Source organism: Pseudomonas putida NBRC 14164 (genome assembly GCF_000412675.1).
GTDB classification, from domain to species: Bacteria; Pseudomonadota; Gammaproteobacteria; order Pseudomonadales; family Pseudomonadaceae; genus Aquipseudomonas; species Aquipseudomonas putida.
The window spans coordinates 4,504,282-4,561,952 of record NC_021505.1 but is presented as its reverse complement, the minus strand read 5'-3'; the positions used below and the strand labels follow the sequence as shown (position 1 = coordinate 4,561,952).

Below are 57,671 nucleotides of genomic sequence, written 5' to 3'. Positions count from 1 at the left end.
TGGAGCAGTTCTCGCTGTACATGGCACACAACCTGACCAAGACCCGCTATGGCCGCCATCAGGGCGAAGACATGGCGCGGCGCTGGCTGATGCGCAATATCCGGGTTGAGCTCAACCATGCCGACTACTGGGTGAACTGGTGCCAGGCCCATGGTGTGCACCTGCATGAGCTGCAGGCCCAGGAAGTGCCCCCCGAGCTGAACGGCCTGAACGACTGGTGCTGGCGCGTGTGTGCCACCGAGAACCTGGCCATTTCCATGGCGGCGACCAACTACGCCATCGAAGGTGCGACCGGGGAATGGTCGGCGGTGGTGTGCTCGACCGATACCTACGCCCAGGGCTTCCCGGAGGACCAGCGCAAGCGGGCGATGAAATGGCTGAAGATGCATGCCCAGTATGACGATGCGCACCCGTGGGAGGCGCTGGAAATCATCTGTACCCTGGCCGGCGAGAACCCGACCCTGGGGCTGCGTACCGAGTTGCGCAGGGCGATTTGCAAGAGTTATGACTGCATGTACCTGTTCCTGGAGCGGTGCATGCAGCTGGAAGGGCGCCAGCAAGGCCGTTTGCGCCCGGCGTTGGCGGCGGGCTGATCATCCGCCTGTACCGGCCCTATCGCCGGCAAGCCAGCTCCCACAGGATCACCAAAGGCCAGGGCAATGTGCAATCCCTGTGGGAGCTGGCTTGCCGGCGATAGGGCCAGTACAGGCAAAAGGCTTACTGGGCGTTGAGCGCCTGCCCGTTCACTGCCTTGCTGTCGGGCCCCATCAGGTACAGGTACACCGGCATGATCTCTTCAGGCAGCGGGTTGTTCTGCGGGTTTTCGCTGGGGTAGGCCTGGGCCCGCATCGCCGTGCGCGTGGCGCCCGGGTTGATGCTGTTGGAGCGCACGGGTGCCACGCCTTCCAGTTCGTCGGCCAGGGTCTGCATCAGGCCCTCGGTGGCGAACTTCGACACGCCATAAGCGCCCCAGTAGGCCCGGCCCTTGCGCCCGACGCTGCTGCTGGTGAACACCACCGAGGCGTCTTCCGACAGTTTCAGCAGTGGCAGCAAGGTGCTGGTGAGCATGAAGGTGGCATCGACGTTGATGTGCATCACGCGCATGAAGTTGTCGCCCGACAACTGCTCCAGCGGCGTGCGCGGGCCAATGATCGAGGCGTTGTTCAGCAGGCCGTCCAGGCGGCCGAACTGGTCTTCGATCATCACTGCCAGCTCGTCGTACTGGTGGGGCAGGGCGGTTTCCAGGTTGAACGGGATGACCACCGGTTGGGGGTGCCCGGCGGCTTCGATCTCGTCGTAGACCTCGTTCAGGTTGGCTTCGGTCTTGCCCAGCAGTAGCACGGTGGCGCCCACTGCCGCGTAAGCCTTGGCGGCCGCAGCACCGATGCCGCGGCCTGCGCCGGTAACCAGGATGACCCGGCCTTGCAGCAGGTCGTGACGGGCGGTGTAGTCGAACATCAGCATTTTCCCTTGTTCATTGGGGTGGCGCCGAGCCCTGTGGGAGCGGGCGTGCCCGCTCCCACAGGGTCAGTCGTCAGCCATTGCAACTCAACAGCCGCACAGCGCGCTGTCGATCACTTTGCGCAGTTCCAGCGGGTGGTCCACCACCACGTCGGCACCCCAGTTGTTGGGGTTGTCCTCTGGATGAATATAGCCGTAGCGCACAGCTGCCGTGCGGGTGCCGGCGTCGCGGCCAGACTCGATGTCGCGCAGATCGTCGCCGACGAACAGCACAGTGGCAGGGTCCAGGCCCAGCGTCGTGCAGGCCAGGGTCAGTGGCTCGGGGTCAGGCTTGCTGTTTTTCACGTGGTCCGGGCAGATCAGCAGTGCCGAGCGCTCGGCCAGGCCCAGCCGCTGCATGATCGGCTCGGCGAAGCGCACCGGCTTGTTGGTGACCACGCCCCACAGCAGGTTGCCTTTCTCGATGTCGGCCAGCAGCTCGGCCATTCCGTCGAACAGCTTGCTGTGTACCGCGCAGTCGCGCTGGTAGCGCTCCAGAAACTCCAGGCGCAGGGCCTCGAAGCCTTCGGCTTCCGGGTCCATGGCAAACGTGGTGGCAACCATGGCGCGGGCGCCGCCAGAGATCACGCCACGGATCAGGTTGTCGTCAATGGCCGGCAGCCCGCGCTCGGCGAGCATGGCCTGGCAGATGGCGATAAAGTCCGGCGCCGTGTCGAGCAAGGTGCCGTCCATGTCGAAGAGTACTGCTCGCAAACGCATGCTCATTCCTCGCGCAGGGTCTGGATCATGTAGTTGACGTCGACGTCGCTGTTGAGCTTGTAGTGCTTGGTCAGCGGGTTGTAGGTGAGGCCGATGATGTCCTTCACCTGCAGGCCGGCATCGCGGCTCCAGGCGCCCAGTTCGGACGGGCGGATGAACTTCTTGAAGTCATGGGTGCCGCGCGGCAGCATCTTCAGGATGTACTCGGCGCCGACGATGGCCAGCAGGTAGGCCTTGGGGTTGCGGTTGATGGTGGAGAAGAACACCTGGCCGCCAGGCTTGACCATGCGGTAGCAGGCGCGAATCACCGAGGATGGGTCGGGCACGTGCTCGAGCATTTCCAAGCAGGTGACCACGTCGAACTGTTCAGGCATTTCCTCGGCCAGGGCTTCGGCGGTAATCTGCCGGTATTCCACCTGTACGCCCGACTCCAGCTGGTGCAGCTGGGCCACGGCCAGGGGGGCCTCGCCCATGTCGATACCGGTGACCGTGGCGCCGCGCAGGGCCATGGCTTCGCTGAGGATGCCGCCGCCGCAGCCTACGTCCAGCACTTTCTTGCCGGCCAGGTTGGCCCGCTCGTCGATCCAGTTGACGCGCAGCGGGTTGATTTCGTGCAGCGGCTTGAACTCGCTTTCGCGGTCCCACCAGCGGTGGGCCAGCGCTTCGAACTTGGCGATTTCGGCGCGGTCGACGTTGCTCATTGAACAGTCCTCTGAAACTTCGCAAAATTGCGCCGGAGTATACCCGAGCGCTCGGCCCCCAGGCTCGCTATAATCGCCGGCTTTTGACATGCGAACCACGGGGAGAGGCGATGCGCGAGCGACTTTTGGCGGCTGAGAAGGTGACCGGGATCCGCTGGCAGGGCGGCATCTTGCACCTGCTCGACCAGCGCCTGCTGCCGTCGGAAGAACGCTGGCTGGCCTGCGACAATGTCGCGCAGGTGGCGGCGGCAATCCGCGACATGGCAGTGCGCGGCGCCTCGGCCATCGGCATTGCTGCCGCCTACGGCCTGGTACTGGCCCTGGAAGAGCGGCTGGCAGAGGGTGGCGACTGGGAAATGGACCTTGAAGAGGACTTTCTCACCCTTGCCGAAGCACGCCCCACGGCGGCCAACCTGTTCTGGGCGCTGAACCGCATGCGTGAGCGCCTGCTGCGTCTGCGCCCGGATGAAGACGTGCTGGCAGCGCTGGAGGCAGAAGCAGTGGCCGTCCACGAAAGCGACCGTGAAGCCAACCTGACCATGGCCCAGCAAGGCATCGAGCTGATCCGCCGTCATCAGGGCAATGCCCAGACGCTGCTTACCTACGGCAATGCCGGTGCCCTGGCCAGTGGCGGTTTCGGCACTGCGCTGGGGGTTATCCGCGCCGGCTACCTGGAGGGCATGGTGGAGCGGGTGTATGCCGGCGAAACTCGCCCTTGGCTGCAAGGCTCGCGCCTGACGGCCTGGGAGCTGGCCAACGAGGGAATTCCGGTGACCCTGTGCGCCGATTCGGCGCTGGCGCATCTGATGAAGACCAAGGGCATCACCTGGGTGGTGGTGGGCGCGGACTGCATCGCTGCCAATGGCGACGTGGCCAGCAAGATCGGCACCTACCAGTTGGCGGTAAGCGCCATGCACCATGGTGTGCGCTTCATGGTGGTGGCGCCGAGTACCAGCATCGACCTGAACCTGGCCACCGGCGAGGATATTCCCCTGGAAGAGCGTGACGCCGACGAGTGGCTGGACTTTGGCGGTGCCCCGGCGGTACGGGATGTGCAGGTATTCAACCCGGTGTTCGACGTGACCCCGGCCGACCTGATTGACGTTATCGTGACCGAGCGGGGTGTTGTCGAGCGCCCGGATACCGCCAAACTGGCCCAGTTGATTTGCCGCAAGCGTCTGCACTGATTTTGCGCTGCCTGCACCGGCCTCTTCGCGGGCTTGCCCGCTCCCACAGGGAGATCGCATGGCCTTAGGGCGGTGGTGAATCTGTGGGAGCGGGCGAGCCCGCGAAGAGGCCGGTGCAGGCAATAAAAAAACCAGGAGTCAAACCCGGCTCAGACCAGCTGCCACCTCTCCCCACCGCCCCCGCCTTTGTGATAACATCCGGCAGTTTCCAAGACCGCCCATCACGGCGGCCTTCATTGCGCAGATCCATGGCACAACTCATTGATTTGTCGTAAGTCGTCGCACGCTTGTACGCTGCGGCGGCGAGCTTCGTTCGGCCCTTGATGGAGCTGCGAAGTTTCACCAGAAAAAGGAATCAGGCTTCTCATGGGCGAACTGGCCAAAGAAATCCTCCCGGTCAATATCGAAGACGAACTGAGACAGTCTTACCTCGACTACGCGATGAGCGTGATTGTCGGGCGAGCGCTGCCCGATGCGCGTGACGGCTTGAAGCCCGTGCATCGTCGCGTTCTCTATGCGATGAGCGAACTGGGCAACGACTGGAACAAGCCGTACAAGAAATCCGCCCGTGTGGTCGGTGACGTGATCGGTAAGTACCACCCGCACGGCGACACTGCGGTCTACGACACCATCGTGCGTATGGCCCAGCCGTTCTCGCTGCGCTACCTGCTGGTCGACGGCCAGGGCAACTTCGGTTCGGTGGACGGCGACAACGCCGCAGCCATGCGATACACCGAAGTGCGCATGACCAAGCTGGCGCACGAGCTGCTGGCCGACCTGCACAAGGAAACCGTCGACTGGGTGCCCAACTACGACGGCACCGAGCAGATCCCGGCAGTCATGCCGACCCGTATTCCCAACCTGCTGGTCAACGGTTCCAGCGGTATCGCCGTGGGCATGGCGACCAACATTCCGCCACACAACCTCGGTGAAGTCATCGACGGCTGCCTGGCGCTGATCGACAATCCGGAAGTCACCATCGATGAACTGATGCAGTTCATCCCTGGGCCAGACTTCCCGACTGCCGGCATCATCAACGGTCGCCAAGGCATCATCGAGGCCTATCGTACCGGTCGTGGCCGCATCTACATGCGCGCCCGCTCCGAAATCGAAGACATCGACAAGGTGGGCGGCCGTCAGCAGATCGTCGTCACCGAGCTGCCGTACCAGCTGAACAAAGCGCGCCTGATCGAAAAGATCGCCGAGCTGGTCAAAGAGAAGAAGATCGAAGGCATCACCGAGCTGCGCGACGAGTCCGACAAGGACGGCATGCGCATCGTCATCGAGCTGCGTCGCGGCGAGGTGCCGGAGGTGGTGCTCAACAACCTCTACCAGCAAACCCAGCTGCAGAGCGTGTTTGGCATCAACGTGGTCGCCCTGATCGACGGTCGTCCGCGCCTGCTCAACCTCAAGGACCTGCTCGAAGCGTTCGTCCGTCACCGCCGTGAAGTGGTGACCCGCCGCACCGTATTCGAGTTGCGCAAGGCCCGTGAGCGTGGCCACATCCTTGAAGGCCAGGCGGTTGCGCTGTCCAACATCGACCCGGTCATCGCCCTGATCAAGGCTTCGCCGACCCCGTCCGAGGCCAAGGAAGCCCTGGTTTCCACGCCGTGGGAATCCAGTGCCGTGCAGGTCATGGTCGAGCGCGCCGGCGCCGATTCCTGCCGCCCTGAAGACCTGCCTGAGCAGTACGGCCTGCATGAGGGCAAGTACTTCCTGTCGCCGGAGCAGGCCCAGGCCATTCTCGACCTGCGCCTGCACCGCCTGACCGGCCTGGAGCACGAGAAGCTGCTGGCCGAGTACCAGGAAATCCTCGAGCAGATCGGCGAGCTGATCCGCATCCTCAGCAGCGCCGAGCGCCTGATGGAAGTGATCCGCGAAGAGCTGGAAGCCATCCGTGCCGAGTACGGCGATGTGCGCCGCACCGAAATCCTCAATGCCAGCCACGACCTCAACTACGGCGACATGATCCCGGAAGAAGAGCGCGTGGTTACCATCTCCCACGGTGGTTATGCCAAGACCCAGCCATTGTCCGCTTACCAGGCCCAGCGCCGTGGCGGCAAAGGGAAGTCGGCAACCGGCGTGAAGGACGAGGACTACATCGAGCACCTGTTGGTTGCCAACAGCCATGCCACCCTGTTGCTGTTCTCCAGCAAAGGCAAGGTGTACTGGAAGAAGACCTACGAAATCCCCGAAGCGTCCCGCGCTGCCCGTGGTCGCCCGCTGGTCAACCTGCTGCCGCTGGAGGAGGGTGAGCGCATCACCGCCATGCTGCAGATCGACCTCGAAGCGCTGCAGCAGAACGCCGACCTCGACGAAGAACTGGAAGACGCTGATGACACCGTGCTCGAGGGTGAGCTGGTAGAGGCCGAGGAAGTCGACGAAGAAGACGGCGACACCGCAGAATGGGTGGCAGAGCCGACTGGCGCTTACATCTTCATGGCCACCGCCTCCGGTACCGTCAAGAAGACCCCGCTGGTGCAGTTTGCCCGTCCGCGCTCCAACGGCCTGATCGCCTTGAAGCTGAAAGAAGGCGACACCCTGATTGCGGCGGCCATCACCGACGGCGCCAAAGAAGTCATGATGTTCTCCGACGCCGGCAAGGTCATCCGCTTCGCCGAAAGCGTCGTGCGTGAAATGGGCCGTACGGCCCGCGGTGTGCGCGGCATGAAACTGGGCAAAGGCCATCAGATCATTTCGATGCTGATCCCGGAGTCCGGCGCGCAGATCCTCACTGCCTCCGAGCGTGGCTTCGGCAAGCGCACCCCGCTGTCCAAGTTCCCGCGTCGCGGCCGTGGTGGCCAGGGCGTGATCGCCATGGGGACCAAGGGGCGCAACGGTCTGCTGGTCGGTGCTATCCAGGTGCAGGAAGGCGAGGAGATCATGCTGATTTCCGACCAGGGCACGCTGGTGCGTACCCGGGTTGGCGAAGTGTCCAGCCTGAGCCGTAACACCCAGGGTGTTACGCTGATCAAGCTGGCGGCTGACGAGACCCTGGTGGGCCTGGAGCGTATCCAGGAGCCGTCCGAGGACGAACTCGATGATGTGATCGAGACGGACGAGGAGGGCGTCGAGGCTGAAGCGCCGGACAATGAAGACGCTGCGGGTGCCGAAGAGGCCCCGCAGGAGTAAGCAAGCGTAAACCCGAACGGGGCGACCAAGGTCGCCCCGTTTGACTGATTACAGCAGGCAACACCTGGCCCTGTAGGAGCAGCCTTGTGCTGCGAATGGGGCGCGAAGCCGCCCCTGGGTTTCAGTGATAGCACATGAATAGCTGGGGCCGCTTTGCGGCCCATTCGCAGCACAAGGCTGCTCATACAAAGAGCAGCGAGCAGCATGTAATAACGAATTTGTTCTATTTGGCAGAGCGAGAGTGGATGTGAGCAAACGAGCCTTTAACTTCTGCGCAGGCCCTGCCGCGCTTCCTGATGCTGTCTTGCAGCGCGCCCAGGCAGAGATGCTGGACTGGCGCGGCAAGGGCTTGTCGGTGATGGAAATGAGCCATCGCAGCGATGACTACGTGGCCATCGCCGAAAAGGCCGAGCAGGACCTGCGTGACCTGCTGTCCGTCCCCTCCAACTACAAGGTGCTGTTCCTGCAGGGCGGCGCCAGCCAGCAGTTCGCCGAGATTCCGCTGAACCTGCTGCCGGAAAGCGGCACTGCCGACTACATCGAAACCGGTATCTGGTCGAAAAAGGCCATCGAGGAAGCGCGCCGCTTCGGCAACATCAACGTCGCCGCCAGTGCCAAGCCCTACGACTACCTGAATATCCCGGGCCAGAACGACTGGAACCTGACCAAGAACGCTGCCTACGTGCACTATGCGTCCAACGAGACCATCGGTGGCCTGCAGTTTGACTGGGTGCCGCAGACTGGCGATGTGCCGCTGGTGGTCGACATGTCCTCCGACATTCTCTCGCGCCCCATCGACGTGTCGCAGTTCGGCCTGATCTACGCCGGCGCGCAGAAAAACATCGGCCCAAGCGGCCTGGTGGTGGTCATCGTGCGCGAAGACCTGCTGGGCCATGCCCGCAGCAGCTGCCCGACCATGCTCGACTACAAGGTTTCGGCTGACAACGGCTCGATGTACAACACCCCGGCCACTTACTCCTGGTACCTGTCGGGCCTGGTCTTCGAGTGGCTGAAAGAGCAGGGTGGCGTCGACGCCATGGAGCAGCGCAACCGCGCCAAGAAAGAGCGCCTGTACGGCTTCATCGACAAGAGCGATTTCTACACCAACCCGATCAGCGTCAACGCCCGTTCGTGGATGAACGTGCCGTTCCGCCTGGCTGACGAGCGCCTGGACAAGGCCTTCCTCGCCGGCGCCGATGCCCGCGGCCTGCTCAACCTCAAGGGCCACCGTTCGGTGGGCGGCATGCGCGCTTCCATCTACAACGCCCTGGGCCTTGAGGCTGTAGAAGCCTTGGTGGGCTACATGGCCGAATTCGAGAAGGAGCACGGCTGATGTCCGAACAGGAACTCAAGGCGCTGCGTGTACGCATCGACAGCCTCGACGAGAAGATTCTCGAGCTGATCAGCGACCGTGCCCGTTGCGCTGAAGAAGTCGCCCGGGTCAAGACCGCCTCGCTGAAAGAAGGCGAGAAGCCGGTGTTCTACCGCCCTGAGCGCGAAGCTGCTGTGCTCAAGCGCGTCATGGAACGCAACAAGGGCCCGCTGGGCAACGAAGAAATGGCGCGGTTGTTCCGCGAAATCATGTCGTCGTGCCTGGCCCTTGAAGAGCCGCTGAAAATCGCCTACCTCGGCCCTGAGGGTACCTTCACCCAGGCTGCGGCCATGAAGCACTTCGGCCACGCGGTGATCAGCCGGCCGATGGCGGCAATCGATGAAGTGTTCCGCGAAGTGGCGGCCGGTGCCGTCAACTTTGGCGTGGTGCCGGTGGAAAACTCCACCGAAGGCGCTGTCAGTCACACCCTGGACAGCTTCCTTGAGCACGACATGGTCATTTGCGGCGAAGTCGAGCTGCGAATCCACCATCACCTGCTGGTAGGTGAGAGCACCAAGACCGACAGCATCACGCGCATCTACTCCCACGCCCAGTCGCTGGCCCAGTGCCGCAAGTGGCTGGACGCGCACTACCCGAACGTGGAGCGCGTGGCGGTTTCGAGCAATGCCGAGGCGGCCAAGCGAGTCAAGGGCGAGTGGAACTCGGCGGCGATTGCCGGCGACATGGCGGCCAACCTGTATGGTTTGACCCGCCTGGCGGAAAAGATCGAAGACCGCCCGGACAACTCCACGCGCTTCCTGATGATCGGCAGCCAGGAAGTGCCGCCGACCGGCGACGACAAGACCTCGATCATTGTCTCGATGAGCAACAAGCCAGGTGCCTTGCACGAGTTGCTGGTGCCGTTCCACCAGAACGGCATCGACCTGACCCGCATCGAGACCCGCCCGTCGCGCAGTGGCAAGTGGACCTACGTGTTCTTCATCGACTTCGTTGGCCACCACCGCGACCCGTTGATCAAGGCGGTGCTCGAGCAGATCAGCCAGGAGGCTGTGGCGCTGAAGGTGCTGGGCTCTTATCCGAAGGCGGTGCTTTGATCGAAGATTGCCGGGGCCGCTGCGCGGCCCATCGCCGGCAAGCCAGCTCCCACAGGTACAGCGCCAGTCTCCAGATTTGCGCGGTCCCTGTAGGAGCTGGCTTGCCGGCGATGGGCTGCAAGGCAGCCCCTTCAGTCTCACAGGCTGTCCCGATTTCAGAACAGGGTTCGCACCAGTGGTAAAAGCAGCAAAAACCAAACCTGAGCCGATCATCAACCGCCTGGTCGTGGTCGGTCTCGGCCTGATCGGTGGCTCGTTCGCCAAGGGCCTGCGTGAAAGCGGCCTGTGCCGCGAAGTGGTCGGTGTCGACCTGGACGCCCCTTCGCGCAAGCAGGCCGTGGCCCTGGGCGTGGTCGACCGCTGCGAAGAAGACCTTGCCGCAGCCTGTGTCGGTGCCGATGTCATCCAGTTGGCTGTGCCGATCCTGGCCATGGAAAAAGTCCTGGCCCTGCTGGCCCGGCTCGATCTGGGCGATGCGATCATTACCGATGTCGGCAGTGCCAAGGGCAACGTCGTCCGTGAGGCGCGCTCTGTTTTTGTCAACGAGAGCGGTCAGCGCCTGCCGCGCTTCGTCCCCGGCCACCCGATCGCGGGTTCCGAGCAGAGCGGGGTAGAGGCCTCCAACGCCACCCTGTTCCGTCGGCACAAGGTGATCCTCACGCCGCTGGCCGAAACCGACCCGGCCGCGCTGGCCCTGGTCGACCGCCTGTGGCGTGCGCTGGGTGCCGATGTGGAGCACATGTCGGTCGAGCGTCATGACGAGGTGCTCGCAGCCACCAGCCACTTGCCGCACCTGCTGGCCTTTGGCTTGGTCGATTCGCTGGCCAAGCGCAATGAAAACCTCGAGATCTTCCGGTACGCTGCGGGAGGCTTCCGCGATTTCACAAGAATCGCCGGCAGCGACCCGACCATGTGGCACGACATCTTCCTCGCCAACCGCGACGCTGTCCTGCGCACACTCGATACATATCGCAGCGATCTCGACGCCTTGCGCGACGCGATCGCAGAAGGGGACGGGCACCAGTTGCTGGGTGTATTCACCCGTGCGCGTGTTGCCCGCGAGCATTTCAGTAAAATCCTGGCCCGCCGGGCCTATGTGGACGCTATGAACGCCAACGATCTGATTTTCCTGGCCCAACCGGGTGGCCGCCTGAACGGGCGGATCCGCGTACCGGGCGACAAGTCGATTTCCCACCGCTCGATCATGCTCGGCTCGCTGGCCGAAGGCACCACCGAAGTCGAAGGCTTCCTCGAAGGTGAGGACGCACTGGCGACCCTGCAGGCATTCCGCGACATGGGTGTGGTCATCGAAGGCCCCAACCACGGGCGCGTGACCATTCATGGTGTTGGCCTGCACGGCCTTAAGCCGCCGCCCGGGCCGCTGTACGTGGGCAACTCGGGTACCTCGATGCGACTGCTGTCGGGCCTGCTGGCCGGTCAGTCGTTCGACGTGACCATGACCGGCGACGCTTCGCTGTCCAAGCGCCCGATGAACCGTGTGGCCAACCCGCTGCGTGAAATGGGTGCCGTAGTCGAAACCGGCCCGGAAGGCCGTCCGCCGCTGACCATTCGCGGTGGCCACAAGCTCAAAGGGCTGACCTACACGCTGCCGATGGCCAGCGCCCAGGTCAAGTCCTGCCTGCTGCTGGCTGGCCTGTACGCTGAAGGCAAGACCACCGTTACCGAGCCTGCGCCTACCCGTGACCACACCGAACGCATGCTGCGCGGCTTTGGCTATGCGGTCGAGTCGAACGGCCCGGTGGCCTCGCTGCAGTCCGGCGGCAAGTTGACCGCTACCCGCATTGAAGTGCCGGCCGACATTTCCTCGGCAGCCTTCTTCCTGGTGGCGGCCTCCATTGCCGAAGGTTCCGAGCTGGTGCTGGAACACGTTGGCATCAACCCGACCCGCACCGGTGTAATCGACATCCTGCGCTTGATGGGTGGCGACATCACCCTGGAAAACCAGCGTGAAGTTGGCGGCGAGCCAGTGGCCGACCTGCGCGTGCGCGGTGCCAGGCTGAAAGGTATCGACATCCCTGAAGAGCTCGTGCCGCTGGCCATCGACGAATTCCCGGTACTGTTCGTGGCTGCCGCCTGCGCCGAAGGGCGTACCGTGCTGCGTGGCGCCGAAGAGCTGCGGGTGAAGGAATCCGACCGTATCCAGGTGATGGCCGATGGCCTGATCACCCTGGGCATCAAGTGCGAACCAACCCCGGACGGCATCATCATCGACGGCGGCCAGTTGGGCGGCGGCGAAGTGCATGGCCACGGTGACCACCGTATTGCCATGGCCTTCAGCGTCGCCTCGCTGCGCGCCAGCGCGCCAATTCGCATCCACGACTGTGCCAACGTCGCCACCTCGTTCCCCAACTTCCTGGCGCTGTGCGCCGAAGTGGGTATCCGCGTGGCGGAAGAGGGCAAGTCGTGAATTCGCTGGCACCGGTCATCACCATCGACGGGCCGAGCGGCTCGGGCAAGGGCACGGTCGCCGGCCTGCTGGCCCGCGAGCTGGGCTGGAAGCTGCTGGACTCCGGCGCGCTGTACCGCTTGCTGGCGTTCAACGCCAGCAATCATGGCGTCGACCTCACCAACGAAGAGCTGCTGACCCGGCTTGCCGCCCATCTGGATGTGCAGTTCATCGCTGCCCAGCCCGGTAAGCTGCAACAGATCATCCTTGAGGGTGAGGATGTCAGCAATGTCATCCGCACCGAAACCGTCGGCGCCGGCGCGTCGATGGTGGCCTCGTTGCCGGCAGTGCGTGATGCCCTGCTGGTGCGTCAGCGCGAATTTCGCGATGTGCCGGGGTTGATCGCCGACGGCCGCGACATGGGTACCGTGGTATTCCCTGACGCGCCGTTGAAGGTGTTTCTGACCGCCAGCGCAGAAGAGCGCGCACGTCGCCGTTACCTGCAGTTGAAGGGCAAGGGTGAAGATGTTAGTCTGTCGAGTCTGCTGGATGAGATTCGTGCGCGTGATGAGCGCGACACCCAACGTGCAGTGGCCCCGCTGAAGCCAGCGGCCGATGCCATTCAGTTGGACTCTACCGAGTTGTCCATTGAGCAGGTGTTGCAACGTATCAGAAGCGAGATCGCCCTGCGCGACCTCGCCTGATCGCCAGGAAAGCAGGCAGGGGCACCAGTCAACGTCCTGCCGGCTTTCCTTTACTTAAAACGAACCCACATTGTCTGGAATGTGGTTATGGGCGTTTGTTTCGCCCGAATCTACAGGAATTAAAATGAGCGAAAGCTTTGCAGAACTCTTTGAAGAAAGCCTGAAAACCCTCAATCTTCAGCCGGGTGCCATCATCACCGGTATCGTTGTCGACATCGACGGCGACTGGGTTACCGTACACGCTGGCCTGAAGTCCGAGGGCGTCATCCCGCTCGAGCAGTTCTACAACGAAGCTGGCGAGCTGACCATCAAGGTCGGTGACGAAGTTCACGTTGCGCTGGACGCGGTCGAAGACGGCTTTGGCGAAACCAAACTGTCCCGTGAAAAAGCCAAGCGCGCCGAGTGCTGGATTGTTCTGGAAGCAGCTTTCGCCGCCGAAGAAGTGGTCAAGGGCGTTATCAACGGTAAGGTTAAAGGCGGCTTCACTGTCGACGTTAACGGCATCCGTGCGTTCCTGCCGGGCTCCCTGGTTGATGTCCGCCCTGTGCGCGACACCACCCACCTCGAAGGCAAAGAGCTGGAATTCAAGGTCATCAAGCTGGACCAGAAGCGCAACAACGTTGTTGTTTCGCGTCGCAGCGTGCTGGAAGCCGAGAACAGCGCCGAGCGCGAAGCCCTGCTGGAAACCCTGCAGGAAGGCCAGCAAGTCAAAGGTATCGTCAAGAACCTCACCGACTACGGCGCATTCGTGGACCTGGGCGGTATCGACGGCCTGCTGCACATCACCGACATGGCCTGGAAGCGCATCAAGCATCCTTCGGAAATCGTTAACGTTGGCGACGAAGTCGACGTACGCGTTCTGAAGTTCGACCGCGAGCGCAACCGCGTTTCGCTGGGTCTGAAGCAGATGGGCGAAGATCCGTGGGTAGCTATCACTGCCCGTTACCCAGAAGGTACTCGCGTACAAGCTCGCGTTACCAACCTGACCGACTACGGCTGCTTCGCTGAGCTGGAAGAAGGCGTTGAAGGTCTGGTACACGTTTCCGAAATGGACTGGACCAACAAGAACATCCACCCGTCGAAAGTCGTTCAGGTTGGCGACGAAGTGGAAGTCATGGTTCTGGACATCGACGAAGAGCGTCGTCGTATCTCCCTGGGCATCAAGCAGTGCAAGTCCAACCCATGGGAAGACTTCTCCGGCCAGTTCAACAAGGGTGACAAGATCACCGGTACCATCAAGTCGATCACCGACTTCGGTATCTTCATCGGTCTGGACGGCGGCATCGACGGCCTGGTTCACCTGTCCGACATCTCCTGGAACGAAACCGGCGAAGAAGCCGTACGTCGTTTCAAGAAGGGCGACGAGCTGGAAACCGTCATCCTGTCGGTCGACCCAGAGCGCGAGCGCATCTCCTTGGGCATCAAGCAGCTGGAAGACGATCCGTTCTCCAACTTCGTTGCTGTCAATGACAAGGGCGCTATCGTCAAGGGCATCGTGAAAGAAGTTGACGCCAAAGGCGCCATCGTCACCCTGGCCGACGACATCGAAGCCACTCTGAAAGCTTCCGAAATCAGCCGTGACCGCGTTGAAGACGCGCGTAACGTTCTGAAGGAAGGCGAAGAGATCGAAGCCAAGATCATCAGCGTTGACCGCAAGTCCCGCGTTATCAGCCTGTCGATCAAATCGAAAGACGACGCTGAAGAGCGTGAAGCCATCCAGAGCCTGAAAAACGCTCCGGAAGCGGCTGCCGACACCACCATGGCTGCGCTGCTGCGCGAAGCAATGGCCAAGCAGAACTGAGTTCTGTTTGATCGGTAAAAAAGGGCGACCCTCGGGTCGCCCTTTTTTTGTGTCTGAAATACGTCAGCCGTGGGGGTGTTCATGTTGATGTTTGGCGACGTTATGAAAGGTCGCGGGCGCGATAATAATTTTTTGATCATCCGGTTGCTGGCGGCGACCGCTGTGGTGATTGGGCATTCTTTTGCACTTTCCTATCTGGAATGCCTGAGTTGCGCGGACCCGGCGATGCAGCTGGGCATGCCGGTGCCCGTCCACAGCCTTGGGGTGGAAGTGTTCTTCGTGGTCAGTGGGTTCTTGATCGCTGCCAGCGGTGAGCGCAATAGCGCCAAGGATTTCTACCTGGCACGCGCGCTCAGAATCCTGCCTGGTCTGGTGATGTGTCTGTTGCTCATGGCCTTTGTACTAGGGCCTGCCGTTACCTCGCTGCCACTTGCCGAGTATTTTTCGCAAGCCCAGGTATACAAATACTTCTACAGCCCGTTGCTGATTTTCAAAGATGCCCAATTCGTACTGCCTGGGGTGACCTTTACCCCGCGTTTCCAAGGGGTTTCGGTCAATGGCAGTTTGTGGACCATTCCGCTGGAAATGCGCATGTACCTGGTGCTGGGGTTGGTGGTGCTTGTAGCCAGGCTTTTCCGGTGGCCAATGTCGGGGCTGACGCTTGCGGCACTCTTGGTTGCGTTGGGGTTGCATGCCTGGCATCCGGCATTTGCAGCGTACCCATTCAAGCTGGTGGTGTGTTTCCTGGCGGGGTCGGCATTCTATTCATGCCGAGCGGTGATACCGCACACCGGGTGGGTGTTGGTTGGCTGCGTCGCGTTGTTCTTGCTGAGCAAGGGAGGGCGTTTTGAGGTGTTCGCGTTCGCCATCCTGACGATTTACGCCACGCTTTATTTTGCGTATTGCCCGCAGTTGAAGCTGCCTTCGGTGGTGCAGGACTACTCCTACGGTATCTACCTGTATGCGTTTCCTATTCAGCAGATTTTGGCGGGGGCGATGCCGTGGGCCGGGCCATATTGGCTAATGCTGGTTGCAGTGCCGGCCTCGTGGGTGGCGGGGTATGCGTCGTGGCAGCTGGTGGAGAAGCCTGCGCTGGCGATACGAAAGCGCTTTTCGCAGGAAAGTCCTCGGCAGCAATTGGCGTGAGAGAGGGGGCCGGGAGCCGGCATGCTGGCGACGGGGCAGTTCCTGGTAACCCCTTCGGCTAGACCATTCTTGTAAAACTTCAATCTTGAATTTTTTTATTAAGTCAAGAACCGCCCTGTTCAAATGCCTCCCGGCGTGCTACAAACTGGTTAAGCAATGATCTAGCTGCTTGATAACGAAGGGAAAAATATGACGAAGTCGGAGCTGATCGAACGTATTGTCACCCATCAGGGGCTGCTCTCGTCCAAGGATGTGGAGCTGGCCATCAAGACCATGCTTGAGCAGATGTCACAATGCCTTGCCACTGGCGATCGCATCGAGATCCGCGGTTTTGGCAGCTTCTCGCTGCATTATCGCGCCCCGCGCGTGGGCCGTAACCCGAAGACCGGCCAATCGGTCAGCCTCGAGGGCAAGTTTGTGCCGCACTTCAAACCCGGCAAAGAGCTGCGTGACCGGGTCAACGAAGAAGACGAGGCTGAAGCCTGAGCAATCAAGGAGCATTCTGATGCGTAACTTCAAGCGCGCCCTGGCGGCGGTGTTCGTGCTGCTGTTGGCGGCTGTGGTGCTTTTCTTCGTGCTGGAGAACCAGCAAGCCGTGTCGCTGGTCCTGTTCGGTTGGGCTGCACCGGAAATGCCGGTGGCCGTGCTGGTGTTGGCCGCCCTCGTCATTGGCTTGGCAGTAGGGCCGTTGCTGGGGGCCTACGGCGTGCAGCGCAGCAAGCGCAAGATCAGGGAGTCTGCCCGTCAGGCGGCACTGAGCAGCAACTAAGGAAGTTTCCTACACCTACTTAGGAAAGTCTCACCTATGCATGCACCGGCCGTCATGGAGTAATGACCCACTTCATTTTCGGCCCCGGCGAGTGTGCGCAGCATGGAATACCCCAGCCTTTCCCATCACGGTGGTACCCGTGGCGTCACCGGGTCTTGCCACCAACTGCACCTTGGTCCAGCCACCAGTCTGCTGATCGACTGCGGGCTCGAGCAGGGGAACGAGGCTGCACCGGGTGCCGAAAGCGCGGCACTCGGCTTCGACATACAGGGCATCCAGGCCCTGGTTGTTACCCATGTTCATCTCGACCACGTTGGCCGCATTCCTGCGCTGCTGGCCGCCGGCTATCGCGGCCCTATCCTGTGCAGCGAGCCATCCGCCCGGCTGCTGCCGCTGGTACTGGAAGATGCCTATAAGCTGAGCATCAGCAGCGAGCCTGCGCAGGTGGCGCGGTACATCGATTTCATCCGTGAGCTTATCGTGCCGCTGCCTTTTGAGCGGTGGCACGCGGTGGTCGAGTGCCCTGGCCTGGTTTGCCGTATTCGCCTGCAGCGCGCCGGGCATCTGCTGGGTTCGGCGTATGTCGAGTGCGACATGCAGCATGAGCTAGCCAATACCCGCTATGTGTTTTCGGGCGACCTGGGTGCCTGTGGCAACCCGTTGCTGCGCCCGGTCCAGCCCCCGGAGCGTGCCGACGTACTGGTGCTGGAAAGCACCTATGGCGACCGCCTGCATGCGCGGGCCGGCGACCGCAGGCAGCGGCTGAAAGCCGCCATCGATCGCGCCTTGGGCGACAAAGGTACCATCCTCATCCCGGCTTTTAGCCTGGGGCGCACCCAGGAGCTGTTATACGAGCTCGAAGACATCCTTCATCGCAAGGCTTTGTTGGGCGGCGCTGGTCCCCGGCCTGATGGCGACCCGCTCGACTGGTCGCAGTTGCCCATCATCCTCGACTCACCCCTGGCTCAACGCATCACCAGCGTGTACCGGGAGCTGCACGACTACTGGAATGTCGAGGCCAGGACGCGCCTTGCAGAAGGGCGCGACCCCCTGGGGTTCAGCCAACTGATCAGCGTGGACTCCCATGCCCGACACCAGCAGGTGGTCAACTACCTCAAGAGCACCGGCCGGCCTGCGATCGTGATTGCCGGCAATGGCATGTGCTCGGGTGGGCGTATTGTCAATTACCTCAAGGCCATGCTGGGGGGTGCGCGGCATGAGGTGATGTTTGTGGGGTATCAGGCCAAGGGCACGCCAGGGGCGATGATACAGGCCGGCGAAGGCGCAGATGGGGTTGTGCAGATCGATCTGGATGGCCAGATGTATGAGGTGCGGGCGAAGGTCATGACGCTGTCAGGGTACTCGGCGCACGCTGATCAGGCAGGCTTGCTGCAGTTCGCGCTCGGTGGCCCGGTGCAGCCAGGCAAGGTGCTGCTGGTGCATGGCGAAAAAGCCGCGAAAACCACGTTGAAAAAAGCCCTGATGCAGCGCGCCGCGCGCGAGGGTGCTGGGCTGGAGGTCTGCATACCCTGAACCCTTGGTCTGAGTATGGAGTGCTGGCCGACGCAAGGCGGGAACTAATCACGCTAGCGTTTATCTACTGCGACTAACCCTGGCGCTGGATGTGTAAGATGTTGGCATAATGCCGCTACACTCAAGAGGCGTGCGCCTGGTCGGGTTCCGGGCAGTCGCTCGTGATGTTTTGGTATGCCAGAAACCGTGTACACAGTCAGACCCAAGGAAAAACACAAGAAATGCGCAATGACCTTGAGCGCCGCAGTAACGAAAGTGAAGAAGTTGACCTGTTGGAGTTTCTGGAAGGGGTGTGGCGGCAAAAGCTTCTCATCTTTCTGGTAGCGCTTGTAGTCACTGCAGTTGCACTGGCTTATGCGCTGTTGGCGAAACCGGTTTACGAGGCCAAAGTATTTCTGGCAGCACCGGCGACCAGTGATATCGCCGATCTCAACTATGGCCGTACCAGCCAGACTGGGTTGGAGCCTTTCACGTCGCGTAAGGTTTTTGATATCTTCGTCGAACATTTGAATGGTGAAACCCTGCGTCGTCAGTTCTTCAAGGAAGTTTACTTGCCTTCCGCGGTTGCGGGGCAGGGGACGCAAGGTGCATTGTATGCCGCGTTCAATGGCTCCTTTGATGTCGTGCAACTGGCAGGTGAGCCGCCGCGTGCCTATGTCGCCTTCCGTGGGCGTGATCCTGTCGTGGCTTCACAGTGGGCTGCTGCCTATGTCGAGAAGGCCAGCACCGCCGCCAAAGCCGAGCTGTTGCAGGATGCCACCCGAGAGGCCGATGTCCGCGCAAACGCGTTGCAGCTGGAACTCGACAACCTGCGTGAGAACGGCCAGCGACAACGTGAAGACAAGATTACCCGCTTGCAAGAGGCACTGCGTATTGCCAATGCCATTGGCCTTGAAAACCCCCCGCTGATAAACGGCGAAATCTCCAAGGCGTTGTCGTCAAAAATGGATGGCGAGCTGACTTACATGCGTGGCAGCAAGGCGTTGGCTGCCGAGATTGCCAATTTGCAGCAACGTAAAAGTGAAGACCCGTTCATTCCTGAACTCAGCGAAATAAAAACCAGAAAGCAGTTTTACCAAGGGCTGGTTGCCGCGAAGCGTAATGTAAGTGTGTATCAGCTTGACGGCACGATAGAACAACCCGATGTACCGATTAAACCTAAGCGGAACTTGATCGTTGCCTTGGGTGTGATTGTTGGCCTGAGCCTGGGTTGCCTGATCGCTACCCTGAGATATGCCGTACAGAATTTGCAAAGACGCCGGGCCTGACCCGGGAAACGAACAGCATCGCGCACGCCACATTTTGCGCGAGACATTTGCCGTGCAAACGGTGAAACTGCACTAATAAAGGGGGGCGGCGCGACTGGCCCCGACAAAAAATCATGCCAAAGGTTTACCGATGAAGCTTGTTCAAACGAACATTCCCGATGTAGTCATAGTCGAGCCCGCCGTGTACGAGGATGATCGCGGGTGGTTCACGGAAACCTTCAATGAAACACGCTTTCATGGCGCATTGCTTGAGCTGGGCTTGAGCAAGCCCCGTGCGTTCGTCCAGGACAACCACTCGATGTCTCATCGCGGTGTGCTGCGCGGGCTGCACTTCCAGCGTTCGCCGAATGCCCAGGGCAAGCTGGTGAGGGTAGTGCGTGGTGCGGCCTATGACGTGGCGGTCGATATCCGCCCTGGCTCTCCGACGTTCGGGCAGTGGGTAGGTGTTGAGCTGACCGAACACAATAACCGCATGCTGTGGATTCCCGAAGGGTTCGCGCACGGGTTTATCGCCCTCGAGGACGAAACACATTTTCTGTACAAGACCACGGATGTGTACAACAAGGATGCCGAAGGCAGTATCCATTGGGATGACCCCGACCTGGCGATTGAATGGCCAATGCGCGACGGCCTCATTGTCAGCGAGAAGGATAACCAGGCCCCGTCGTTCCGCCACCACCTGAACGTTGCAGAGGAAGGGGCGCTTGCCCAGACTGAGCTGTTCAAGGTGCTGGGTGATCATCGTGGCCAGTTGGTAGCCCTGCAAGCCTTGGATAATGTACCGTTCGCCATACAGCGCGTGTATTACCTGACCGAAACGCTGCCAGGGGTTTCCCGTGGCTTCCACGCCCACAAGGCACTCAATCAGCTGGCAATCTGCGTGTCAGGGCGTTGCCGGATGGTCATGGATGATGGCACCACCCGCACAGACCATTGGCTGGACGCGTTCAACAAGGGCATCCTGATTCCGCCCATGGTCTGGCACGAAATGCATGATTTCAGCCCGGACTGCGTGCTGCTGGTACTGGCCGACGCCCATTACGACGAGGCCGACTACATTCGTGACTACACCTCGTTCACGGAGCTGAAGCGCAATGCCTAGCATTCATCAACTGGCCGATGTGAAAAGCGACTTCATCGGTGAAGGCACCCGGGTGTGGCAATTCGTGGTGATCATGAAAGGTGCGCAGATCGGGCGTAATTGCAACATCTGTGCGCATACCCTGATTGAAGGGGATGTGGTGCTGGGTGATAACGTGACGGTGAAGTCCGGTGTTTACCTGTGGGACGGTACCCGCATTGCCGATGACGTGTTCATCGGCCCCAATGCCACCTTTACCAATGACGCGATGCCGCGCTCCAAGGTTTACCCGGAGCAATTCAACGGTATTACGCTAGAGCGTGGCGCCAGCATTGGTGCCAATGCAACCTTGCTGCCAGGTATTGTCGTTGGCGAGTATGCGATGGTGGGCGCAGGGGCAGTGGTGACCAAAGACGTCCCGCCTTATGCCGTTGTTGTAGGGAATCCAGCAAAAATTATCAGGGTGATAGACCGCAATGGTTAAGTTTCTCGATCTGCAAGGTGTGAATGCGCAATACCGTCAGGCGTTGATCGATGCCTGCACCGAGGTCATCGACTCGGGCTGGTACATCATGGGCGAGAAGCTCAAGCAGTTTGAAACCCAGTTCGCCAGCTACTGCGGGGTAAAGCACTGCATCGGCGTGGCCAACGGCCTGGACGCACTGACCCTGACCTTGCGGGCCTGGAAGCTGTTGGGGCGTATCGCCGAGGGCGACGAGGTACTGGTACCTGCCAACACCTACATTGCAACCATCCTGGCGATTACCGAGAACAAACTGGTACCCGTGCTGGTGGAGCCTGATGAAGGCAGCTTCAACCTGGGCGCGCACAACCTGGCGCAAGCGCTAACCCCGCGTACCCGTGTGATCATGCCGGTGCACTTGTACGGTCGGCTGGCCGACATGCCGGCGATCAACGCATTCGCCGCGGAGCATGGCCTGCTGGTGCTTGAGGATTCTGCCCAGTCGCACGGTGCCGAGCTGGATGGGCGCCGGGCAGGGGCGTGGGGCGATGCCTCGGGCTTCAGCTTCTACCCAGGCAAGAACCTTGGCGCGCTGGGTGACGCCGGTGCAGTCACCACCAACGACGATGCGTTGGCCGACACCCTGAAATCGCTGCGCAACTATGGTTCGCATGTGAAGTACATGAACATGTACCAAGGGGTCAACAGCCGCCTGGACGAACTGCAAGCTGCGTTGTTGAGCGTCAAGCTGGCGTACCTGGACAACGAAACCCGCCTGCGCCAGCAAGTTGCGCAGCAGTATCTGGCCGGCATCGACAACCCGGCGATCCAGTTGCCCGACCCGGGCGTCGCCGGCCAGCACGCCTGGCACCTGTTTGTGGTGAGAAGTGAATGCCGTGAGCAGTTGCAGCAGCATCTGGCTCAACAGGGCGTGCAAACGCTGGTGCACTACCCGATACCGCCGCATCGGCAGCAGGCTTACCCGCAGTTGGCCGACCTTTCGCTACCGCTGACCGAGCGGCTGCATGAGCAGGTACTGAGCCTGCCCATGGACCCGACCCTGACCGTGGCCTCTATCCAGCACGTCATTGACGCCTGCAACAGCTTTTCGCGTCCTTGAGTGCCAGGTATGACCCTGATCAGAACTAGTCTTCTCAATGCGATAGCGGTTGCGGTAAAGATGGCCACCTTGCTTGGCCTTAACAAAGTGCTGGCCCTGTATGTGGGGCCGGCCGGTTACGCGGCCATCGGCCAGCTGCAGAATGCGGTGACCATGTTCACCACTCTGGCCAGTGGTGCCGTCAGCACCGGCGTTACCAAGTACACGGCGGAATTCGCCGAACAGCCCGACGAGCAGCGCAAGATATGGAGAACCGCCGGCACGCTGTCGGTGGTGGTTTCGCTGCTGCTCGCAGTACTGATCATGGGACTGCGCAAGCCCTTGGCCAGCTGGTTTTTCAATGACGAATCGCTGGCGTCGGTGCTGGTCTGGTTTGCCGCCACGCTGGTGTTCTTTGCCTTCAACTCGTTATTGCTTGGCGTGCTCAACGGCAAGAAGGATGTGCCCCGCTATGTGCTGGCCAATATCCTCGGCAGCCTCATTTCGCTGGTGGTCACCTGTGCGTTGACCATCCAGCTTGGGCTGTACGGTGCGCTTGTGGCGCTGGCGGTGTATCAGTCGCTGAGCTTCGTGGCCACCCTGGTTATCTGCATGCGCACGCCCTGGTTCCACCTTGGCGACTTTTTTGGCGGGCTGGACCGTCAGGCCCTGAGGCGGCTGTCGAAGTTTGCGCTGATGGCCGTGGTCACGGCCTGTTCCCTGCCGGTTTGCCACGTGTTCCTGCGGGACTACCTGGGCAATACCTTTGGCTGGGAGCAAGCGGGATACTGGGAAGCCATGTGGCGCCTGAGTTCGGCGTACCTCATGCTGATTACCACCACCCTGGCGGTGTATTACCTGCCGCGGTTGTCCGAACTGAAGGATGCCGGTGAGCTGCGCAGGGAGATTCTGCAGGGCTACAAGCTGATCCTGCCCATGACCATAGTGGCCGGGCTGATCATCTACCTGCTGCGCGACTTCATCATCCAGGTGCTGTTCTCCGAATCGTTCCTACCCATGCGCGAGCTGTTCGCCTGGCAGATGGTGGGCGACAGCCTGAAGATCGCCAGCTGGCTGATGGCCTACCTGATGCTGGGCAAGGCCTTGACGCGGCTGTACCTGGTGACGGAAATCCTCGCCACTTTGTCGCTTTACGCCCTGACCGTGTACCTCACGCAACTCTGGGGGTATGAGAAGGTCACACTTGCCTACGCGGTTAATTACCTGTTGTACGCAATCGTCATGTATTTCACGGTTTACCGGCGTTTGTCGTCGATTGTCGCTGATTCGGCACGGAGCTGAGCAATGAAGCAAGTGGTTGAGCAGCTGCACGCCCGGATACTGAAGGCAGCACCAGGGCCGGCTTTGGCTCAGGCGCAAGTCTATGGTGCACTGCTGTGGGCCGTGGACCTGGACATCTACGAGGCCGCAGCGCTGGAGCGCCATCTGGTAGCCCAGTGCACCAGCCTGGTCAGAGTACCGGTCGCCAGCGGCACATCCCGGGGCTGCCTGCACGTGGTCAGCGAACCCTATCTGCAAGGCGGGCACACCCGTTTGATGGAGCGGCTGGCGCACATGCACGAGGGCCCCGTGGACCTGCTGGTGGCGCGCAGCGCCAAACCCCAGGTAATCGAACGTCTGAATGACTACTTCGCCCACATCGAAGTGGCGCGGGGTGATGACCCGTGCGCGCGGCTGCAATCCATCGTCGACACCCTTGCCCGGTACGACAAGGTGGTGCTGCACATTCACCCTGACGACATCATCACCACGGTCGCCTGTGGCCTGCTGAAGCAGCAGCGTGGCGCTGCGGTGACGGTGTATTTCGTCAACCACGCCGACCATGTGTTCAGTTTCGGCGCTTCAGTGGCTGATGTGTATTTCGAGATCAGCGCCTACGGGCACCACCTCGACAAGAAAAAACACCTCGCCTGCCAGAAGAGCTTCCTGGCGATACCGATTGAAACCAGCGGCGCAAAAGTGCCGGACGCCGCGCCCGCGCATGAGCGGATCAAGGTGTTCAGTGCCGCCTCGGCGGCCAAGTACAAGCCCCATGGCGGCCTGGACATGCGCCCGTCGATCACGGCTATTCTCGACAGGTTCCCGAACGCCGAGTGCTGGATCATTGGTGCCAACCCGCTGACCAACACCTGGTGGTGGACAGTGAAGCTGCGTTACCCCACGCGCTTTTTCATCCGCCGTCACCTGCCGTACAAGGACTACCTGGCGTTTGCGGAAAAAGCCGACTTTTATCTGGACAGCTACCCTATACCCGGCGGTACGGCGTTCGCTGAACAACTGCTCAAGGGCCGGCGCTGTGTCGGGTTGGTTGCGCCCATTCAGGGCTATTCGCCTGCAGACAGCCTGAAAGTAGCCAGCGTCGACCAACTGCTGGCCAGCATCGAGCAACCGCGGCCCAGTGCACCGGTGGTCGAAGCCGTGCAGCAGGTGAACTCGCTAGAAGCCGTGAAAGCGCGCTACCTGGCTTGCATCGAGCGTGGCGAATACAGCGAAAACCAGCTGGCGACCATGCTGCCGTGGTCGGGCAACCTCGATTTCATGAAACCGACAGGTAAGGTCACTAGCATGGTGCCTGCGGATGTCTTCGACGCCTTGTGCCGTATGGACACAAAGCTGGCGTTGCGAGCGCTGCTTTCCTACGCCTGGGTGCCGCGCATCAAGATCCTCATCAAGGTCACGCTGTTGCGGCTGGCCAGGTTTGCCAAAGCGCGAGGGTGAGTGTGATCAAGATCTTTATCGGCGTGTTGTTCGGCCTGCTGTTCTTCAGCGACTTTGCAGTGCTGACGCTCGGCCTGGGCAGTGCCTTTGCCGGTTGGCGCGAAATGATCAGCCTGCTGATGATCATGTGGCTGCTGTTGCGGGCACTGGCCAGCATCACGGCGCGGGGTGTGGTCAACCTCGAGGTGGGGCGGTCGTTGCTGATCCTTTTGTTCTTCGCCTTCCTGTACCTGCTGTTCGGTGACCTGAGTGCAGGGTCGGTGCGCATGTTCCGCGCATTGGCCGTGCCGGTGTTTATCGGTATGGCCGTGGCCATCTGGGCACAGGCGGTGTCGACCGAGAAGAAGCTGCGCCATGTGTACTGGTCGGTGCTGGCCATGAGCGTGCTCACCGGCGTGTATGCGCTGTACCAATACCTGACCATCGCCTCGGCCGAACAGTTCTGGTACTGGCCGCTGCTTACCGCCAAAGGTTACGAACTGCAGCCGTACAACTCGATGCGTGACGGGCTGCCGCGGGTTTCCGGCTTCTTCACCGGCACTCTGGAGTTTTCCGCCGTCATTCTCAATACCGCCGCCATGACGCTGGCCGTGTTGCTCAGCGGGCGTCACTGGTCGCTTACCCGGCGCCTGTTGCTGAGCGCCGCGTTTGTGCTGCTGTGCGGGTTGATTGTGATCGGTTCGGTGCGCACGGCCATGATCGGCCTGGTGTGCATCTGCGCGATGCTGGTGGTGGCGCGGGTGCTGCGTACGGCCTGGCTGATTTCGCTGCTGGGTTACCTGCAGTTCATTGGCCTGACCGTGGCGATCTTTGCCTACCTGTCGATGGGTTACACCCAGGACTTGTCTGCGTTGGACCGTGAGCGCCAGTGGCTGCACATGTACGAGGTGCTGAGCGCGCACCCCATGGGCTATGGCTTTGGTTCGGTGGGCCCGGGCCAGCCGTACTGGTTCGATTCGTTCTGGCTCAACCTGCTGGCCACCTGCGGCTGGGTCGGCGCGCTCATCATGGCCGGGTTGATTCTGTGGTATCACAAGCTGGTGACGATCATCGTCCGGGACAGGCCGCATGCCAGCGCATGGAAAAACGGTTTGGGCAACTTCGTGATTGCCAGTTACCCGTTCTTCCTGAGCTCGTTCTTTTTCCAGTCCTATACGAACAGTGTGGTCCTTTACATATTCGCGATCGTGGTGATGGTGATCATTGGTGAAAACAGAAGAACAAAAGTTGAGCTTGGCCGTACTGATCGTTCTGTATCGGAAAGCTAGCCAGGACTCGATTGCCCTGCAGTCGCTGCTCGCACAAAAGGCACTGCTGCAGGATGAGGGTGTCGACCTGCAACTGCATGTCTGGAACAACTCTCCCGGCATGGCGCAGCCGTGCCCGGGCGTACGCTGGTACGAGGCGGACAACCAGCGGCTGTCGGTCATCTACAATCAAGTGGCCAAAGAGGCATTTGCCGCCGGGGTCGAGCTGTTCATGATCTCGGACGACGACACCAACTACTCGAACATTCGCCTGTCCAGTTGCCTGACGCAGATCGGCCAGGTGCGCAGTGCCCCGGGCGGTGACCAGGTGGGCGTGTTCATGCCCCGCCTGGTCAGCCATGGGCAACTGGTCAGCCCCGGCCAGCGCTGGTTGTTCATGGGCCGTCTTACCCCCGATGTGGCCCCTGGCCTGGTGGACTCGAGAAACCTGCTGGGTATCAATAGCGGCCTGATTTTCACCCGTCAGTGCTTCCAGCGCATGACGCCTTTCTATGACGAGCGGTTGCGCTTCTATGCCACCGATACCGATTTTTTCATCCGCTACGAGGGGTATTTCCCCAAGGCCTGCGTGCTGGATGTGGAAATTGCCCACGACCTGTCCGAGCACAGCGCCGATACCCCGGAGCGTGCCTTGTTCCGCTTCGAGGAAATGATCCACGGCCTGCGAATCAGCTTTCATTCCCACAGCCTGCTGCAGCGGGGCCTGCTGGACCTGTACCTGGTCTATGCTGCCTTTCGCAAAGCGCTGGCCTATCGTCGCCCGGCTTTCATCAAGGCCTTGTTTACCCAGGTGAGGGCCGTGAAATGATGCATGCCTTGCTCGAAAAACTGGTTTTGGTGGTTAAAAAGCGCCCAATGGTAATCGACCGGCGCATCTCGTCGGGCTACCTGCTTGGGCTGATCGTGAGCAAGCTGGTGATGGCCTGTCGCGGGGTGATCCGGCTTCGCCAGCGGCGGCTGGCGTTCATCGGCTCGGGAGTGACACTGAAGGAAGTGGGCAAGATCCAGTACGGGCCTGGGCTGGTGATCGACCAAGGCTGCTTCGTCGATGCCTTGTCCAATGACGGCATTCGCTTCGGCACTGCGGTATCGCTGAACAAGCACATCATCATCGAGTGCACCGGCAGCCTGGCCAACATCGGCAAGGGCCTGGTAATTGGCGACAACGTCGGCCTCGGCGCCGGGTGCTTCCTGGGTTGCGCCGGCGGTATCGAGATTGGCAGCGACACCATCATCGGCAACTTTGTCAGCTTTCATTCTGAAAACCACAACTTCGAAGACCCGCTGCAACCCATCCGCCTGCAGGGCGTGACCCGTCAAGGCATCAAGGTTGGCCGCAACTGCTGGATCGGCGCCAAGGTGACCGTGCTCGATGGCGCGGTGATCGAAGACGGTTGCGTGTTTGCCGCGGGGGCCGTGGTGGCTGCGGGTGTGTACCGCAAGAACTCGATTTATGGCGGTGTGCCGGCCAAATTCATCAAGGCGCGCATCGCAGAAGAAGGGGTGGCATGAAAACGTTGCACTTTGTTCATTTGCTGAATGATTACAGTGGTAGCCCCCGGGTACTGAACCAGACCATCACCGCGCTGCAGCAAAGCGGGGCCGACTGCACCCTGCATGTGGGCAGCAGCGGCCACGGCGTGCTCGACGAACTGCAGGTGCGCACCTGCAAGTTTGCCTACAAGCGTTTCGACAACCGCTGGCTGACCCTGCTGGCGTATGCCGGTTCGCAAGTGGCGCTGTTTTTCAGCCTGCTGCGCAAGGTGCGCCCCGGGCAGGTTGTGCTCATCAATACCATGCTGCCCTTCGGTGCGGCGCTGGCTGCCCGCTTGCGCGGTGCCAAAGTGGTTTACCACGTGCACGAAACCTCCATTCGGCCTGCGCTGCTCAAGGCGTTTCTGCGGCGGGTGATTGCCGGCTGTGCCAGCAAGGTGGTCTACGTGTCGAAGTACTTGCAGGCACAAGAGGGCGTTGCCGGGGTGCCAGCGGTGACCGTTTACAACGGCCTGGCCGAGGGCTTCCAGCAGCAGGCGATGGCCACGGCGTACCAGCATCTTCATGGCGGCCGCTTCAATGTGCTGATGCTGGCGTCGCTGAAGGGCTACAAGGGCGTTGACGAGTTCGTCGCACTGGCCACGGCACTGGCTGCGGACCCGGTGCTCAAGTTCAACCTGGTGCTCAATGCCAGCGCCCAGGAAGTGGACACTTATTTCGCCGGCAAGGTATTGCCGAAAAACCTCACCCTCAGCCCGGCCAGCGCCGACGTGGCGAGGTTCTACCGCGAAGCCAGCCTGGTGCTGAACCTGTCCCATGTGGATGGGTGGGTCGAAACCTTTGGCCTGACCATTCTCGAGGCGATGGCCTTTGGTATCCCGACCATCGTGCCCCCGGTAGGCGGCCCGGTGGAGCTGGTCGGTGATGGGGCAGAGGGTTACCAGATCGACTCGAAAGACCACCAACAGCTGGTGCGCACGGTTGCGCGCCTGTCGCAGGACCCACAGCTGTGCCAGGCATTGTCTGAGCGCGCACGCATGAAAGCGAGTGTGTTTTCCACCGCCAACTTCCAGAAAAATATCGTGATGGTGTTTGATGACCTATAAGATTGCAGTAATTGGTACGGTAGGTTTGCCCGCCCAATACGGTGGCTGGGAAACACTGACCGAACAATTGGTGCGCAACCTGCCGGGTGACTGCGAGCTCACCGTGTATTGCAGCGCGCCGCATTACCCCGAGCGCCCGAAGTTTTTCGAACGTGCCCGCCTGGTCTACCTGAACCTCAAGGCCAATGGCGTACAAAGCATTCCGTACGACGTGCTGAGCATGCTGCACGCCTACCGCAAGCACGACCTGATGCTGATCCTGGGGGTTTCCGGCTGCATCGCCCTGCCATTCATGCGCCTGCTGACGCGCAAGCCGATCGTGGTGAACATCGACGGCTACGAATGGAAGCGCGCCAAATGGTCCAACTTCGCCCGCTGGTTCCTGAAACTGTCTGAAGCCGTGGCCGTGCGCTTTGCCCACGCGGTCATCACCGACAACAAGGTGCTGCAGGAGTATGTGACCGCCGAATACAACAAGCCCAGCGAACTGATTGCCTACGGTGGTGACCAGGCCCGGGCCGGCCAGCCAAGCGAGCAAGCCCGCCAGGCGTACCCGTTCCTTGGCGCGCCTTACGCCTTCACGGTGTGCCGCATCGAGCCGGAGAACAACATCCACGTCATTCTCGAGGCCTTTGCCGGGTCTGGCATGCCGCTGGCGATCATCGGCAACTGGAACCACAGCGAATACGGCGTGCAACTGCGCAAGCAGTATGAAGGGGTGAGCAACATTCACCTGCTGGACCCGATCTACGACGTAGAGCAACTGAGCCCCCTGCGCAGCAATGCCACGGTATACCTGCACGGCCACAGCGCCGGCGGTACCAACCCGTCGCTGGTCGAGGCCATGTGGCTGGGCTTGCCGGTAGTGGCCTTCGATGTGTCGTTCAACCGTGCTACTACCGAAGACCAGGCGCTGTACTTTGCCGACAGCACGTCGCTGCGCAACCATGTACAGGCGCTGCTGGGGGATGCTGACGCCCGTGCGCAACTGTCGACGCGCCTGCATGAAATTGCCAACCGCCGTTACCGCTGGTCGGTGGTAGCGGAGCAGTACCGCAGCGTGTTCACCCGATTGCTGGGCCGGGCGGGGAGAGGTTGATGGCCGGGCAAGGCAACGCACAATGCCCAGGCATTCTGGTCACCGGCGGTAGCGGTTTTGTCGGCAAGGTGCTGCTGCAGCGGCTTGCTGCAGACGCGCGCCGGGCGCCACGGGCCTTGGTGCGGAAGCTGCCTGGCCAGCCGCTGGAGGGCGTGGATTACCGTGCATTCAGCGAGCTGTCGACGGTGGACGTTGCGTCCGGGCACTTCGACCAGGTGGACACCGTTATCCACTTGGCTTCCCGCGTGCACGTGATGCACGAAACCGCCACCGACCCACTGGCCGAGTTCCGCCGGGTAAACGTTGAAGGCACCCTGAACCTGGCTCGGACTGCGGTCCAGGCAGGTGTACGGCGCTTCATCTTTGTCAGCTCGGTGAAGGTGAATGGCGAGACCACCGACGGCCGCCAGCCGTTCAGCGCGGACGAGGCGCCAGCGCCTTCAGACCCCTACGGCATCTCCAAGCGCGAAGCCGAAGACGGGCTGCGCCAGCTGGCAGCGCAAAGCGGGCTGGAAGTGGTGATCGTCCGGCCGGTGCTGGTGTATGGACCTGGGGTGAAAGCCAATTTCCGCAGCATGATGAACTGGCTGAGCAAAGGCGTACCGCTGCCGTTTGGCGCCATCCACAACAAGCGGAGCCTGGTGGCTCTGGATAATCTGGTGGACTTGCTGGTGACCTGCATCGACCACCCGGCCGCCGCCAACCAGACCTTCCTGGCCAGCGATGGCGACGACCTGTCCACCACCGAGTTGCTGCAGCGGCTGGGCAAGGCACTGGGCAAGCCCGCCAGGTTGCTGCCCGTACCTGCCAGCTGGCTGAAGGGGGCGGCGACACTCGCCGGCAAGGGCGGCCTGGCGCAGCGCCTGTGCGGGTCGCTGCAGGTAGACAGTGGCAAAGCCCGTGAACTGCTGGGCTGGCAGCCCCCGCTGGATGTGGACCAGGCGCTGCGGGCCACGGCACTCAATTTTTTGAAAGGGCAAGACAAATGACGGTTTGGTGGCTTATTCCCCTCGTCGCAGGGGCATCCCTGCTTTTGACTGCTGCGCTACGGCGCTACGCCCTGAACAAGCAGATCATCGACGTGCCCAACGCGCGTAGTTCGCACACCGTGCCCACCCCACGGGGTGGTGGCGTGGCCATTGTGCTGAGCTTCCTGGCCTGCCTGCCGCTACTGGGCATGGCCGGTGCGGTGCCGCTGGCGCCGCTGGTCGCCATTGGTGGGGCAGGGGCGTTGATCGCGGTAATCGGCTTCATGGACGACCACGGCCACATCGCTGCCCGCTGGCGCCTGCTTGGCCACTTCGCCGCCGCCGCGTGGATGCTGTACTGGCTGGGCGGCCTGGCGCCGTTGCAGGTGTTCGGCTTTACCCTCGACCTGCAGTGGTTTGGCTTCATTCTTGCGGCGTTCTACACCGTGTGGATGCTTAACCTGTATAACTTCATGGACGGCATCGACGGCATTGCCAGCGTCGAAGCGGTCACCGCCTGCCTGGGTATGGTGCTGCTATCGGCCCTGGCCGGTGTGCCGCAACTGATGGTACTGCCGCTGTTGCTGGCTGCGGCAACGCTGGGTTTTCTGTTCTGGAACTTCCCGCCGGCCAAGATCTTCATGGGCGATGCCGGCAGTGGCTTCCTTGGCATTGTACTGGCGGGCTTGTCGCTGCAGGCTGCCTGGGCTTCGCCGCAATTGTTCTGGTGCTGGCTGATTCTGCTGGGCGTGTTTGTCGTGGATGCCACCTTCACCCTCATCCGCCGATTGCTGCGCGGTGACAAGGTGTACGAAGCGCACCGCAGCCACGCATACCAGTTTGCTTCTCGTCACTATGGCAAGCACCTGCCGGTAACCCTGGCGGTGGCTGCGATCAACCTGTTCTGGCTGCTGCCAGTTGCCCTGTGTGTGCTGTTGCTGGGCCTGGACGGCGTGTGGGGTGTGATCATTGCCTACCTGCCATTGGCATATCTGGCCGTGCGCTGGCGCGCCGGTGAGCTCGAACACTAGCTAAAGTGATAGGACGAAGACAGTAGACATGTCAGGTTGGAAAGCCCTAAGAGGTTCTATGGATAAGCTGCGCTCAAGACTGCTTGGACTACCTCGACGCCACAAACGGCTGATTCAGGTAGCGGCTGATGTGATTCTGGTCTGGTTCGCGCTGTGGCTGGCGTTTGTCGTGCGCCTGGGCATCGACGATCTGGCCAACCCTGTTGTGGACCACACCTGGTTGTTCATCACCGCGCCGATCATCTCGATCCCGTTGTTCATCCGCTTTGGCCTGTATCGGGCAGTCATGCGCTATTTCGGCAATGACGCACTGATCGCCATCATCAAGGCCGTGACACTGTCGGCGCTGATCCTGGGCTTCATCATCTACTGGGCCAGCAACCATCAAAACGTGGTGCCACGCTCGATCACCTTCAATTACTGGTGGCTGAGCCTGATCATGGTCGGCGGCCTGCGCCTGGCCATGCGCCAGTACTTCCTCGGTGACTGGTTCGCCACCGCCGTACAGCATGTGCCCTTTGCCAACCGCAACGATGGCCTGCCACGGGTTGCCATCTACGGCGCCGGCTCGGCCGGTAACCAGCTGGTTGCGGCCCTGCGCATGGGCAAGGCCATGCGCCCGGTAGCGTTCATCGACGACGATGGCAGCATCACCGACCGGGTGATCGCCGGCCTGCAGGTGTACCAGCCAGAACAACTGCAACGCATGATCGACGACACCGGCGCCGAAGAAATCCTGCTGGCGCTGCCCTCGGTCAGCCGCAGCCGCCGCCGCGAAATCCTCAACCTGCTCGAAGGCTACCCGCTGCACGTACGCAGTGTGCCCGGTTTCATGGACCTGGCCAGCGGCCGGGTCAAGGTGGACGATATCCAGGAAGTGGACATCGCCGACCTACTGGGGCGCGACGCGGTGCCTGCACAAGGTGACCTGCTGCAGCACTGCATCATCGACCAGACCGTAATGGTGACCGGTGCCGGTGGCTCGATCGGCTCCGAGCTGTGCCGCCAGATCCTGGGGCAGACGCCGCGTACCCTGCTGCTGTTCGAACACAGTGAATTCAACCTGTACACCATCGCTGGCGAGCTGGAGCAGCGCATCCTGCGCGAAGGGCTGGCCGTGCAGTTGATCCCGATACTGGGCTCGGTCCGCGACCAGGCCAAGATGCTCGACGTGATGCGCGCCTGGCAGGTAGACACCGTCTACCACGCCGCTGCGTACAAGCATGTGCCCATTGTCGAGCACAACATTGCCGAAGGCCTGTCGAACAATGTGTTCGGCACTCTGTACACCGCCCAGGCGGCGCTGCAGGCTGGCGTGTCGAACTTCGTGCTCATTTCCACCGACAAGGCCGTACGCCCCACCAATGTGATGGGCAGCACCAAGCGCCTGGCCGAAATGGTGCTGCAGGCCCTGAGCAACGAGCTGGCCCCGGTACTGATGGGCGATACCGGCAATGTGTCGCAGGTGAACAAGACCCGTTTCACCATGGTGCGTTTCGGCAATGTGCTGGGCTCTTCCGGCTCGGTCATTCCGTTGTTCCACAAACAGATCAAGAACGGCGGGCCGCTGACGGTGACCCACCCGAAAATCACCCGCTACTTCATGACCATCCCCGAGGCTGCGCAACTGGTGATCCAGGCCGGCTCCATGGGGCAGGGCGGCGACGTGTTCGTGCTGGACATGGGCGAGCCGGTGAAAATCGTGGAACTGGCCGAAAAGATGATTCACCTGTCCGGCTTCAGCATCCGCTCCGAGCGCAACCCGCTGGGCGACATCGCCATCAACTTCACCGGCCTGCGCCCCGGCGAGAAACTGTACGAAGAATTGTTGATCGGCGACAACGTGATTGCCACGCGCCACCCCATGATCATGAGCGCCAACGAAGACTACCTGACCTGGGATGTGCTGAAGCAGCGCCTGGATGCACTGCGTACCGCGACCGCGGCCGACGACTTTGCCACCGTGCGCCAGCTGCTGCGCGACACCGTAAGCGGCTATGTGCCGGGCGGTGAAATTGTTGACTGGTTGTACCAGCGGCGGCGCCTGGAGCCCTGAACGCTGAACTGACAAATAGAACAGGCGTTGCCGGCAAAGCAACGCCCACATGAACTTCAAACGCAGTGAAGTTTGAAAGCGGCAATTGGGAAGAACTGAACGATGACTATTCTGGTAACTGGTGGTGCGGGCTTCATTGGCGCGAACTTCGTGTTGGACTGGCTGGCCGCCAGTGACGAGCCCGTGGTCAACCTCGACAAGCTCACCTATGCAGGCAACCTGCAAACCCTGAGCAGCCTGCAAGGCGACAAGCGCCACATCTTCGTGCACGGCGATATCGGTGACTCCGAGCTGGTAGCTCGCCTGCTGAAGGAACACCAGCCGCGCGCCATCGTCAACTTCGCTGCCGAGTCCCACGTCGACCGCTCGATCCATGGCCCGGAAGACTTCATCGAAACCAATATCGTCGGCACCTTCCGCCTGCTGGAAGCCGTGCGCGCCCATTGGGGCGGCCTGGACGAACAGGCCCGCCAGGCGTTCCGCTTCCTGCACGTGTCCACCGACGAAGTGTATGGCTCGCTGGCTGCCGACGAGCCGGCCTTCACCGAAACCCACCAGTATCAGCCCAACAGCCCGTACTCGGCCAGCAAGGCCGCCAGTGACCACCTGGTGCGCTCCTACCACCACACCTATGGCCTGCCGGTGCTGACCACCAACTGCTCGAACAACTACGGCCCGTACCACTTCCCGGAAAAGCTCATCCCGCTGATGATCGTCAACGCACTCGCAGGCAAGCCATTGCCGGTGTACGGCGACGGCCAGCAGATCCGCGACTGGCTGTACGTCAAGGACCACTGCAGCGCCATCCGCCGTGTGCTGGAAGCCGGCACCACCGGTGAGGTGTACAACGTGGGCGGCTGGAACGAAAAGCCCAACCTGGAAATCGTCAACCGCGTGTGTGCCCTGCTGGACGAGCTGCGACCCCGCGCCGACGGCAAGCCTTACGCCGACCAGATCACCTATGTGACCGACCGCCCCGGCCATGACCGCCGCTACGCCATCGACGCCCGCAAGCTGGAGCGCGAGCTGGGCTGGAAACCCGCCGAAACCTTCGAGACCGGCATTCGCAAGACTGTGGCCTGGTACCTCGACAACCAGGACTGGGTGCAGAACGTACAGTCCGGCAACTACCGCGATTGGGTAGAGAAAAACTACGCAGGGCGTTCGGCATGAAGATTCTGCTACTGGGCAAGGACGGCCAGGTAGGTTGGGAGCTGCAACGCAGCCTGGCCCCCTTGGGCCAGGTGCTGGCGCTGAACAGCCGCAGCCAGGCGCACTGCGGTGACCTGGCCAACCTGCCAGGCCTGGCCGAAACCGTGCGCGCCTACGCCCCTGAGGTCATCGTCAACGCCGCCGCTTACACCGCCGTCGACAAGGCTGAAAGCGACCGCGATCAAGCCTTCAGGGTAAACGCCGAAGCCGTCGGCGTGCTGGCCCGCGCCGCTGCCGACTGCGGCGCACTGCTGGTGCATTACTCCACTGACTACGTGTTCCCCGGGCAGGGCACACAGGCCTGGCGCGAGGACGACAGCGTCGGCCCGCTGAACACCTACGGCGAAAGCAAGCTGGCTGGCGAGCAAGCCATCCAGGCGGCCGGCTGCCAGCACCTGATATTCCGTACCTGCTGGGTGTACGCCGCTCGTGGCAACAATTTTGCCAAGACCATGCTGCGCCTGGCCGGCGAACGCGACAGCCTGGGCGTGATTGACGACCAGCACGGCGCCCCTACCGGTGCCGAGCTGATCGCCGACATCACCGCCCACGCCATCACCGCCACCCGCCGCAACCCGGCCCTGGCCGGCCTGTACCACCTGGCAGCCGGCGGTGAAACCACCTGGTGCGGCTACGCCCGCTTCGTGCTGGAGCAGGCGGCGGCACAAGGGGTAGCGTTGAAAGCCCACGCCGAACAGGTCAACCCGTTGACCACCGATGCCTACCCGACGCCTGCCCAGCGGCCGTCCAACTCACGTCTTGATACCCACAAACTGCAGAAGGCTTTTGCCCTGACCCTGCCAGACTGGCGCCAGGGAGTGGCCCGCATGCTCACGGAAATACACGAGAAATGACCACTATGAACCGTAAAGGCATCATTCTGGCGGGCGGGTCGGGTACCCGCCTGCACCCGGCGACCCTGGCAATTTCCAAGCAGCTGCTGCCGGTGTACGACAAACCGATGATCTACTACCCGCTGACCACGCTGATGCTGGCGGGCATCCAGGACATCCTGATCATCTCCACCCCACAAGACACCCCACGCTTCGAGCAACTGCTCGGCGATGGCCACCAGTGGGGCATCAACATCACCTATGCCGTACAAGCCTCCCCGGACGGCCTGGCACAGGCGTTCCTGATTGGTGAAGACTTCATCGGCAACGACCTGTCGGCGCTGGTGCTGGGCGACAACATCTACTACGGCCATGACTTCCAGCAGCTGCTGCGCAACGCCATGGACCGCGACGACGGCGCCAGCGTGTTCGCCTACCACGTGCACGACCCAGAGCGTTATGGCGTGGTCGAGTTCGATGACACGGGCAAGGCCATCAGCCTGGAAGAAAAGCCCGCCAAGCCGAAGTCCAGCTATGCCGTGACCGGGCTGTATTTCTACGACAAGGACGTGGTCGAGATTGCCAAGGGCATCAAGCCGTCTCCCCGTGGCGAGCTGGAGATTACCGATTTGAACCGGGTGTACCTGGAGCAGAACCGGCTGTCGGTGGAGATCATGGGGCGCGGGTATGCCTGGCTGGATACCGGCACGCATGATTCGTTGCTGGAGGCGAGTGGGTATATCGCTACGATCGAGCGCCGGCAGGGGCTGAAGGTGGCTTGCCCGGAAGAGGTGGCGTTCAGGCAGGGGTGGATTGGGGCAGAGCAGCTGTTGAAGCTGGCTGAGCCGTTGGCCAAGAATGGGTATGGGCAGTATTTGAAGCGGTTGGTGGGGGATAGGGTTTATTGAGGCGGTAAGACAGCAATCTTCGCTTATCCATAAAAAGACGGTGAAGATCGAGTTGCACACTCGTCTTCACCGTCTTTTTCATGCTTGCGCCGGCTGTTGCTGATTGCCTTCAGCTTTGGCAGCTTTCTCTTTCGTGCCGAGTAGAAGTGAGGAGAACTTGTTTGCCAAGGTAATGGCGGGCAAATCAACCTTCAAATGGAAGAAGTAGGAAGCGATAAGGGTGAGGATGAGTGTTGTGCTCAATGTCATTATCATGGCAGGAAAACTCATGCCAAAATGTTTTGTGAAGAACTGAGCGACCACGACCAGAATGAAGGTGTGAAGCAGGTAAAGAGAAAATGACAGCTTACCTAGCCACTTCATTGGTGCGCTATCCAGAACAGCAAATGTCCGCTGAGCGTTCAGGACGCTGAGTAAAATAACGAGGCCTCCGAGCGCAGGCATGATCAATAGCCAGGAAGGCTGGTAGCCCGTTATGGCGGACAGTGCCCGGGTTATAGTGTTAAGCATTTCATAGGAGGCGCTTGCAGAGTGAAAACCGGCCAAATACAGCCCGATGAGCAGGCCGGCCATGCAAATTACCGTCCTTTTGATACTGGGCTTTTCCTCATTGAATCGAAAGGTTATTAACATCGAGCCTAGAAAGAAAAGCGATGTATACATCGCCGTCTTGTTGGTTGATGCGGACAACACAAGGAATGCGAGGATGCAAAAAAGGCGATAGACGAACGCATTTCCTCCAAACAGCGCGAAGGCCGCAAAGATGGCGAATGATCCGATGAGTTCTATCTGGATGGTCCAGAGTACATAGTTATAGCGGCTGTCTCCCAACGCCAGCGCGCCATAAATGGCGTCTCTTATAGCTCCGTCCCATGTGGCATTGAATAGATAGGGGGTTGAAAGTACTGGAATAGGGCTGACCTTTGGTGCCTCATAAATTCCAAGCTTCATCAGTGCACATCCGATTAGAACGGACGCTGCGACAGGAACGCCCAGGCGAATATAGCGTTTCAACGATGCTTTGCGAATAGAGTTAACCACGTCGGCGTGTCTTGAGATACTGTAGGTAAGTACTAAGCCGCTCAAGATGAAGAACACGGACACAGAGAACCCGCCACGGTAAAAAAAAGAGAATGGGCTATCAAACCATTCTATGCCGTCGAGGGGGCGGCCCTTGGTGCGTTCACCCAGATGCATTGCTGGGTAGTACCAGAACAACGCATGGGAAAAAATCACAATCACGGCCGCAATGCCGCGAATCCCATCCAGCTTGGACAGACTCATTTTCTGAAGCCCGCTTGTCATTTTCTTATTTCAATCCTGTGAGATGGCAATCGGTGAGATACCCTGGCGGTTAGTTCAGGGACGATACCTTTGCTGGCTTCTCAGTAGTGGCCAGCAGGTGGTTGTGTTCGGTGGAGATTCCCAGTCGTGCGCGTGATGAGTGGGCAATGTATTTAGGAGAAATCTGCAGCACGTCCAGGGCCATTCTTTTTTTGATTGCTGTGCGCGAGTACTGCTGCACGAATTCAAGGCGTGATATCTTCTGCAGTGCCAAGCCTTGTAGTGCCTCAATTGCGGCATCAACATCGCATGGCGGAAACAATGCCACATTTTTAATTCTTTTTTGCGCGAATCGACTTGCGTAGCCCGACAGTCCACCCCAGATGGGCTTGTCAGTGGCGGCATACTCGAAAAGCTTGGAGGGAAGTACGCGGCGGAAGGCCTTGAGGTTATTCAGGTGAAGAAACAAAACATCAGCTTGATGATAAACACGTAATAATTTATCGCGCTTCATTGGCGGCGATATGCGCACGTTCTCTACCTCAGCGCGTGCAAGCGCCTTTCTCAAGCTCTCCAGAGCGCTCCCGGCCCCTATCAGATGAAAATCGACTTTGTCATTCAGGCGCTTGGCCAGTTCTGGAAGAATTTGATCTAACCCTTGGCCAGTTCCAATATTGCCCGCATACACCACTTGCAGCCGCTCAGAGCGTGTCTGGAGCGCTGGCAGCTGGGGCGCCTGCGGGTGGTTGATGAATAGTTCATCCACACCATTGGTATAGAGCGTGAACTCACGTCCAGGATAGCGGGTATTGAAGTAAGGCAGGAAGCCCGGAGAGATCAGGTTGACCCTCGTTGCTTGCTTGATGGTCCACCGCTCTATTCGAGAGAAAATGGATGCCGATAATTGGCCCCAACGTGAGGGCAGCAGCTCGCGCAACGTATCGACCAAGATGTCGCGAATGTCGAGATAGAGCCCACATCCGTTTCGTTTCGCGATCAGGGCACCAAGAGATGCTGTCATCAATCGCGATGAAGTGGCAAAAACGAGGTCGTACTTCTTCTTGCGAGTAATCTTCAACGCATTAAAGGCAAAGCTGGCAAACGCCAGTGCTTGGTCCCTGATACCACTGCGGTGTGCAGGCACATCTATCCGTCTGATTGTCAGGAGTGGTGAGCGTTCAATGCTCACGGCGTTGGCTGTGAAGGAGTGATACCGGTTAGGTTGAGTGGTAACTACCTCAATGTCGACGTGATCGCCAAGTTCGGTACGAAGCGCGTTGACAAGCGCCTCAGCACGAAACGAGCCCGCAGAAAGGTCCGGTGGGTAGTAAAAACTCAGCAGGAGGATCCGTGTGGTCATGATCTTGCCTGCAGCGCTAATGAGTCCGAAGAAAGAACCTTTTTATACAAATCAGTCAGCCGCGCCTCCTGCTCCTCCCAATTCAAAGTGGCAGCAGTCGAACGCGCATTTTCTGCATAAGCCTCACGCAAACTGCCATCAGAAACCAATACGTTCAGGGCGTGTGCTAGGCTCGTCGGATCATTGGCGGGAACGAGTACGCCAACATCATTCTTTCGCACAATACGACGGATTTCCGGAAAGTCCGTCGCCACAACGGGTAGCCCGGCAATCAGATATTCGAACAGTTTGTTCGAGTCGGTGGTGTAGTGATTGAGGCAGGTGTTCTCAATGGGTTGCACACCGATATCCGCTGAGGCCGTGTAGCTCGGGAGCTCTGCCAGCGGTACTGTGGGGATGATGCGTACCCGGTCTTGCAGTTCGAGTTCTTCAATGATCTGACTCAGGCTGTGGGCCAGGCGCCCCCCACCAATGAGCACGAAATAAGCGTCTGGAACGTTCCCTGCGGTACGAATGAGCTTCTCAAGACCACGACCCTGCTGCAGGCCACCTTGATAAACAATGATTGGCCATTGCTCAGTGAGGCCAAGCTCTTCACGAATCCGATTTGTGCGTCCGCAGCGCGTTAACCGGGGCCGGTTCTGCAGCACTGTCGGGCGTGTGACTTGATAAGCCCGGGCAAAGTACTTGGCGCGGGCATCTGTGGTCGTGATAGTGCCATCCGCTCTGGGCATAAGTCGCTTCTCGACCATACCCACCAATTTGCGAAAACTATCGTAGCCTTCACGGCTGGTGCTGATCTCATGAGCGTCGTAAATCAGGCGGGCACGGCTCATACGGGAGGCCAGCCAGGCAGTTGGCAACGTATTTACATCGTGCGAGTGCACCACGTTTGCGCGAAAACGGACCATGTGCGCCAGCAGCGTTGTGTGAGTCCAGGCGCGGGCGACCAGACGCAACAGTTGATGCTTGAAACCTAGCTTGCCAATGGGCCCTTGGCTTCTGCTGGTGCTGGGGGCTGGAGCAGAAGCGATTTTGCGTTTGCGCAATCGCCAGAGCGGGCTACGCGCCACGCGGAAGACTTCAATTCCACCCTCCAGGCGCTCTTGTTGCCGTGTGACGCCGGGCGTGTGCAAGGCAAAGACGCGAACTTGGTATCCTGCGCTCTGTAACGTCTGGGCTTCTTTGAGCACTCGGGCATCATTAAGAAACTCGTTCCATACGATCATGGCGATTTTTTTCACTGAACGAACTCCTGCTGAATATCCAGGGCTTTATCCTCTGTATTGGCGGCGAGAATGTCGTCCAGCAACCTCAGTGCGGCTGGATAATCCTTCCTAAGCAAGAGTCTCTCAAAGCTATACATGAACGCTGATAACACGACGTGGTGGGTAGGCGTGTTTTGCAAGCTAGGGCGATGAGTGCGTGCAGCTTCAACTGCCTTGCAAAGGCGCTCTTTTTCTCCGATAGGCCAATTACTACCGGCAGCTTCAATGCGCCAACTGCTCCAATGGCTCAGTTTATACTTCTGTGAGGCAGAAATGAGCAAAGATTCTGACGTAATGTCCAATGACACGATCTGTCGTGGTAAGTTGCGGAGTTTTTCAATAATCAAATCGAAAGATTCAAGCAAGCGATCAACCTTATCTGCTTCCTCCGGAGTCGAGCACACGAACCGTAGAGGTTCAATAAATCTCTTATCCAGTCGTTGCTCTAAGTAAGGGCGAGTACGGCTGAAGCGTATTAGCAATTCGTGCGCCGGTTCGCAGCGAAGAAGCTGCTCATTGATCGCTACGACGCCATCGCCAATTTGGCGTCTGATCAGCTTCTTGTGGCCATCTAGACGGAAGAGATGACAGTCGACGCCGTGCAGTAGGTGATGCCCGACCCACTCGATTGAAGGCAAATGCGGCTGGTGCTCGAATAGTAGCCGTTCCTGTTTCGCGAGCGTCGCAATGTTGTTGCCAAATAGCTTGGCCAAGTATTCTTTAGGTTCATGGTGTTCCATCACAGTGATATGGAATGCGTAAACATCAACGGCATCAATTTGGTGCCAGCTGATTTGCAGTCCCTCTGCCGTTTTGATCCCCGCTTGCTCCATTAAACTTTTTATCCAAGCTTCACGACTGGGTGGACTAAGCAGGCTCTCAAGTTCTTGATTGGTCTGCCGCTGTTCGAGCAAGGGTTGGGACTGGAAGAACATCGCATTGATCTGTCGATGTTGCATACGCAGACTAATAATGTCTAGTACCATGCTGGTCAGGCGCTGCAAGGCCTGGCGCAGGACCAGTACAGCAATGACGGCATGGAAAATACGTTGGTGTGGAAAGTACAAAAAGTCGGCAACGAGGCAAAAAAAACTGAGCAAGAAACCAGTGGCTGAAAGCGAATTGAGAATGTTGCTATGGTGCTGTTGAAACTGAGATTGAGCTTTGAAACTGAAATTATACAGGGTGATGCATAATGATGTGGCAAGTACGGTGTAGCTAAATACAACGATAAGCAGTTTCGGATATATGATCAGTAGTGTAATGGTGCTTATAATAAAGAAAGTCGCCGCTGCCATGGCACGATTGAATCTGGAGTACGCATGGGTTGCAACTTTTTCCTGGTTCTCGAACATGTTCAGCTTCGCACTGCGAAGCAGTAATGTGCGCGCACCTTTACGACAGCAGTATGCAATAAGAAGTTCACTAAGCAGATAGAGCACATAGCATGTCGCTGCGGCCACGCTAAGTGATACTATTAAATGATTTTTCCTCAGCGCTTGAAGTGCGCTGGGGAAATAGCTAGGTATTTTTTCCGAGCCTAATAAAATTATGACTTTCAAAGGTAGGAAAAAGGCGAGCAGTAGAAATATCTGGCTCGCCAAGGTCGTGAGCTGCACTGTAAAAGTCGTGATGGGCACAACCCGCAAGAGCTTGGTGCCTACCGAGAGGCACCAGCCCAGCGTCGATCTAATGTGATGCTGAAGCTTCATCTGGGGATGATTCTTTCAATAGTGTTAATCGACGCTGGTTGAATCATTTTTCTTGCCAGTAGATAGTTGCGACAGTCGCGACGTTATCTTCGCCATTGACTGTTGTATAGATGCCACCGATCACAGGTAGGTCCTTTTTGTAGTATTGGACTTTGAACTGGCTGCTGTCGCTGCTGATGACCTTGCGGGTGAAGCCTGCATTTTGCAATTGCATGTAGACATCATTTTCCGCCAGCTTGTCGGCGGTGGAGTAGCTGTATTCGTGCATGCTCAGTTTTCCTGCGCTGTTAGGTTTGGCGTAGGATTTCAAATGCTCTGCATTCAGCTGCAAAATTGAGCCGTCAGCAAGGTTCAGTTCGGCTTTCGCCTGTGCAGGTTGTACTGCCTCTGTTGCTTGGGTAGCCACTTTAGTCTCAGTGGAGTTCTGATCGCAGCCGGAAATGGCGAGGGCGAGCAGCGACAGCAGGGCAGCGGTTTTGATTTTCATGTTCCGTTTATTCCTTTGGATCAATTCATGATTCGTGCAAGTAGTTGCTTGGCAACTGTTTTATAGTAAGTACTGTCATAATGATAGGGTGTGAATACCCATTTATGATCACCACCGGCAACCAGCCCGGCTTCCAGGCCGCCAATTTGTTCGACGGCTGTCGAGGAGTCCTCGAGTGTAGCAAGCATGGGGTCAATGACCGAGTTATTCAGCTCAATCAGACGCTCAAATTCACCACCCTTGAAGCTTTCAACTGCATTTCCATTTTTGTAACTTTCAGCCCAAGTTGCTTTGTGAACGAAAATGTTTGGGCAGATGGAGGCAACTCGGTCCAGGAACGCTGGCAGAGCCCACTCCCGAAGTTGCTGAACTTCCGGGCTCCAAGGGCGTTTGATTTCATGCTCGATGCCTTTACGCTCAAGAGCTTTCAGCAGGGGGCCGCTGGCAGACATGAGGGAGTTCTGGTGCTGTACGATGCCGATTCGCTCGTCAATGAAATCAATCATGACGATATCTGGTCGAGACTGTTCAAGTAGTTGCCAGTGAGACTTCATCTTGTCCAGTTGTGAGCATGAACCTTCGAAGGACGATGCATCAATTGCTACTCTAGGATCGGTACACGGCGGAGCCATCCATGAAATTACAGAAGTTCGTGCCATATAGAAGCAGACTTCAAAGTTGCTCAGGGCTCCCTTTTGGAAGTCAAACAAATCTCGGGTGGCCGGTGATCCGAGAATTGCAACGCGTATCTTTTCTTTAAGCGGACCTGCAGGGTTAGGTCGAACAGCGGTACGTTCGAGCCGTGCCTTTCTAGCCATGAGAGCATCAAGGTTGGCGTTAGGCTGCTCTGCGCCTTTATTCAGCTCTACCTTGATCTGGTTACGCACGTTCCCAAGCTTTTCGAGATACTTGTGTGGCATGCCAATAGGGGACTGCTTCAAGAGAGCCGAAAGGAAGTCAAGGCGCTGCTGGCTTAGGCCGAAGTTACGTAAGTGGGACTCTTTTAGGCCAGTTGTTTTGCTTGTGTCACCTAGTATGCGTGCGCGAGCACCGAAGAAGTAAGAGTCGCTCAGCGGATGCTTGGTGTACGTATAAAGCGGCTGCATAGATTTCAGCAAAATATGCTTGGCTTGTATTTTTTGCCGCTTTAGCGTTTCAACCACCATGTGATGAGCATACTGGGTAATGCTTCGGGTCTTGATACCGCGAGTTTTATCGACCAAAGTCAGAGCAAGTGCCAATGTGTCGTAAGTTACGGCACGATAGCAGTCATCGGATGGCAGGAATTCAAGGCCGTTGTGAAGCGAAATCAACAGCATATCTTCAGCATGTTCTTTCGAGCGTGCATGCTGCTGGATCGTAGCGATTACATCTTGATGAATGCAGTCATCGTCATCAATTCTTGATGTGAGCACAATGTCCTCACGTGTTTCAGCCAAGAGTTTGCTAACTTCTTTGTTTGTTAGCGAGTAATCACTGACTTTGAGCGTCCTGGCATTCAGTCCCGATGAGCTGATCGCAGCTTCGAGGCGTGATTGATGCAACACAGGAAGAGCTTCATCAATAAAGATCGTCCATTCAAATTCTCTACTGCGTTGGTTAGCGAGGGACGGGAAGACTGTATTGGTGAAGATCTCCAGCCGATACGACAACCACAGTTCATCCTTGATTCCGATGCCGAAGTTGGTGAAAACGTAATGTTTCAAAGACTTGCTCATATCTACTTCAAACGTCTCGGAATGTGTTCAGTTCAAGGGCGGCCATCTTTCTCCAGTCACTTTGTCCGCGAACGCGTTCTGCAGCTTGGCGCGACAAAGTGGAGAAAAGCGCTTGATCCAGGTACATGCGTTCAAGGGCCTCGGCCAGTTGTATGGCGCTTTCCGGTTCGACGACAAACCCACTTTCCTCGTCCACGAATTCCGGAATTGCTGCCACACCGGTAGTGACAGGGACAAGACCGGAGGCCATGGCTTCGTCTCGCGATACGCCTTGGGTATCCATACGGCTCGGGCACAGGAATATCCCGTGCTCCTTGTGCAGTGCGGCGATTTCCCCATGGTTGAGGAAGCCACGCTCGATGTGCACGTTTGAGTAAGAGCGCAGTGGTGCAAGAGTTTCTTCAAACAGTGGCCCGTCTCCGACGAGACGGAACGTCATGTCATTGAACCACGGTTTTTCAGCCAAAAGCTCAATAGCTTTGACGGTCAAATCATTGGCGTAGGTCCGCGAGGTGTACGGTCGGATAGATAATACCTTTTTACGCTGCTCAGGTGCTTTCTGAACGAAGCTGAAATTTTCAGTATTAATCGGGTTGTGAATAATCTCGTACTGGTCTTCCGGCAGGCGGAAGCCAAGGTCCTCCATGACCTCTTCTGCAAAGTAGCGGGACACGAATACCAGTTTCAGGTTCTTGTGCATCGACTGGAGAATCCCGCGCCAGAATGTCATGCGTTTTTCGCTAGCAAGCTTGCCCAGGTGCAGCTGTTCATCGGTGCTGAAATTGTATTCGCGACGCCACCATGGTTGAATTTCAGCACCGTGCACCCACACGGTAATTTGGGTAGTGTTCAGGTACGGGCGCAGCACGTTCCACATATTCTCGTCCAGGAAGTGAACGAGAATCGACTTGTAGCGGTTTTTCTCAAGCATTTTTGCCAAGGTAGAGCGGCAGCCGGTCACCACGTCGATGTTTTGGAATTCGTGGTAGCTGACGGTCTCATTGTCGCGCAGGCGGAATACATCTACATCGACGCCTTGTTGCTGATACGCCGACACACGACTATGCACAAACTTGTTGCGGTACAGGTCTGCGTAAGCCGGATAGTGGTTGGTCAGCAGCAAGTGGTCGCCGCGGCCCATCATTTCCGAAGGCTGCAGGTTGCGATGGCCGAGTACCAATGCTTTCAGCTCTGTGCTGCCCGCTGCGTAGGCACGTAGACCGAAGCGAATGTAGGCCGTTTCTGGTGGTACATCAGCAGTCTGGTTACGGTTGGCATACTGCATGACGTGGCTGATTCGCTGCTTGTCCGCATCCAGGAACAATACAACCAGTTGCAGGTTCAGGCCCGGGGTGCAGTCGAGGAACAGTTTCAGTTTACCGTCAACGCAGCCGAGTTCTTCAACGCTGCTTTCCTGCTTCGCGTAGATGTACTCGTGCTTGCCGTCTGCGAGCTTGGAATACACGCGCCAATTATCACCATCAACCGTGAGTTCGAGGAATTTGTTGCGGGCGACGCCGAACATTTCGGCCAAGCCGCGGCCGCTGATTTCAGGCGCATCACGACTCACTTCCAGCGGTGCGATGGACTGCGCGCGAGCCTGCAACTCGTCGATTGTCATGCCGAGGTTTAACTCAAGGTCGTTGACCTTGGCGCGGATGCGTTCATGGTGCACAGCGCCGCCTTCGCAGTAGTTGAACGGGTCGATAGCTACGGCTCGGGCATGAGTGTACTGCAGCGATGGCAGGTTCTTCAGCCAGCTCAGTAGAGGCTGGGCGGCAACGATCTCAGTTGCAACTAGCGATCGGCGGGCTTTCAGCGTCTGGGTTGGGCGATAGGCCTGCTCGTTCGACAGCAATTCGGCATTCTGGCCCTTACAGGTGAAGTGGGCGGCCTTGCCGACGACTTGTGCAAGGCTATAACGGGTTGCCAATGCCAGGTCGAGCAAGTAATTCGGGCCGTAGTAGTCGCCAGGCACAAATGCAGCGACCCAGGGTGTATTACCTACCAGCTCACCCAGTGAGGTTTTTTTCAGCTGGGCTGGCTTAAGCACCAGAATGCGAGGGTCGTCGCTCACGATGCTGCTCTGGTAGGCATCGCTGATGATGACCATGCGTACTTGGGTGTAAGACTGACGGTCCAGATGAGCGCGCAGCATGTCGAATTGCTGTCGGTCCTGAGCCTCAGCGACAACGACGATCTCCGGCAATCGCTGGGCTTTGGCTGTACCGGTAACTTTGCTCATCACGTATTCAAGGCGCTGGGTGTAGGTGTGTTCCTGCATTACCTTACGCAGGGCAGCCAGCCGCAGCTTGTCGCTGTTCAGTGGGTCTTCGGCCAGCAGTTGCAGGCGGCGCAACATCTCTTCGCCGTTGTCGGTGGTGACCACCAAGTCGCCGAACAGCAGGCGTACACCGCGGGAGAAGTTGCTGACGGTCAGGGTGTTGCAGCCAAGCAACTCGAACACGCGACGGGCAAACATCGATTGCGACTGCTTGATTGAGTTCAGGTTGATCGCGTAGCGGTAGCCCTTGTACGCCGTGTCGATTTTCTCGAAGGGCAGAGTGCCGACGATGTACGGCTGGTACTCTTCCGGGAACTGATAGTTGACGTCGTTTTTGCCGAAGTTGCGGTCGAAGATTTCCAGTGGCCGGAACTTCGGCAGCTCGCACACAAAGTTGCCCAAGTCGCGGGTCCGCTCCGGGTAACGGGCATAGTAGGCACCGGCAAAGCAGAAGGCGTCTTTGCGCTCGTACAGTTCGAGCGGGTTATGCAGCGCAGGCTGGCAGGCGAACGGCAGTAGGTACACACGGTCGTGGCCGAGTGCGCCTTTATAGCGGTGAATGCAGTCAATATCAGTGGTGAACACGTGATCGAACTGCTTGGCGGTGGTCAGGAAGGTTTCGAAGTGAACCGGGTCCTCCTTGTTCCAGAACACGGTCGGCACTTTGTTCTGACGGCACCAGGCCAAAATGTCCTGCAACTCCTGACCATTGTGGCCAACTTTGCTGCCCCACAGGTCATCCTTGCCGCGCCAAGCCGACTCGATAAACAGCAGTTCCGGGCCAAAGCCTTCGATTTCAGCTTTCCAGTTAGCGGGCGTCAGCGGCTGAAGGTCGCATTCATAGCGGTAGGAGCCGAAGGTAAACTCATCCATGACGCAGGCCACTTTCAGACGGCTGACGGGCTGGTCGGGCTGACGCAGCAGGGTCGTGCGGGCCTGCTGGCTAGTTGGTAGGGCGGCTGGCAGCTTGAGGTAGTTTTCATCCTGAACGACAGGCGCTGGCGGCAGCAGTGCCTTTAGCGGTTCGTTGGAAAGCAGTTTTTGCTCATTTTGCTGGCGTTGTTGGTTGGCCTTACGATACAAGCGCAGCAGACGTACAGGCAGCTTGACCAAGCCGCCCAGAGAGCTAGCACTGTTCTTGATCTGGTAGCCCAGCTGATACGTCATGCTTGCTCTGGTCTTGACCAAGCGCTGCTCGGCAAGGTGACGCTGAGTATTGGCGCGTTCCAGATTCGCGTTCAACTCGTCGATCTTGCGCTGCTGAGCGGCACTGCGTTCCAGCAACTGATTAAGATTGGCCTTGAGGTGGGGGATCTGCTCGCCTGTCACGGTGCGATATTTCATGTTCGCAGCGCCGAGGCCTGCCTTGGACGAGTTGAGCTCGTTTTCAAGTTGCAGGCGCAATGCTTGCCATTGCTCATTGGTGGCGGCAAGGCTCGCTTCAGCTGCTTGACGGCTGGTGCTTTCTAGCGTCAATTGCTCCTCAAGAGCGTCCTTGGCCTCATTAAGGGATGTAATTGCCTCTGCCTGTTCAGCTTTTGCAGCCTCTGCCTCGGTGTTAGCCAGGATCAGTGCTTGAAGCTGTTCTTCGAGGCCACTGCGATGTTCGACTAGCGAATTGATGGTGTTGACCTGTGCAGCGTGCTCACGCTCGCTGCGGGCGTAAGCTTCGCCCATTTCCTGCAACTGGCTTTCCAGTTCGGATTGGCGGTTTTGCAACGCGGAGATGGTATCGTCCTGTGCAGCTTGGTTCTGCAGGCTCTGGGTCTGCAGTTTGTTCATGGCTTGCCGGTGGTCTTTCAGCTCAGCTTCCAGCTCGGCTTGGCGTGTTTTCAACAGAGCGATAATTTCAGCCTGAGCGGCATTAGCCCGCTGGCTTTGAGCCTGCAATTCCTTCATATACTCCAATTCGCTTTCCATTTCGGCTTCGAGTTCAGCCTGGCGCGTGCGCAGCGCCGCGTTGATATTGGTCTGGTCGTCAATAACTTGTTGGCTTTGTGACAGCAAGGTGCTCGATTGCTTCGCTTGGCTTTCCAGCTCAGCTTCAAGCTCTGCCTGACGTCCGTGGAGGGCAGCAATATTTTCGACATGCATGTCGTTGGTTGTTTGCGCTTGTAAGTGGGCATCGCAAAGCTCTTGGAGCTGGCGCTCCAAGGCATGATGCTGTACTTGTAATACTGCTAGGTTGGCGGCTTCTTGGGTCGCCAGCTCTTCTGCAACTGCTCGCTGCTGGGTTGTTGCACGCAATTGCTCTTCAGTCGCCTGATGCAGCTGTTGCAATGACTCCAGTTCTCTCTCTCGCTGACCCAGCGCCGAGCTCAGTTGGTTGATGCGTTCTGCTTGGGTATCGGTCTTCTGCTGCGATTGCTGAAGCTGCGCTTGAGTCGACTGCAGTTGCTCTGCGGCAGAGCGTTGCACACTCTGCAGGTTTTCCAGCTCTTTGGAGCGTTGGCTAAGTGTCGAGCTCAGCTGGTCAATACGACCTGCTTGCTCACCGCAATTTTGCTGCGATTGCTGCAACTGCGCCGTGGTGGCCTGTAACTGCTCCTCAGCCAAGCGATGCGACTGCTGCAGCACTTCCAGTGCTTCGTCACGCGCACTGAGCGTTGTGCTCAGCTGGTCGATGCGGCCTGCCTTGGCCTGACTGTTTTGCTGAGCTTGTTTCAATTCAGCTTGCGTCGCCAACAGCTGCTCTTCGAGCGTCAGTTGGTTGCCTACCGCCAGTCGCAGGTCTTCGTTCAACTCTGCATTGCGCTGGGCTTGTTTGCCAAGTTCCTGATTGGCAGCGTCAAGTTCATCGTAGGCCTGAGCGTGCTGGGCCTGTAACTCCTTGAGTCGGTGTTCTGCTTCAGCAAGGCTTTGCTGGCGAGCTTTTTCGAGTGCCGCAAACTGTTGCTCAAGCTGGGAGTACTGTTCAGAGGCGGTAAGGCACCGCTCGTTGGCTTCCCCTAGTTGAGATCTTAATGCGTCGAGTTCGCTGCTTAGCTCCTGAACATTACGAACACTGGCTTCCAAGGATTCCTTGGTCGACTGTTCAAGGGCAACAAACTCCGCTTGACGCTGTTGAACCTGGAGAGCGAGCGCCTCAGCTTTTTGTGCTTCAGGTTTCAGCAATGCGATCTGTTCAGTGGCCGCGCGGTACTTTTTGTTCGCTTCATCCAGCCGCTGGCGGATTTCCTCAAGTTCTTGTACTCGTTGCGCTTTGGCCTCGAGAATTTCACGGTTCGACTTCTGCAGGTTCGCGATGTCGGCATCGCGTGTCTGCAGTTGCTTGGACAGCGCTTCAGCCTTTTGCGCCTCCGGCTTGAGCTGGGCAATCTGCTCTGTGGCGGTGCGATATTTCTTGTTCGCTTCGTCCAGCCGCTTGCCGATGGCGCCAAGATTTCCACGCAACGTGCGTTCAATCGACTCAAACGCCTTTTCCAGTTCACGCACCCGCTCGACAGTCAGCGAGTCGATGGTCCCCGGCTTATGCGCCTCGCTCTTCACAGCAACAATGCCCAGCCACTTGCCAAGCATCTTCACTTCGATGATCTGCAAGTGCTCCGCCAGCAGGCGGAACGGTTCCATCAGGTAGAACGTGTGCTTGTGGTCAATGAAGTCATTGACCCCGAACGGTACGGTGATCACCAGTCGGCCACCCTGCTTTAGCAGGTCGTAGGCCTTTTCGACGAACAACTCCGGGCGTACCAGGTGTTCGAGCACTTCGCTGATGACAACGGTGTCCGGCTCAACCTCGAGCGTATCCAGCGCGAGGAAGTCTGAATTTATATACGTGACGTTCTGCTGGATGTGGGCAGGTTCGGCAGACAGGTAACCCTTGGCCTCTTCGATGGCCTGCGGGCTGGTGTCCACACCGGTGACCTGGCAACCCTCACGCGCCAGCAGCAGGGGCACGATACCCTGCGAGCAGCCCACATCCAGGATCCGGCGCCCTTTGACTTGGGCGCAGATCCAGTGGATGCGGGACTGCGTTTCGCGCATGAACTGATCCCCCAGCTTGCCGTAATAGGCTTCCATCACGCGGTCATGAATATCGGCCAAAGGTGATGGCAGCTCTGTGTTCACGGTAGGTTTCTCAAGCGTGGGGTTGTTCATGCGGTTGGGTCCATCAGGCCTGGGTAACGCCAGCGGCGTCGATCACGAACGCTGCATCGCGTACGTTGAAGGTGCCGCGGAATTCGCGGTGCTTCACCAGCAGCACGTGGATGTCGGCGCTGTCCTGGGCGTAGTCGAAGTCCACGTGTTCATGGCGGGCCAGAAGTTGTGGCAGCGCTTCAATGTTCGGCTCGACCAGTTGCAGGGTGGCTTCCAGTTCGTTGCCCAGGCGCTCGGCAATGCTCAGGGCCGGGCTTTCGCGCAGGTCGTCGATGTCAGCCTTGAAGGCCAGGCCGTAGCAGGCGATTTTCACTTGCTGGGCGGACTTGCTCGGGTTCTTGATCAGGAAGTTGGCCAGGGCCATCTTGACCTTGTCGATCACCCACTCAGGCTTGCTGTCGTTGACCACACGGGCGGTGCGGATCAGGCGCGCCTGCTCTGGGGTCTGGCTGACGATGAACCATGGGTCCACGGCGATGCAGTGGCCGCCAACACCTGGGCCAGGCTGCAGAATGTTGACGCGCGGGTGGTGGTTGGCCAGGCGAATAAGCTCCCACACATCGATGTCCAGCTTGTCGCAGATGATCGACAGTTCGTTGGCGAAGGCAATGTTCACGTCACGGAAGCTGTTTTCGGTCAGCTTGCACATTTCGGCAGTGCGGGCGTTGGTGATGATGCACTCGCCTTCGACGAAGGTGCGGTACAGGCGTACGGCTGCTTCGGAGCACTTCCTGGTCATGCCGCCGATGATGCGGTCGTTTTCCACCAGCTCGCGCAGCACGTGGCCTGGCAATACGCGCTCAGGGCAGTGGGCGATGCGCACGTCGGAATCTTCACCGTGGGTCTGCGGGAAGCTCAGGTCTGGGCGGGCCTGGGCCAGCCAGAACGCCATCTGCTCGGTGGCGCCGACCGGGGAGGTGGACTCCAGGATGACCAGGTCACCCTTTTTCAGCACAGGCGCGATGGCCTTGCTCGCGGACTCGATGTAGCTCAGGTCCGGCTGGTGGTCGTCCATGAACGGGGTCGGCACGGCGATCAGGAAGGCATCGGCTGCTTCCGGCACGGTGGAGGCGCGCAGGTAGCCTTCGGTTACGGCGGCGTGTACCACCATGTCCAACTCAGGCTCGACGATGTGGATTTCGCCACGGTTGATGGTGTCGACCGCGTGCTGGTTAACATCGATACCGATGACTTGCTTCTTGCGGGCGGCGAAAACGGCAGCGGTTGGCAGGCCGATATAGCCCAGGCCTACGACGGAAATCTTGTTGAAGCTCATGCTGCGTCCTTGGAGTTAGAGAATGCGGAGAGTGCGTCGAGGATTCGCGCGCACGCTTTTCCATCGCCGTAGGGGTTGTGGGCGAAGCTCATCTCGCGGTAGGTCGCCTCGTCGGTGAGCAGTTTCGCCAGGTTTTCGGTGATCGATGCCACATCGGTGCCCACCAGCTTGACGGTACCGGCTGCCACGGCTTCAGGGCGCTCGGTGGTGTCACGCATGACCAGTACCGGCTTGCCCAGTGCCGGGGCTTCTTCCTGGATGCCGCCGGAGTCGGTGAGGATCAGGTACGAGCGGGTCATCAGGTAGACGAACGGCAGGTAGTCCAGCGGCTCGATCAGGTGGATGTTGTTGACGTCGGCCAACAAGCGGTTAACCGGTTCGCGTACGTTCGGGTTCAGGTGGACCGGGTAGACGATATCCACGTCAGGGAATTGACGCGCGGTCTGTACCAGGCCCTGGCAGATACGCTCGAAGCCTCCACCAAAGTTCTCGCGGCGGTGGCCGGTGACCAGCACCATGCGGCGCTCCGGGTTCAGGAAGCTGAACTGGGCTTCGAACTGGCTTTTCAGTGCTGGGCTTTCCAGCTTGCGGACTACTTCCAGCAGCGCATCGATCACCGTGTTGCCAGTGGTGTAGATGGTCGCGGGGTCGGTGCCTTCACGCAGCAGGTTTTCCTGCGAGTTGCTGGTAGGCGCGAAGTGCAGGGCGGCTAGGGCGCCGGTCAGGCGGCGGTTGCCTTCTGCTGGCCAAGGCGAATACAGGTTGCCGGTGCGCAGGCCTGCTTCCACGTGGGCGATCGGAATCTGCTGGTAGTAGGCGGCCAGGCTGGTGGCCAGGGTTGTTGCGGTGTCGCCGTGCACCAGTACCACATCGGGCTTGAACTCGGCCAGCACAGGTTTCAGGCCCTGCAGGATTGCAGTGGTCACATCGGTCAGGTCCTGGCCGGGCTTCATGATGTTCAAGTCGTAGTCGGGCGTGATCTCGAACAGTTCCAGTACCTGGTCAAGCATCTGCCGGTGCTGGCCGGTAACGCAGACGCGCGACTCGAAACGGTCGTCCTGGGCAAGGTTGAGGGCCAGCGGTGCCATTTTGATGGCTTCTGGGCGGGTGCCAAATACGATGAGGGTCTTGAGGGACACGGCGACGGTCTTCTGTATGAGAGTGAAGGCGGTTGGAACTGGCGCTAACGGTAAGGATCTCGGGTGTTACTCAGATCGGCCTGGGGTGGCCTGGTGGCGCAGCTCGACGGAAATCGGGCACGGCCAAGGGGGGAGGTGAAAAAAAATTCATTCTGCTCGGATCCTTCAAGCGAAGCGGTTGTCCTAAGTCCGCAAATTTATCATTTCGTCATCACTATGACATCCCATCTGGCACGTTTTTTTCCCCTGATCGAAGGAAAACGCCGACAAGTATCGATGGATTGGATCCTATTTTTGTTTAAATGATCAATAAAAACGATTGTTTGATGTTATTCAGACATCATGCCAATGAAGTCAATATCACCAAGGTATACGACGAACGGGTGGGAGCCTTATCCGGCAAGGCTTGTAGGAAAAACAACAGCGTTTGGACTGAATGAAACCCAGGTTAAAGGGGAATTTACCTGGCGGCGATTTGCTATCGCTTTTTTTTCATGAAGTTAACTTGAAATATGGCGTAACGCCATCATTTTCGTGTGGCCAAAGTTGCTTTTTTTACTGTTGGATTCGGTAACGATTAAATGGGCCGAGTCGCTGTTTGCAAAATCGCAGAACCGCTAGGGTTTGTTGCGCAGCCGAAGGAAAACGGCTGCTGGAAAATGACCAACCCAAGGAGTGTTCATCAATGCGTAACAACGTTCTGTCGTACCTGCTGCTGCCGCTGTTCGCCAGCCTGTCTTTCTCCCTTAGCGCGGCCCCTGCCAGTACCGCGGTGGTGCTCGAGCCGTCTCCGGTGGTGGCCCAGGTGCAAGCCCAGCAGGCGCCGCGGCTGGACCTGAACAAGGCTGATGCGCTTACCTTGCAGAAGGAGCTGAACGGGATAGGGAAGGCCAAGGCCGAGGCCATCGTGGCTTACCGGGAGGCCAACGGGCCGTTTGCTTCGGTGGATGAACTGCTGGAGATCAAAGGGATCGGGAACGCGTTGCTGGAGCGTAACCGGGACAAGGTGATGGTGGAGTAAGGGGCAGCACGGCAGCCTGCGGGTGGGGTTGCCCTTCAGAAAACGGGGCTGCTTTGCAGCCCGTTGCGACACAAGGCCGCTCCTGCCTGGACCACCCTCATTGTTGAAGAGTGATTGAGGCAGGGGCGGTTTTTTGTTTGGAAGGGATAAAGCTTGGTGAAGTAAAAATCCCATAAAACAACGGGTTAAAAGTTCTATTCGGTGGTCGTCAAAAAGCCGCCTTCAAAACGGCTGTAAAACCCGATGCTTAAACCTTTTAGCGGTCCTGCGCATCCTTGGCATCTGCCTCGGCATTGCGCTCATGCACCTTGCGCAGTTGCTCGTCAGTCAATGGCAGTTTTTTTGCCGTATCGCGCAGCATCATCAGCCCACCGACGATGGAGCCGAGGGCTATGATGAGGATCAGCCAGGCATACCAGGGCATTGTCGTTCTCCTTAAACGGGTGGTGGGGCAGTGCTTGTACGAAATTTGAGCAGTAACCCGTTCCGTTGGTTCAATTATAGGAGCCAGCCGCCGCCGGGCCAATTCCGTGACCCGCGGGCCCCAAAGCCTGCGTCACTTCGTTTACAATGCGCGCCGTTTTCGACTTGCCAAGAGACCCTGCCCATGTCCGCCTGCCAGACGCCCCTGATCGTCGCCCTGGATTTCCCTACCCGTGAGGCCGCCCTGAAGCTGGCTGACCAGCTAGACCCCGCGCTGTGCCGGGTGAAGGTTGGCAAGGAGCTGTTCACCAGCAGCGCTTCGGGTATCGTCGAAACCCTTTGTGCCAAGGGCTTCGAAGTGTTCCTGGACCTCAAGTTCCACGACATCCCCAACACCACGGCCATGGCGGTAAAGGCTGCCGCCGAGATGGGTGTGTGGATGGTGAACGTGCATTGCTCCGGTGGCCTGCGCATGATGGCCGCCTGCCGTGAAGTGCTGGACAAGCGCAGCGGCCAGCAGCCATTGCTGATTGGCGTGACCGTGCTGACCAGCATGGAGCGTGAAGACCTGGCCGGCATTGGCCTGGACGTCGACCCGCAAGAGCAGGTACTGCGCCTGGCGGCACTGGCACAGAAGGCGGGCATGGACGGTTTGGTGTGCTCGGCGCTGGAGGCCCCGGCGCTGAAGGCGGCGCACCCGTCGCTGCAGCTGGTAACCCCGGGCATTCGCCCGGCGGGCAGCGCGCAGGACGACCAGCGTCGTATCCTCACCCCGCGCCAGGCGCTGGATGCGGGTTCGGATTACCTGGTGATCGGCCGGCCGATCAGCCAGGCCGCAGACCCGGCGCAGGCGCTGGCTGCTGTGGTTGCGGAAATTCGTGGGTAAATAGACCGCGTTATTTAGAAAGGCCAGCACGAGTGTGCTGGCCTTTTTTTGTATCTGTCCGCTCCCACATTGGCGCTACCGCAGTCAGATCACGGCGCGCACCGGCCTCAACAGCCTGATCAGGTAGATCGGTAGTAATGTCAGCACGAACACAGCCACCGCCAGTGCGGGTATCAACCACGCCAGCGACTGCCCCTCGATCAGCGGGCCGTAGAAGATACTGGCCCTGTTCATGACGAAAACGTGCAAGCAGTACAGGCCCAACGTGCAACCAGACAGCTCGGCCAGCAGCTTGCTGTGCTGTACCAGTCGCCCGCCGAGCGCAAGCAGCAGGCGGAAGGCGAAGATGGCGGCCAGTACCACCAACGGGGATACGTAGGAATAGAAAATCTGGCTGGGCTCGCCTTGCTGCATGGACAGGGTGTGCGTGGCGGCGGCGGTCAGGGCGCCGGTGATGGCGAAGCCGCCAAGGTTTACCCAAGGGTTGCCAGGGCCGTGCTGCCGAATCCGTTCGTAGACGTAAGCCCCCAGGAATGCATAACCCGCAAACCCCATGAACGAAAACAACTCATAGGTATGGACCATGCTGGCCAGTGCAGGGCTGAACTGGGCGGCGGTGGGCAGCAGGCAGCTGATAACCAGCCAAAGGCCCAGGAACACCCGCTTCTCTTGCGGCCCGCAGTGTTGGTAGACCTTGGCCATGAACGGCATGAACAGGTAGATGCCGATGATCGCGTACAGATACCAGAGGTGGTAGTACACGGGGCCATGAAGCATCGCCACGGTCGCTTGCCACAGGCTGCCATACCCGGCGCCCATGGTGTCCCGCCACAGTGCATAGAACACTGACCAGAACAGCAGCGGCGGAAGTATGCGCAAGAAGCGCTTCTGGTAGAACGTGATTGCACCCTCAGTTCGGTTCAACAACAGGGCACCGGACAACATCAGGAACAGCGGGACGCAAGACCTGACCAAGGAGTTGTAGATGTTGGAGGACATCCAGTTGTCATCAAGTTGGATCGCCCCGGCTGACGCGATGTGAAGGAGTACCACCATGAAGCAGGCGGCGATCCTGCAAAAGTCGAGTCCGGCATTCAAGCGCTGCTGCATCGGTTGCCCACCTTGTCGCTACCTTGCGTAATGGGTGTTTGTCGATGCCTGAATGTACGGGGGGAGGGGAAAACTACAAGCGGCGAAAGTGCCACAACAAGGGCTGGCGCCCGATTTCAGGGGCTGCGCCGCCCCTTCAGGGTGCGGCGCAGGCCTACAGGGGTTAGACCTTCAGCACCAACTTGCCAAAATTCTCCCCATTGAACAGCTTCAGCAGCGTCTCGGGGAACGTCTCCAGCCCCTCCACCACATCTTCCTTGCTCTTCACCTGCCCACTGGCCAGCCATCCGGCCATCTCCAGCGCGGCCTTGCCGTAGTCCTTGGCGTGGTCCATCACCACAAACCCTTCCATACGGGCACGGTTCACCAGCAGCGACAGGTAGTTGGCCGGGCCTTTCACCGCTTCCTTGTTGTTGTACTGGCTGATCGCGCCGCAAATCACGATGCGGGCCTTGAAGTTGATACGGGTCAGCACGGCGTCGAGGATGTCGCCGCCCACGTTGTCGAAGTACACGTCCACGCCTTTGGGGCATTCGCGCTTCAGGCCGGCCAGCACGTCTTCGGCCTTGTAGTCGATCACCCCGTCAAAGCCCAGTTCGTCCTTCAGGTACTGGCACTTCTCGGCGCCCCCGGCAATGCCGACCACGCGGCAGCCTTTGACCTTGGCAATTTGCCCGACAATGCTGCCCACTGCACCGGCCGCGCCGGAGATGACCACGGTTTCGCCGGCTTTGGGCTGGCCTACTTCCAGCAGGGCGAAGTAGGCGGTCATCCCGGTCATGCCCAGTGCCGACAGGTAGCGGGGAAGGGGCGCCAGGCTGGGGTCGATCTTGTGCAGGCCCTGGGGCTCGCCGGTGAAGTAGTCCTGCACGCCAAGGGCGCCGCTAACGTGGTCGCCCGGCTTGTATGCCGGGTGGTTGGAGGCAACCACTTCGCCCACGCCGAGGGCACGC

At 59.2% G+C, this 57,671-nt stretch carries 46 protein-coding genes (2 of these 46 only partly in view); 31 read left to right on the top strand and 15 right to left on the bottom strand.

Going from position 1 to position 57,671, the window contains the following annotated elements; translation table 11 throughout:
* Nucleotides 1-593: the 3' portion of a TenA family transcriptional regulator gene (locus tag PP4_RS20200; RefSeq protein ID WP_016501019.1), read on the top strand. It extends 193 nt beyond the left edge of the window; only the last 593 of its 786 coding nucleotides appear in the window; the start codon falls outside the window, past its left edge; the stop codon is at nucleotides 591-593.
* Between the two features lie 124 nt (nucleotides 594-717).
* On the opposite strand, the gene PP4_RS20195 is transcribed toward PP4_RS20200, so the two are convergent.
* From PP4_RS20195 to ubiG, 3 genes are all read right to left on the bottom strand, one after another.
* Nucleotides 718-1,458 carry a YciK family oxidoreductase gene (locus PP4_RS20195; protein WP_041168116.1) on the bottom strand — a complete coding sequence of 247 codons (741 nt, stop codon included), beginning with the start codon at nucleotides 1,456-1,458 and terminating at the stop codon, nucleotides 718-720.
* Nucleotides 1,459-1,548: 90 nt separating this feature from the next.
* Complete coding sequence (gene mupP, locus PP4_RS20190; protein ID WP_016501017.1) at nucleotides 1,549-2,220, bottom strand: N-acetylmuramic acid 6-phosphate phosphatase MupP; 672 nt, start codon at nucleotides 2,218-2,220, stop codon at nucleotides 1,549-1,551.
* Between the two features lie 2 nt (nucleotides 2,221-2,222).
* Complete coding sequence (ubiG, locus tag PP4_RS20185; protein ID WP_016501016.1) at nucleotides 2,223-2,921, bottom strand: bifunctional 2-polyprenyl-6-hydroxyphenol methylase/3-demethylubiquinol 3-O-methyltransferase UbiG; 699 nt, start codon at nucleotides 2,919-2,921, stop codon at nucleotides 2,223-2,225.
* A gap of 110 nt (nucleotides 2,922-3,031) precedes the next feature.
* On the opposite strand from ubiG, the gene mtnA reads away from it, so the two are divergent.
* From mtnA to rfbA, 28 genes are all read left to right on the top strand, one after another.
* On the top strand, nucleotides 3,032-4,108 hold the full coding sequence (mtnA, locus tag PP4_RS20180) for an S-methyl-5-thioribose-1-phosphate isomerase (RefSeq protein WP_016501015.1): 1,077 nt from the start codon (nucleotides 3,032-3,034) through the stop codon (nucleotides 4,106-4,108).
* 366 nt (nucleotides 4,109-4,474) lie between these two features.
* Complete coding sequence (gyrA, locus tag PP4_RS20175; protein ID WP_016501014.1) at nucleotides 4,475-7,240, top strand: DNA gyrase subunit A; 2,766 nt, start codon at nucleotides 4,475-4,477, stop codon at nucleotides 7,238-7,240.
* A 247-nt stretch (nucleotides 7,241-7,487) separates the two neighbouring features.
* Nucleotides 7,488-8,573 (top strand): 3-phosphoserine/phosphohydroxythreonine transaminase, encoded by a 1,086-nt coding sequence (serC, locus tag PP4_RS20170; protein ID WP_041168115.1) that lies wholly within the window; start codon nucleotides 7,488-7,490, stop codon nucleotides 8,571-8,573.
* Entirely contained in the window at nucleotides 8,573-9,667 is a 1,095-nt protein-coding gene (gene pheA / locus PP4_RS20165; protein WP_016501012.1) for a prephenate dehydratase, read from the top strand. The genes serC and pheA overlap by 1 nt, the downstream gene beginning before the upstream one ends.
* A gap of 175 nt (nucleotides 9,668-9,842) precedes the next feature.
* Nucleotides 9,843-12,095, top strand: a complete 2,253-nt coding sequence (locus tag PP4_RS20160) for a bifunctional prephenate dehydrogenase/3-phosphoshikimate 1-carboxyvinyltransferase (RefSeq protein WP_016501011.1) — start codon at nucleotides 9,843-9,845, stop codon at nucleotides 12,093-12,095.
* Nucleotides 12,092-12,778 carry a (d)CMP kinase gene (cmk, locus tag PP4_RS20155; RefSeq protein ID WP_016501010.1) on the top strand — a complete coding sequence of 229 codons (687 nt, stop codon included), beginning with the start codon at nucleotides 12,092-12,094 and terminating at the stop codon, nucleotides 12,776-12,778. The genes PP4_RS20160 and cmk overlap by 4 nt, the downstream gene beginning before the upstream one ends.
* 124 nt (nucleotides 12,779-12,902) lie before the next feature.
* On the top strand, nucleotides 12,903-14,579 hold the full coding sequence (gene rpsA, locus PP4_RS20150) for a 30S ribosomal protein S1 (RefSeq protein ID WP_003252673.1): 1,677 nt from the start codon (nucleotides 12,903-12,905) through the stop codon (nucleotides 14,577-14,579).
* A gap of 81 nt (nucleotides 14,580-14,660) precedes the next feature.
* Nucleotides 14,661-15,725 carry an acyltransferase family protein gene (locus PP4_RS20145; protein WP_016501009.1) on the top strand — a complete coding sequence of 355 codons (1,065 nt, stop codon included), beginning with the start codon at nucleotides 14,661-14,663 and terminating at the stop codon, nucleotides 15,723-15,725.
* A 189-nt stretch (nucleotides 15,726-15,914) separates the two neighbouring features.
* Nucleotides 15,915-16,211, top strand: coding sequence for an integration host factor subunit beta (gene ihfB / locus PP4_RS20140; RefSeq protein WP_003252675.1), 297 nt, complete (start codon nucleotides 15,915-15,917; stop codon nucleotides 16,209-16,211).
* Between the two features lie 19 nt (nucleotides 16,212-16,230).
* Complete coding sequence (locus PP4_RS20135) at nucleotides 16,231-16,494, top strand: lipopolysaccharide assembly protein LapA domain-containing protein (protein ID WP_016501008.1); 264 nt, start codon at nucleotides 16,231-16,233, stop codon at nucleotides 16,492-16,494.
* 102 nt (nucleotides 16,495-16,596) lie between these two features.
* Nucleotides 16,597-18,027 carry an MBL fold metallo-hydrolase RNA specificity domain-containing protein gene (locus PP4_RS20130; protein WP_016501007.1) on the top strand — a complete coding sequence of 477 codons (1,431 nt, stop codon included), beginning with the start codon at nucleotides 16,597-16,599 and terminating at the stop codon, nucleotides 18,025-18,027.
* A gap of 221 nt (nucleotides 18,028-18,248) precedes the next feature.
* Nucleotides 18,249-19,295, top strand: coding sequence for an LPS O-antigen chain length determinant protein WzzB (locus PP4_RS20125; RefSeq protein ID WP_016501006.1), 1,047 nt, complete (start codon nucleotides 18,249-18,251; stop codon nucleotides 19,293-19,295).
* Between the two features lie 130 nt (nucleotides 19,296-19,425).
* Entirely contained in the window at nucleotides 19,426-20,397 is a 972-nt protein-coding gene (rfbC, locus tag PP4_RS29990) for a dTDP-4-dehydrorhamnose 3,5-epimerase (protein ID WP_016501005.1), read from the top strand.
* Nucleotides 20,390-20,860, top strand: a complete 471-nt coding sequence (locus PP4_RS20115; RefSeq protein WP_016501004.1) for an acyltransferase — start codon at nucleotides 20,390-20,392, stop codon at nucleotides 20,858-20,860. Before rfbC ends, PP4_RS20115 begins: the two co-directional genes overlap by 8 nt.
* Entirely contained in the window at nucleotides 20,853-21,959 is a 1,107-nt protein-coding gene (locus PP4_RS20110) for a DegT/DnrJ/EryC1/StrS family aminotransferase (protein WP_016501003.1), read from the top strand. The genes PP4_RS20115 and PP4_RS20110 overlap by 8 nt, the downstream gene beginning before the upstream one ends.
* Nucleotides 21,960-22,019: 60 nt before the next feature.
* Nucleotides 22,020-23,240 (top strand): O-antigen translocase, encoded by a 1,221-nt coding sequence (locus tag PP4_RS20105; RefSeq protein WP_016501002.1) that lies wholly within the window; start codon nucleotides 22,020-22,022, stop codon nucleotides 23,238-23,240.
* A 3-nt stretch (nucleotides 23,241-23,243) separates the two neighbouring features.
* The gene (locus PP4_RS20100; RefSeq protein ID WP_016501001.1) at nucleotides 23,244-24,677 is read left to right on the top strand and encodes a hypothetical protein; all 1,434 of its coding nucleotides are present in this window, start codon (nucleotides 23,244-23,246) and stop codon (nucleotides 24,675-24,677) included.
* Between the two features lie 2 nt (nucleotides 24,678-24,679).
* Complete coding sequence (locus PP4_RS20095; RefSeq protein WP_172488775.1) at nucleotides 24,680-25,945, top strand: hypothetical protein; 1,266 nt, start codon at nucleotides 24,680-24,682, stop codon at nucleotides 25,943-25,945.
* Nucleotides 25,905-26,753, top strand: coding sequence for a hypothetical protein (locus tag PP4_RS20090; protein ID WP_041167835.1), 849 nt, complete (start codon nucleotides 25,905-25,907; stop codon nucleotides 26,751-26,753). Before PP4_RS20095 ends, PP4_RS20090 begins: the two co-directional genes overlap by 41 nt.
* Nucleotides 26,750-27,457: an acyltransferase gene (locus tag PP4_RS20085; RefSeq protein ID WP_016500998.1), complete on the top strand. Its 708-nt coding sequence runs from the start codon at nucleotides 26,750-26,752 to the stop codon at nucleotides 27,455-27,457. The genes PP4_RS20090 and PP4_RS20085 overlap by 4 nt, the downstream gene beginning before the upstream one ends.
* Nucleotides 27,454-28,545, top strand: a complete 1,092-nt coding sequence (locus PP4_RS20080; RefSeq protein ID WP_016500997.1) for a glycosyltransferase family 4 protein — start codon at nucleotides 27,454-27,456, stop codon at nucleotides 28,543-28,545. Before PP4_RS20085 ends, PP4_RS20080 begins: the two co-directional genes overlap by 4 nt.
* Nucleotides 28,535-29,644: a DUF1972 domain-containing protein gene (locus PP4_RS20075; RefSeq protein WP_016500996.1), complete on the top strand. Its 1,110-nt coding sequence runs from the start codon at nucleotides 28,535-28,537 to the stop codon at nucleotides 29,642-29,644. The genes PP4_RS20080 and PP4_RS20075 overlap by 11 nt, the downstream gene beginning before the upstream one ends.
* Entirely contained in the window at nucleotides 29,644-30,633 is a 990-nt protein-coding gene (locus PP4_RS20070) for a UDP-glucose 4-epimerase family protein (RefSeq protein ID WP_016500995.1), read from the top strand. The genes PP4_RS20075 and PP4_RS20070 overlap by 1 nt, the downstream gene beginning before the upstream one ends.
* A complete protein-coding gene (locus PP4_RS20065; RefSeq protein WP_016500994.1) occupies nucleotides 30,630-31,643 on the top strand; it encodes an MraY family glycosyltransferase in 1,014 nt (337 codons plus the stop codon). The genes PP4_RS20070 and PP4_RS20065 overlap by 4 nt, the downstream gene beginning before the upstream one ends.
* Before the next feature lie 58 nt (nucleotides 31,644-31,701).
* On the top strand, nucleotides 31,702-33,699 hold the full coding sequence (locus tag PP4_RS20060; RefSeq protein ID WP_016500993.1) for a polysaccharide biosynthesis protein: 1,998 nt from the start codon (nucleotides 31,702-31,704) through the stop codon (nucleotides 33,697-33,699).
* Nucleotides 33,700-33,801: 102 nt separating this feature from the next.
* A complete protein-coding gene (gene rfbB / locus PP4_RS20055) occupies nucleotides 33,802-34,872 on the top strand; it encodes a dTDP-glucose 4,6-dehydratase (RefSeq protein WP_016500992.1) in 1,071 nt (356 codons plus the stop codon).
* Complete coding sequence (gene rfbD / locus PP4_RS20050) at nucleotides 34,869-35,765, top strand: dTDP-4-dehydrorhamnose reductase (protein WP_016500991.1); 897 nt, start codon at nucleotides 34,869-34,871, stop codon at nucleotides 35,763-35,765. The genes rfbB and rfbD overlap by 4 nt, the downstream gene beginning before the upstream one ends.
* 5 nt (nucleotides 35,766-35,770) lie before the next feature.
* Nucleotides 35,771-36,652 (top strand): glucose-1-phosphate thymidylyltransferase RfbA, encoded by an 882-nt coding sequence (rfbA, locus tag PP4_RS20045; RefSeq protein WP_016500990.1) that lies wholly within the window; start codon nucleotides 35,771-35,773, stop codon nucleotides 36,650-36,652.
* Nucleotides 36,653-36,730: 78 nt separating this feature from the next.
* Here rfbA and PP4_RS20040 read toward each other — a convergent pair whose 3' ends face one another.
* From PP4_RS20040 to wecB, 9 genes are all read right to left on the bottom strand, one after another.
* Nucleotides 36,731-37,936, bottom strand: coding sequence for an acyltransferase family protein (locus PP4_RS20040; RefSeq protein WP_172488776.1), 1,206 nt, complete (start codon nucleotides 37,934-37,936; stop codon nucleotides 36,731-36,733).
* Nucleotides 37,937-38,006: 70 nt separating this feature from the next.
* Nucleotides 38,007-39,296 carry a glycosyltransferase family 4 protein gene (locus PP4_RS20035; RefSeq protein ID WP_016500988.1) on the bottom strand — a complete coding sequence of 430 codons (1,290 nt, stop codon included), beginning with the start codon at nucleotides 39,294-39,296 and terminating at the stop codon, nucleotides 38,007-38,009.
* The gene (locus PP4_RS20030) at nucleotides 39,293-40,540 is read right to left on the bottom strand and encodes a glycosyltransferase family 4 protein (protein ID WP_016500987.1); all 1,248 of its coding nucleotides are present in this window, start codon (nucleotides 40,538-40,540) and stop codon (nucleotides 39,293-39,295) included. The genes PP4_RS20035 and PP4_RS20030 overlap by 4 nt, the downstream gene beginning before the upstream one ends.
* Entirely contained in the window at nucleotides 40,537-42,276 is a 1,740-nt protein-coding gene (locus tag PP4_RS20025) for a hypothetical protein (RefSeq protein ID WP_041167834.1), read from the bottom strand. The genes PP4_RS20030 and PP4_RS20025 overlap by 4 nt, the downstream gene beginning before the upstream one ends.
* Before the next feature lie 43 nt (nucleotides 42,277-42,319).
* The gene (locus PP4_RS20020) at nucleotides 42,320-42,763 is read right to left on the bottom strand and encodes a hypothetical protein (protein WP_016500985.1); all 444 of its coding nucleotides are present in this window, start codon (nucleotides 42,761-42,763) and stop codon (nucleotides 42,320-42,322) included.
* A gap of 20 nt (nucleotides 42,764-42,783) precedes the next feature.
* On the bottom strand, nucleotides 42,784-44,481 hold the full coding sequence (locus tag PP4_RS20015) for a DUF6270 domain-containing protein (RefSeq protein ID WP_041167833.1): 1,698 nt from the start codon (nucleotides 44,479-44,481) through the stop codon (nucleotides 42,784-42,786).
* Nucleotides 44,482-44,488: 7 nt separating this feature from the next.
* Nucleotides 44,489-50,863, bottom strand: a complete 6,375-nt coding sequence (locus PP4_RS20010; RefSeq protein WP_016500983.1) for a glycosyltransferase family protein — start codon at nucleotides 50,861-50,863, stop codon at nucleotides 44,489-44,491.
* 13 nt (nucleotides 50,864-50,876) lie between these two features.
* Complete coding sequence (gene wecC / locus PP4_RS20005) at nucleotides 50,877-52,139, bottom strand: UDP-N-acetyl-D-mannosamine dehydrogenase (RefSeq protein ID WP_016500982.1); 1,263 nt, start codon at nucleotides 52,137-52,139, stop codon at nucleotides 50,877-50,879.
* A complete protein-coding gene (gene wecB / locus PP4_RS20000) occupies nucleotides 52,136-53,278 on the bottom strand; it encodes a non-hydrolyzing UDP-N-acetylglucosamine 2-epimerase (RefSeq protein ID WP_016500981.1) in 1,143 nt (380 codons plus the stop codon). Before wecB ends, wecC begins: the two co-directional genes overlap by 4 nt.
* A gap of 685 nt (nucleotides 53,279-53,963) precedes the next feature.
* Here wecB and PP4_RS19995 point away from each other — a divergent pair.
* Nucleotides 53,964-54,299: a ComEA family DNA-binding protein gene (locus PP4_RS19995; protein WP_016500980.1), complete on the top strand. Its 336-nt coding sequence runs from the start codon at nucleotides 53,964-53,966 to the stop codon at nucleotides 54,297-54,299.
* Nucleotides 54,300-54,555: 256 nt separating this feature from the next.
* Here PP4_RS19995 and PP4_RS27605 read toward each other — a convergent pair whose 3' ends face one another.
* Nucleotides 54,556-54,723, bottom strand: a complete 168-nt coding sequence (locus PP4_RS27605) for a DUF2897 family protein (RefSeq protein WP_016500979.1) — start codon at nucleotides 54,721-54,723, stop codon at nucleotides 54,556-54,558.
* A gap of 183 nt (nucleotides 54,724-54,906) precedes the next feature.
* On the opposite strand from PP4_RS27605, the gene pyrF reads away from it, so the two are divergent.
* The gene (gene pyrF, locus PP4_RS19990; protein WP_016500978.1) at nucleotides 54,907-55,608 is read left to right on the top strand and encodes an orotidine-5'-phosphate decarboxylase; all 702 of its coding nucleotides are present in this window, start codon (nucleotides 54,907-54,909) and stop codon (nucleotides 55,606-55,608) included.
* Nucleotides 55,609-55,692: 84 nt separating this feature from the next.
* Here the strand turns inward: pyrF and PP4_RS19985 are convergent, their stop codons facing one another.
* A complete protein-coding gene (locus PP4_RS19985; protein ID WP_041167832.1) occupies nucleotides 55,693-56,718 on the bottom strand; it encodes an acyltransferase in 1,026 nt (341 codons plus the stop codon).
* Nucleotides 56,719-56,881: 163 nt separating this feature from the next.
* Nucleotides 56,882-57,671, bottom strand: partial view of an NADP-dependent oxidoreductase gene (locus PP4_RS19980; RefSeq protein ID WP_016500976.1) — the 3' portion only. Its footprint extends 212 nt past the window's final position; 790 of the gene's 1,002 nt are visible here — the last part of the coding sequence; its start codon lies beyond the right edge, outside the window — the gene reads right to left on this strand; it ends in the stop codon at nucleotides 56,882-56,884.

What these genes read in the sequence shown, in the direction of transcription:
- PP4_RS20195 (WP_041168116.1), bottom strand. Translation starts at nt 1,458, where the DNA reads ATGTTCGACTACACCGCCCGTCACGACCTGCTGCAAGGCCGGGTCATC.
- mupP (WP_016501017.1), bottom strand. Translation starts at nt 2,220, where the DNA reads ATGCGTTTGCGAGCAGTACTCTTCGACATGGACGGCACCTTGCTCGAC.
- ubiG (WP_016501016.1), bottom strand. Translation starts at nt 2,921, where the DNA reads ATGAGCAACGTCGACCGCGCCGAAATCGCCAAGTTCGAAGCGCTGGCC.
- mtnA (WP_016501015.1), top strand. Translation starts at nt 3,032, where the DNA reads ATGCGCGAGCGACTTTTGGCGGCTGAGAAGGTGACCGGGATCCGCTGG.
- gyrA (WP_016501014.1), top strand. Translation starts at nt 4,475, where the DNA reads ATGGGCGAACTGGCCAAAGAAATCCTCCCGGTCAATATCGAAGACGAA.
- pheA (WP_016501012.1), top strand. Translation starts at nt 8,573, where the DNA reads ATGTCCGAACAGGAACTCAAGGCGCTGCGTGTACGCATCGACAGCCTC.
- rpsA (WP_003252673.1), top strand. Translation starts at nt 12,903, where the DNA reads ATGAGCGAAAGCTTTGCAGAACTCTTTGAAGAAAGCCTGAAAACCCTC.
- PP4_RS20145 (WP_016501009.1), top strand. Translation starts at nt 14,661, where the DNA reads ATGTTGATGTTTGGCGACGTTATGAAAGGTCGCGGGCGCGATAATAAT.
- ihfB (WP_003252675.1), top strand. Translation starts at nt 15,915, where the DNA reads ATGACGAAGTCGGAGCTGATCGAACGTATTGTCACCCATCAGGGGCTG.
- PP4_RS20135 (WP_016501008.1), top strand. Translation starts at nt 16,231, where the DNA reads ATGCGTAACTTCAAGCGCGCCCTGGCGGCGGTGTTCGTGCTGCTGTTG.
- PP4_RS20130 (WP_016501007.1), top strand. Translation starts at nt 16,597, where the DNA reads ATGGAATACCCCAGCCTTTCCCATCACGGTGGTACCCGTGGCGTCACC.
- PP4_RS20125 (WP_016501006.1), top strand. Translation starts at nt 18,249, where the DNA reads ATGCGCAATGACCTTGAGCGCCGCAGTAACGAAAGTGAAGAAGTTGAC.
- rfbC (WP_016501005.1), top strand. Translation starts at nt 19,426, where the DNA reads ATGAAGCTTGTTCAAACGAACATTCCCGATGTAGTCATAGTCGAGCCC.
- PP4_RS20115 (WP_016501004.1), top strand. Translation starts at nt 20,390, where the DNA reads ATGCCTAGCATTCATCAACTGGCCGATGTGAAAAGCGACTTCATCGGT.
- PP4_RS20110 (WP_016501003.1), top strand. Translation starts at nt 20,853, where the DNA reads ATGGTTAAGTTTCTCGATCTGCAAGGTGTGAATGCGCAATACCGTCAG.
- PP4_RS20105 (WP_016501002.1), top strand. Translation starts at nt 22,020, where the DNA reads ATGGCCACCTTGCTTGGCCTTAACAAAGTGCTGGCCCTGTATGTGGGG.
- PP4_RS20100 (WP_016501001.1), top strand. Translation starts at nt 23,244, where the DNA reads ATGAAGCAAGTGGTTGAGCAGCTGCACGCCCGGATACTGAAGGCAGCA.
- PP4_RS20085 (WP_016500998.1), top strand. Translation starts at nt 26,750, where the DNA reads ATGATGCATGCCTTGCTCGAAAAACTGGTTTTGGTGGTTAAAAAGCGC.
- PP4_RS20080 (WP_016500997.1), top strand. Translation starts at nt 27,454, where the DNA reads ATGAAAACGTTGCACTTTGTTCATTTGCTGAATGATTACAGTGGTAGC.
- PP4_RS20075 (WP_016500996.1), top strand. Translation starts at nt 28,535, where the DNA reads ATGACCTATAAGATTGCAGTAATTGGTACGGTAGGTTTGCCCGCCCAA.
- PP4_RS20070 (WP_016500995.1), top strand. Translation starts at nt 29,644, where the DNA reads ATGGCCGGGCAAGGCAACGCACAATGCCCAGGCATTCTGGTCACCGGC.
- PP4_RS20065 (WP_016500994.1), top strand. Translation starts at nt 30,630, where the DNA reads ATGACGGTTTGGTGGCTTATTCCCCTCGTCGCAGGGGCATCCCTGCTT.
- PP4_RS20060 (WP_016500993.1), top strand. Translation starts at nt 31,702, where the DNA reads ATGGATAAGCTGCGCTCAAGACTGCTTGGACTACCTCGACGCCACAAA.
- rfbB (WP_016500992.1), top strand. Translation starts at nt 33,802, where the DNA reads ATGACTATTCTGGTAACTGGTGGTGCGGGCTTCATTGGCGCGAACTTC.
- rfbD (WP_016500991.1), top strand. Translation starts at nt 34,869, where the DNA reads ATGAAGATTCTGCTACTGGGCAAGGACGGCCAGGTAGGTTGGGAGCTG.
- rfbA (WP_016500990.1), top strand. Translation starts at nt 35,771, where the DNA reads ATGAACCGTAAAGGCATCATTCTGGCGGGCGGGTCGGGTACCCGCCTG.
- PP4_RS20040 (WP_172488776.1), bottom strand. Translation starts at nt 37,936, where the DNA reads ATGAGTCTGTCCAAGCTGGATGGGATTCGCGGCATTGCGGCCGTGATT.
- PP4_RS20035 (WP_016500988.1), bottom strand. Translation starts at nt 39,296, where the DNA reads ATGACCACACGGATCCTCCTGCTGAGTTTTTACTACCCACCGGACCTT.
- PP4_RS20025 (WP_041167834.1), bottom strand. Translation starts at nt 42,276, where the DNA reads ATGAAGCTTCAGCATCACATTAGATCGACGCTGGGCTGGTGCCTCTCG.
- PP4_RS20020 (WP_016500985.1), bottom strand. Translation starts at nt 42,763, where the DNA reads ATGAAAATCAAAACCGCTGCCCTGCTGTCGCTGCTCGCCCTCGCCATT.
- PP4_RS20015 (WP_041167833.1), bottom strand. Translation starts at nt 44,481, where the DNA reads ATGAGCAAGTCTTTGAAACATTACGTTTTCACCAACTTCGGCATCGGA.
- PP4_RS20010 (WP_016500983.1), bottom strand. Translation starts at nt 50,863, where the DNA reads ATGAACAACCCCACGCTTGAGAAACCTACCGTGAACACAGAGCTGCCA.
- wecC (WP_016500982.1), bottom strand. Translation starts at nt 52,139, where the DNA reads ATGAGCTTCAACAAGATTTCCGTCGTAGGCCTGGGCTATATCGGCCTG.
- PP4_RS19995 (WP_016500980.1), top strand. Translation starts at nt 53,964, where the DNA reads ATGCGTAACAACGTTCTGTCGTACCTGCTGCTGCCGCTGTTCGCCAGC.
- PP4_RS27605 (WP_016500979.1), bottom strand. Translation starts at nt 54,723, where the DNA reads ATGCCCTGGTATGCCTGGCTGATCCTCATCATAGCCCTCGGCTCCATC.
- pyrF (WP_016500978.1), top strand. Translation starts at nt 54,907, where the DNA reads ATGTCCGCCTGCCAGACGCCCCTGATCGTCGCCCTGGATTTCCCTACC.
- PP4_RS19985 (WP_041167832.1), bottom strand. Translation starts at nt 56,718, where the DNA reads ATGCAGCAGCGCTTGAATGCCGGACTCGACTTTTGCAGGATCGCCGCC.